The sequence below is a fragment of the Lysinibacillus sp. EB106-09-02-XG168 genome, assembly GCF_058791475.1.
In genome coordinates this window covers 2,420,980-2,478,650 of sequence record NZ_JBYTDN010000003.1, presented here as the reverse complement: position 1 = coordinate 2,478,650, position 57,671 = coordinate 2,420,980, and the positions used below count along the sequence as shown (strand labels likewise).

General features: G+C 35.1%; 48 protein-coding genes, 4 pseudogenes and 1 other annotated feature (1 of these 53 running past the window's edge). Of the genes and pseudogenes, 29 read left to right on the top strand and 23 right to left on the bottom strand.

All coding sequences use genetic code 11. The features are described from left to right. The 5 genes in view from AC3WSO_RS13000 to AC3WSO_RS12980 are tightly spaced (at most 1 nt apart) and all read left to right on the top strand, a layout consistent with a single transcriptional unit that may run on beyond the window. Window positions 1-893 carry the 3' portion of an ABC transporter substrate-binding protein gene (locus AC3WSO_RS13000; protein WP_492531313.1) on the top strand. It extends 103 nt beyond the left edge of the window, so only the last 893 of its 996 coding nucleotides appear in the window; its start codon lies beyond the left edge, outside the window; its stop codon occupies window positions 891-893. A gap of 1 nt (window position 894) precedes the next feature. Continuing rightward, a complete protein-coding gene (locus tag AC3WSO_RS12995) occupies window positions 895-1,188 on the top strand; it encodes a thiamine-binding protein (protein ID WP_492531311.1) in 294 nt (97 codons plus the stop codon). Then, window positions 1,185-1,955: an ABC transporter permease gene (locus tag AC3WSO_RS12990; RefSeq protein ID WP_492531309.1), complete on the top strand. Its 771-nt coding sequence runs from the start codon at window positions 1,185-1,187 to the stop codon at window positions 1,953-1,955. The genes AC3WSO_RS12995 and AC3WSO_RS12990 overlap by 4 nt, the downstream gene beginning before the upstream one ends. Further along, window positions 1,933-2,682: an ABC transporter ATP-binding protein gene (locus tag AC3WSO_RS12985; protein WP_492531307.1), complete on the top strand. Its 750-nt coding sequence runs from the start codon at window positions 1,933-1,935 to the stop codon at window positions 2,680-2,682. Before AC3WSO_RS12990 ends, AC3WSO_RS12985 begins: the two co-directional genes overlap by 23 nt. Further along, entirely contained in the window at window positions 2,672-3,421 is a 750-nt protein-coding gene (locus AC3WSO_RS12980) for a TatD family hydrolase (RefSeq protein WP_492531306.1), read from the top strand. The genes AC3WSO_RS12985 and AC3WSO_RS12980 overlap by 11 nt, the downstream gene beginning before the upstream one ends. Window positions 3,422-3,651: 230 nt before the next feature. Here the strand turns inward: AC3WSO_RS12980 and AC3WSO_RS12975 are convergent, their stop codons facing one another. After that, entirely contained in the window at window positions 3,652-5,070 is a 1,419-nt protein-coding gene (locus tag AC3WSO_RS12975) for an aminotransferase-like domain-containing protein (protein ID WP_492531304.1), read from the bottom strand. Between the two features lie 113 nt (window positions 5,071-5,183). Between AC3WSO_RS12975 and AC3WSO_RS12970 the strand changes: the two genes are divergently transcribed. The 4 genes from AC3WSO_RS12970 (at window position 5,184) to AC3WSO_RS12955 (ending at window position 8,030) form a co-directional block, all read left to right on the top strand. After that, window positions 5,184-6,107 (top strand): DMT family transporter, encoded by a 924-nt coding sequence (locus AC3WSO_RS12970; protein ID WP_492531302.1) that lies wholly within the window; start codon window positions 5,184-5,186, stop codon window positions 6,105-6,107. Window positions 6,108-6,159: 52 nt separating this feature from the next. Beyond that, complete coding sequence (locus tag AC3WSO_RS12965; RefSeq protein ID WP_492531300.1) at window positions 6,160-6,822, top strand: MBL fold metallo-hydrolase; 663 nt, start codon at window positions 6,160-6,162, stop codon at window positions 6,820-6,822. Between the two features lie 196 nt (window positions 6,823-7,018). After that, the gene (locus tag AC3WSO_RS12960; RefSeq protein ID WP_492531299.1) at window positions 7,019-7,594 is read left to right on the top strand and encodes a TetR/AcrR family transcriptional regulator; all 576 of its coding nucleotides are present in this window, start codon (window positions 7,019-7,021) and stop codon (window positions 7,592-7,594) included. A gap of 13 nt (window positions 7,595-7,607) precedes the next feature. Next, window positions 7,608-8,030: a DUF5360 family protein gene (locus AC3WSO_RS12955; protein ID WP_492531297.1), complete on the top strand. Its 423-nt coding sequence runs from the start codon at window positions 7,608-7,610 to the stop codon at window positions 8,028-8,030. Here the strand turns inward: AC3WSO_RS12955 and brfA are convergent. The 5 genes from brfA to AC3WSO_RS12930 all read right to left on the bottom strand — a co-directional run bounded on the left by brfA (window position 8,027) and on the right by AC3WSO_RS12930 (window position 12,578). Beyond that, window positions 8,027-8,209 carry a ribosome rescue factor BrfA gene (brfA, locus tag AC3WSO_RS12950; protein ID WP_492531296.1) on the bottom strand — a complete coding sequence of 61 codons (183 nt, stop codon included), beginning with the start codon at window positions 8,207-8,209 and terminating at the stop codon, window positions 8,027-8,029. The two genes, AC3WSO_RS12955 and brfA, sit on opposite strands and share 4 nt — an antisense overlap. A gap of 99 nt (window positions 8,210-8,308) precedes the next feature. Then, window positions 8,309-9,853 carry a solute symporter family protein gene (locus AC3WSO_RS12945; protein ID WP_349658299.1) on the bottom strand — a complete coding sequence of 515 codons (1,545 nt, stop codon included), beginning with the start codon at window positions 9,851-9,853 and terminating at the stop codon, window positions 8,309-8,311. 8 nt (window positions 9,854-9,861) lie between these two features. After that, window positions 9,862-10,200, bottom strand: coding sequence for a DUF485 domain-containing protein (locus AC3WSO_RS12940; protein ID WP_197140930.1), 339 nt, complete (start codon window positions 10,198-10,200; stop codon window positions 9,862-9,864). 488 nt (window positions 10,201-10,688) lie between these two features. Beyond that, on the bottom strand, window positions 10,689-12,242 hold the full coding sequence (locus AC3WSO_RS12935; protein ID WP_492531294.1) for a solute symporter family protein: 1,554 nt from the start codon (window positions 12,240-12,242) through the stop codon (window positions 10,689-10,691). Continuing rightward, window positions 12,243-12,578, bottom strand: coding sequence for a DUF485 domain-containing protein (locus tag AC3WSO_RS12930; RefSeq protein ID WP_492531292.1), 336 nt, complete (start codon window positions 12,576-12,578; stop codon window positions 12,243-12,245). It lies immediately after the preceding gene. Window positions 12,579-13,165: 587 nt separating this feature from the next. Between AC3WSO_RS12930 and AC3WSO_RS12925 the strand changes: the two genes are divergently transcribed. Continuing rightward, window positions 13,166-13,753 carry an SCO family protein gene (locus tag AC3WSO_RS12925; protein WP_492531291.1) on the top strand — a complete coding sequence of 196 codons (588 nt, stop codon included), beginning with the start codon at window positions 13,166-13,168 and terminating at the stop codon, window positions 13,751-13,753. An 86-nt stretch (window positions 13,754-13,839) separates the two neighbouring features. Here the strand turns inward: AC3WSO_RS12925 and AC3WSO_RS12920 are convergent, their stop codons facing one another. After that, window positions 13,840-14,466, bottom strand: a complete 627-nt coding sequence (locus AC3WSO_RS12920; protein WP_492531290.1) for an MBL fold metallo-hydrolase — start codon at window positions 14,464-14,466, stop codon at window positions 13,840-13,842. A gap of 71 nt (window positions 14,467-14,537) precedes the next feature. After that, window positions 14,538-14,687 carry a hypothetical protein gene (locus AC3WSO_RS12915; RefSeq protein WP_492531288.1) on the bottom strand — a complete coding sequence of 50 codons (150 nt, stop codon included), beginning with the start codon at window positions 14,685-14,687 and terminating at the stop codon, window positions 14,538-14,540. 750 nt (window positions 14,688-15,437) lie between these two features. Between AC3WSO_RS12915 and AC3WSO_RS12910 the strand changes: the two genes are divergently transcribed. From AC3WSO_RS12910 to AC3WSO_RS12880, 7 genes are all read left to right on the top strand, one after another. Then, entirely contained in the window at window positions 15,438-16,142 is a 705-nt protein-coding gene (locus AC3WSO_RS12910) for an ABC transporter ATP-binding protein (RefSeq protein ID WP_492531286.1), read from the top strand. 2 nt (window positions 16,143-16,144) lie between these two features. Then, window positions 16,145-18,469 carry an ABC transporter permease gene (locus tag AC3WSO_RS12905; protein ID WP_492531285.1) on the top strand — a complete coding sequence of 775 codons (2,325 nt, stop codon included), beginning with the start codon at window positions 16,145-16,147 and terminating at the stop codon, window positions 18,467-18,469. A gap of 465 nt (window positions 18,470-18,934) precedes the next feature. Continuing rightward, window positions 18,935-19,483: a MarR family winged helix-turn-helix transcriptional regulator gene (locus AC3WSO_RS12900; protein WP_492531283.1), complete on the top strand. Its 549-nt coding sequence runs from the start codon at window positions 18,935-18,937 to the stop codon at window positions 19,481-19,483. A 92-nt stretch (window positions 19,484-19,575) separates the two neighbouring features. Then, window positions 19,576-20,772, top strand: a complete 1,197-nt coding sequence (locus AC3WSO_RS12895; RefSeq protein WP_492531282.1) for an MFS transporter — start codon at window positions 19,576-19,578, stop codon at window positions 20,770-20,772. Between the two features lie 649 nt (window positions 20,773-21,421). Then, a complete protein-coding gene (locus AC3WSO_RS12890) occupies window positions 21,422-22,381 on the top strand; it encodes a 2-hydroxyacid dehydrogenase (protein ID WP_492531280.1) in 960 nt (319 codons plus the stop codon). 64 nt (window positions 22,382-22,445) lie between these two features. Then, on the top strand, window positions 22,446-22,820 hold the full coding sequence (locus tag AC3WSO_RS12885) for a cupin domain-containing protein (RefSeq protein ID WP_492531278.1): 375 nt from the start codon (window positions 22,446-22,448) through the stop codon (window positions 22,818-22,820). A 444-nt stretch (window positions 22,821-23,264) separates the two neighbouring features. Then, window positions 23,265-24,521, top strand: coding sequence for an MFS transporter (locus tag AC3WSO_RS12880; RefSeq protein WP_492531276.1), 1,257 nt, complete (start codon window positions 23,265-23,267; stop codon window positions 24,519-24,521). A 161-nt stretch (window positions 24,522-24,682) separates the two neighbouring features. Here the strand turns inward: AC3WSO_RS12880 and AC3WSO_RS12875 are convergent, their stop codons facing one another. Continuing rightward, window positions 24,683-26,296 carry a PucR family transcriptional regulator gene (locus AC3WSO_RS12875; RefSeq protein WP_492531275.1) on the bottom strand — a complete coding sequence of 538 codons (1,614 nt, stop codon included), beginning with the start codon at window positions 26,294-26,296 and terminating at the stop codon, window positions 24,683-24,685. A 309-nt stretch (window positions 26,297-26,605) separates the two neighbouring features. Here AC3WSO_RS12875 and AC3WSO_RS12870 point away from each other — a divergent pair, with 309 nt between their 5' ends. The 10 genes from AC3WSO_RS12870 (at window position 26,606) to AC3WSO_RS12825 (ending at window position 38,573) form a co-directional block, all read left to right on the top strand. Then, on the top strand, window positions 26,606-28,228 hold the full coding sequence (locus tag AC3WSO_RS12870) for a lactate permease LctP family transporter (RefSeq protein WP_492531273.1): 1,623 nt from the start codon (window positions 26,606-26,608) through the stop codon (window positions 28,226-28,228). 292 nt (window positions 28,229-28,520) lie between these two features. Then, window positions 28,521-29,750 carry an allantoate deiminase gene (allC, locus tag AC3WSO_RS12865; protein WP_492531271.1) on the top strand — a complete coding sequence of 410 codons (1,230 nt, stop codon included), beginning with the start codon at window positions 28,521-28,523 and terminating at the stop codon, window positions 29,748-29,750. Between the two features lie 27 nt (window positions 29,751-29,777). Then, window positions 29,778-30,581 (top strand): (S)-ureidoglycine aminohydrolase, encoded by an 804-nt coding sequence (gene allE, locus AC3WSO_RS12860; protein ID WP_492531270.1) that lies wholly within the window; start codon window positions 29,778-29,780, stop codon window positions 30,579-30,581. Between the two features lie 124 nt (window positions 30,582-30,705). Then, on the top strand, window positions 30,706-31,755 hold the full coding sequence (gene allD / locus AC3WSO_RS12855) for an ureidoglycolate dehydrogenase (protein WP_492531269.1): 1,050 nt from the start codon (window positions 30,706-30,708) through the stop codon (window positions 31,753-31,755). A 17-nt stretch (window positions 31,756-31,772) separates the two neighbouring features. Further along, complete coding sequence (locus AC3WSO_RS12850; protein ID WP_492531267.1) at window positions 31,773-33,530, top strand: acyl-CoA synthetase FdrA; 1,758 nt, start codon at window positions 31,773-31,775, stop codon at window positions 33,528-33,530. Next, window positions 33,530-34,795, top strand: a complete 1,266-nt coding sequence (locus tag AC3WSO_RS12845) for a YlbE family protein (protein ID WP_492531266.1) — start codon at window positions 33,530-33,532, stop codon at window positions 34,793-34,795. The genes AC3WSO_RS12850 and AC3WSO_RS12845 overlap by 1 nt, the downstream gene beginning before the upstream one ends. Beyond that, entirely contained in the window at window positions 34,792-35,562 is a 771-nt protein-coding gene (locus AC3WSO_RS12840; RefSeq protein WP_492531265.1) for an oxamate carbamoyltransferase subunit AllH family protein, read from the top strand. Before AC3WSO_RS12845 ends, AC3WSO_RS12840 begins: the two co-directional genes overlap by 4 nt. 5 nt (window positions 35,563-35,567) lie before the next feature. Continuing rightward, the gene (arcC, locus tag AC3WSO_RS12835; protein WP_492531263.1) at window positions 35,568-36,500 is read left to right on the top strand and encodes a carbamate kinase; all 933 of its coding nucleotides are present in this window, start codon (window positions 35,568-35,570) and stop codon (window positions 36,498-36,500) included. 357 nt (window positions 36,501-36,857) lie between these two features. Continuing rightward, window positions 36,858-37,784: an alpha/beta hydrolase fold domain-containing protein gene (locus AC3WSO_RS12830; protein WP_492531261.1), complete on the top strand. Its 927-nt coding sequence runs from the start codon at window positions 36,858-36,860 to the stop codon at window positions 37,782-37,784. Window positions 37,785-38,102: 318 nt separating this feature from the next. After that, on the top strand, window positions 38,103-38,573 hold the full coding sequence (locus AC3WSO_RS12825; RefSeq protein ID WP_492531260.1) for a DinB family protein: 471 nt from the start codon (window positions 38,103-38,105) through the stop codon (window positions 38,571-38,573). A 531-nt stretch (window positions 38,574-39,104) separates the two neighbouring features. Here AC3WSO_RS12825 and AC3WSO_RS12820 read toward each other — a convergent pair. From AC3WSO_RS12820 to AC3WSO_RS12790, 7 genes and pseudogenes are all read right to left on the bottom strand, one after another. Continuing rightward, window positions 39,105-40,667, bottom strand: coding sequence for a glycoside hydrolase family 10-like protein (locus AC3WSO_RS12820; protein ID WP_492531259.1), 1,563 nt, complete (start codon window positions 40,665-40,667; stop codon window positions 39,105-39,107). Between the two features lie 1,169 nt (window positions 40,668-41,836). Beyond that, window positions 41,837-43,693, bottom strand: a complete 1,857-nt coding sequence (locus tag AC3WSO_RS12815) for an alpha/beta fold hydrolase (RefSeq protein ID WP_492531257.1) — start codon at window positions 43,691-43,693, stop codon at window positions 41,837-41,839. A gap of 57 nt (window positions 43,694-43,750) precedes the next feature. After that, window positions 43,751-44,317: a TetR/AcrR family transcriptional regulator gene (locus AC3WSO_RS12810; RefSeq protein WP_492531256.1), complete on the bottom strand. Its 567-nt coding sequence runs from the start codon at window positions 44,315-44,317 to the stop codon at window positions 43,751-43,753. A gap of 459 nt (window positions 44,318-44,776) precedes the next feature. Beyond that, window positions 44,777-45,055 (bottom strand): GNAT family N-acetyltransferase, encoded by a 279-nt coding sequence (locus AC3WSO_RS12805; protein WP_492534344.1) that lies wholly within the window; start codon window positions 45,053-45,055, stop codon window positions 44,777-44,779. A 442-nt stretch (window positions 45,056-45,497) separates the two neighbouring features. Beyond that, window positions 45,498-46,778, bottom strand: a complete 1,281-nt coding sequence (gene serS, locus AC3WSO_RS12800; RefSeq protein ID WP_492531255.1) for a serine--tRNA ligase — start codon at window positions 46,776-46,778, stop codon at window positions 45,498-45,500. Window positions 46,779-46,854: 76 nt separating this feature from the next. After that, window positions 46,855-47,070: a binding site (T-box leader), on the bottom strand. A 592-nt stretch (window positions 47,071-47,662) separates the two neighbouring features. Further along, window positions 47,663-48,023, bottom strand: a pseudogene (locus AC3WSO_RS12795) (MarR family transcriptional regulator). Window positions 48,024-48,143: 120 nt separating this feature from the next. Next, complete coding sequence (locus tag AC3WSO_RS12790) at window positions 48,144-48,860, bottom strand: class I SAM-dependent methyltransferase (protein WP_492531253.1); 717 nt, start codon at window positions 48,858-48,860, stop codon at window positions 48,144-48,146. A 291-nt stretch (window positions 48,861-49,151) separates the two neighbouring features. Between AC3WSO_RS12790 and AC3WSO_RS12785 the strand changes: the two are divergent. Then, a pseudogene (locus AC3WSO_RS12785) lies at window positions 49,152-50,578 on the top strand (serine hydrolase domain-containing protein). A gap of 623 nt (window positions 50,579-51,201) precedes the next feature. Here AC3WSO_RS12785 and AC3WSO_RS12780 read toward each other — a convergent pair. The 7 genes and pseudogenes from AC3WSO_RS12780 to AC3WSO_RS12750 all read right to left on the bottom strand — a co-directional run bounded on the left by AC3WSO_RS12780 (window position 51,202) and on the right by AC3WSO_RS12750 (window position 56,940). Further along, window positions 51,202-51,435 (bottom strand): hypothetical protein, encoded by a 234-nt coding sequence (locus tag AC3WSO_RS12780; RefSeq protein WP_492531252.1) that lies wholly within the window; start codon window positions 51,433-51,435, stop codon window positions 51,202-51,204. Window positions 51,436-51,522: 87 nt separating this feature from the next. Further along, window positions 51,523-51,957 (bottom strand): hypothetical protein, encoded by a 435-nt coding sequence (locus AC3WSO_RS12775; RefSeq protein WP_492531250.1) that lies wholly within the window; start codon window positions 51,955-51,957, stop codon window positions 51,523-51,525. Between the two features lie 196 nt (window positions 51,958-52,153). Further along, window positions 52,154-53,371 carry a translocation protein TolB gene (locus AC3WSO_RS12770; RefSeq protein WP_492531248.1) on the bottom strand — a complete coding sequence of 406 codons (1,218 nt, stop codon included), beginning with the start codon at window positions 53,369-53,371 and terminating at the stop codon, window positions 52,154-52,156. A 408-nt stretch (window positions 53,372-53,779) separates the two neighbouring features. Then, window positions 53,780-53,959, bottom strand: a complete 180-nt coding sequence (locus tag AC3WSO_RS12765; protein WP_492531247.1) for a hypothetical protein — start codon at window positions 53,957-53,959, stop codon at window positions 53,780-53,782. A gap of 149 nt (window positions 53,960-54,108) precedes the next feature. Beyond that, a pseudogene (locus tag AC3WSO_RS12760) lies at window positions 54,109-54,528 on the bottom strand (GNAT family N-acetyltransferase). Window positions 54,529-54,779: 251 nt separating this feature from the next. Further along, window positions 54,780-55,421, bottom strand: coding sequence for a 5,6-dimethylbenzimidazole synthase (gene bluB, locus AC3WSO_RS12755; RefSeq protein WP_492531245.1), 642 nt, complete (start codon window positions 55,419-55,421; stop codon window positions 54,780-54,782). A 532-nt stretch (window positions 55,422-55,953) separates the two neighbouring features. Further along, window positions 55,954-56,940: an ABC transporter substrate-binding protein gene (locus AC3WSO_RS12750; RefSeq protein ID WP_492531244.1), complete on the bottom strand. Its 987-nt coding sequence runs from the start codon at window positions 56,938-56,940 to the stop codon at window positions 55,954-55,956. Window positions 56,941-57,072: 132 nt separating this feature from the next. Between AC3WSO_RS12750 and AC3WSO_RS12745 the strand changes: the two are divergent. Continuing rightward, window positions 57,073-57,225, top strand: a pseudogene (locus tag AC3WSO_RS12745) (tyrosine-type recombinase/integrase); the annotation flags it as partial. Window positions 57,226-57,671 lie beyond the last annotated feature (446 nt).

Sequence of the window (57,671 nt, the reverse complement as noted above, 5' to 3'; positions counted from 1 at the left end):
TAGTTCTTGATTGGACACCGAACACAAATCATACAGGTTTATATGTAGCGGAAAAACTTGGCTACTTTAAGGAACAAGGTTTAGATGTTGATATTTTATTACCTGGTGAAACGGGTGCAGATCAGCTCGTGGCATCAGGAAAGGCTCAGTTTGGCGTAAGCTATCAGGAAGGGATTACGCAGGCTCGTGTGCAGGATGTACCTTTAGTATCGATTGCAGCGATTATACAACATAATACTTCTGGCTTCGCATCTACCGCATCAAAAGGTATTACGTCACCAAAGGATTTTGAAGGGAAAACATACGGTGGCTGGGGTGCACCGCTTGAAAAGGCTGTACTACAATCACTAATGCAAACAGAAGATGCGGATATTAATAAGTTAGATATCGTCAATGCAGGTGATTTAGATTTCTTCACTATGATGAAAAAAGATATTGATTTTGCGTGGATTTATTATGCATGGACAGGTATTGAAGCAGAACTTCGTGGCGAAAAGCTGAACATGCTTTATTTAACAGATTATAGTGAGCAGTTAGATTATTACACCCCTGTACTTGCTACAAATGAAAAAATGATTCAGGATAATCCTGAGACGGTAAAAGCATTTGTCGCTGCTGCAGCAAAGGGCTATGAATATGCAATAAAACACCCTAATGAGGCAGCTGATAGTTTACTAGAAGCGGTACCTGATTTAGATAAGAACCTTGTGCATAAAAGTCAGGAATGGTTAGCAGATAAGTATCAAGACGATGCTGCACAATGGGGCGAGCAAAAATTAGCTGTCTGGGAAAACTACGCGAAATGGATGGCTGACAACAAAGTTTTAGAGGGCGAATTTAACGCAAAACAAGCATTTACAAACGACTTTTTACCGAAAAAGGAGACAAAGTAATATGGCAAACTCTTTAATAAGTGTACAAATTATCCCGAAAACTGAAACATATGAGGATGTAATCCCGTTTGTCGATGCAGCGATTGCAGTGATCGACGCTTCAGGGTTGAAATATGAAGTTCATCCATTAGAAACGACAATGGAAGGCGAGCTTACGACTTTGCTGCAAATTATTGAAGAAATGAATGCCAAGATGATCGAGCTTGGCGCAATCAATGTCATTACGCAAGTGAAAATTTTATATCAGCCATCCGGTATTACAATGGATACGCTAACGGAGAAATACAAGGGATGAAGCAGGCTGTTAAACAAGGAAGGACGATAATTTTTATCGCCTTCCTCTTATTCATATGGGAACTAATTGTCCGTTTTGCTGATATTCCACATTGGCTTTTGCCTGCACCGAGTGCCATTTTGAAAGAGGGCTTTCAATCGTATGAGACGTTTGTGCCGCATGCTTTAGCTACTATCCAATTAGCACTTCTTGGTCTTGCTATCGGGATATTATGTGGGCTAACAGTTGCGGTGCTATTACATCGTTTTACGTTTATAAGGGAGCTATTTTACCCTATTCTCATTATGTCGCAAAATGTCCCAGTACTTGTCCTAGCACCATTATTAATCATTTGGTTTGGCTTTGGTTTATTGCCAAAGCTCATTATTATTTGTCTTGTGTGCTTTTTCCCTATTGTTATTTCGGCAATGGATGGTTTTCGTCAAACTTCGCCTGAGCTAAAGCATTATTTTGAGATGATAGGTGCTACGAAAGCCCAAACCTTTTGGAAGTTAGAATGGCCTTATGCGTATCCAGCGATATTTTCAGGCATTAAAATAGCAGCAACCTATAGCGTCATGGGGGCGGTTATTGCGGAATGGTTAGGAGCGAAAATGGGGATTGGTGTTTATATGACATTGGCACAGTCTTCATTTCGAACGGATCGTGTATTTGTAGCGATTTTCGCTATCGTGTTTTTAAGTTTATTATTATTTAGTGCTATTCGATTAATAGAAAAACTTGGTGTGAAGGGGAGAGGAAACTATGCTAAGCATTCAAAACATTGATAAATCCTTTGATTCCCTTCCAGTTATCCGTAATTTATCTTTTGAGGTGAAGGATGGGGAATTTGTAGCGATTATCGGTCCGTCAGGCAGTGGGAAAAGTACACTTTTTCAATTAATTGGTGGTGTTTCTTCTATTGATAAAGGTGCTATTTTATTAAACGGCACAGATATCCAGAAAAAAAGAGGGACGATTGGCTATATGCCTCAGCAGCCATGTTTATTACCGTGGCGAACGATCATAGAAAACGTCATGATGGTCGAGGAGCTTCATGGAAAACCTAATGTTAACGTTGCGAAGGAATGGTTAGATAAAGTGGGGCTCGCAACATTTGTTAATGCATATCCTAATGAGCTGTCGGGTGGTATGCAACAACGGGTATCGTTTATCCGTGCAATTGTCAGTAATAAACCTATTTTATGTTTAGATGAACCGTTTTCTGCACTGGATGAGTTTACAAGGCTAGAAATGCAGGTGTGGCTATTATCGATTTGGGAGAAATATCGAAAATCTATATTGTTCGTTACACATAATATTGAGGAAGCTCTATTTTTAGCTGATCGTATTATTGTACTCACAAAACGACCAGCGACGATGAAAAAGGAAATAAACGTACCTTTTGCAAGGCCAAGACAAGAAGAAATTCGCCATTCCGCTTCATTTACGGCATTGAAGCAACAATTATTCTCGTATTTAAAAGAAGAAAAGGATGAGGCGAATGTTGATTGATGCACATATTCATTTAGACAAGTATAAAGAAAACGACATAACTCCTTTGCTAGAAGAAGTGGAATATGTCATTGCCGTAAGCATGAATCTACTATCATGTGAGAAGACGTTGAAGCTGTCGAAAGCCTATGCAAAGGTAAAGGCGGCATTTGGCTTTCATCCTGAACAACCGTTACTTAGTAATGCGGAGGAAGAGGCATTATTCGATTGGATACGTCAACACGCTCATGATATGGTGGCAATTGGCGAGGTAGGGTTGCCTTATTATTTGAGGCGGAAGAAGGCGATTGATGATCATACGTATGAGGCTTTGTTAGAACGGTTTATTGTATTGGCAAAGGAATTAAATAAACCGATTGTGTTACATGCTGTCTATGAGGACGCGGCTATTGTTTGTGACCTGCTAGAAAAACACCATGTAACGAAAGCACATTTTCATTGGTTTAAAGGCGATGAGGGAGTGATTGAACGGATGATTCATAATGGGTATTTCATTTCTGTGACGCCTGATTGTACGTATGAGACTGAAATTCAAGATCTGATCAAAAAATACCCAATCGAGCTAATGATGGTAGAAACAGATGGACCTTGGCCGTTTGAAGGTCCTTTTGACAATAAACGAACATCTCCTTGGATGATGGATCATTCCATGGAGGTTATTGCTTCGATAAAGGGGCTTACAACAGAGGAAGCGGCGCGTATCATTACAAGAAATACGACAATATTTTATAATTTATAGCAAAAAACACAGCTGTTCATTTAGAGGGGCTGTGTTTTTTATAGTACCTGAATGGTTGATAAAATATTAGAATCACGATAGTCTACATTCAGTTACGAAGGTGTTCTATGGAACGTTCACTTAGCGAAAGTTTAAAAAGGGATCTATTTATTAACACAACTTTTGCAAAACAAAATAGGAAGGCAAGCTCTGAAATAGCTATGTAAAACCCTTAATCTAAAACTCTACCCTCACTTAGAAAGAGATTGTGCCACTGCGACAAACCTTTTTACCCCTTTCCTTAGTTGTTTTTCATTTGCATAAGAATAGCTTAAACGTATCCAGGATGATGGTTGTTTTAATGGATCACAAACTTGACCTGGCACGAAGGATATAGATTGTTCGATACATTTGGTTAATAATAATTCAGTCGGAATTTTATCTGGGAGTGCTACCCATAAGTTAAGACCGCCTTTTGGACTGGTCCATTTCCAATCTGTTACTGCTAGCTCTTCCTCCATGATTTCCTTTCGAATCTGAAGGGCGATCCGGATTTTCTCCAAGTGCTGCTGCAATCTTATTGATGAAAAGTAATAGAGAAAAATCTTTTGATTGAGAAGTGGAGAACCATTATCAGCTAACGATTTTACTACTAGTAGTGAATTCATTAACGATGATTGACAAATAACAGCTGCAATTCTCAAACCAGGTGAGATATATTTGCAAAAGCTTCGGATATAAATGACTGTACCAGCAGTATCATATGTGTAAATTGGTGGTGGTGGGGCATGATCAAAATATATGTCGTGATAGGCATCGTCCTCAATTAATAGACATCGATATTGTTCAGCTAATTCTACTAATTTTTTCCGCTGCTCAACTGAAACAGTATAACCAGTCGGGTTATGGAATGTTGGGTTGAGATAAAATAGACGTGGTTTATATTGTTTCATATATAATTCGACCTGCTGTAAATCGTACCCGTCTGGATGGATATCAACTGTTACAATCTGTGCCCCTTGTGCTCTAAAAGTATCAATCGCAGCACTATAGCTTGGACGTTCAAATAATACGACGTCTCTTGGCTTAATGAAAGTTTGGGCGATTAAGTGAATCGCTTGCTGTGAGCCAGAAGTGATTAACAGATCATCTGCACCCAGATGGGTTTTAAATTGGTTGATAAAATATTGAGTGAGTGTTTCACGTAGTTCTAAATCACCTTGCACAGTTGAGTAGGTTGCAAGTACTTTTGGATAAAGGTCAAACACTTTCTTCACGTAATCTGAAAAATAATGATTAGGCAAAAGATTTGGATCAATTAACGCCTGAGAAAAATGATAAGAAACAGGTGATTGATGGATTTCAGATAAATGATTTTTTTGTACGTATGCAGAAACAATTGGATTGTCAAGATCTAGATATTCAAGATTTTTCGTCACATTTGATTGGACAAAATAACCTGCTTTATCTTTTACATAAACTTTGTCATGTTGTTTCAATAATTGATAAGCCTTTAATACAGTTAATCGATGAACATTCATTTCAGATGCTAATTGTCGGACGGAGGGAATCTTTTCATGTTCTTTCCATTCTTTACGTTCTATTCTGTGCAGTACATAATCATAAACCTTTTTAAAAAGATAATCTCCATTTTGAATCGCTTTGCTCACATCGATTCCTCCTATTCAAGACGATTGTACCATGATCCAATCTAATCTGTTCTATCTTTTTCAATCTGTTCTACTGTCCTTCTTTTATGATAGAAAAAGAGGAGGAGTGTTATATGGTAATTGTTAATTATTTTCTCATGTGTTTGATTTTTGGAACGACATTTTTAGCGATTAAAATTGGTGTTGATGCAGGTATGCCTCCATTTTTATCAGCAGGACTTCGTTTTTTCATTGCTGGTTTGCTGCTATTTAGTTTTATGGTTTGGAGAGAAAAAACGACAATAGGGTTATTTTTTCGGAAAGAGATGTTTTTTACAGGAATAGGTTTAACCTTTGGGACGTTCGCCTCATTATACTGGGCAGAACAGTATGTGACATCAGGGATTGCAGCTGTTTTATCTGCTACAGGGCCAATGATGATCATCGTTATTCAGACATTCATAATGAAGCAAAAGGGAAACTGGAAATCATTCATAGGTTGTGGCGTCGGAGTCATTGGTGTCATGCTATTGATCTTACCTAGTTTTTCAATTGAGATTAGTCCCTTTTGGATGGTTGGTTGTTTCGCCATAATTTTAGGTGAAGTTTTTTACGCATCTGGAACGATTTATTCGAAGCATGTCATCCGAAAATTTGAAACGACCTCACCGATTGCTTTAAATGCGGCACAAATGATGCATGGTGGGATTTTATTAATCTTTTTATCATTTTTTATCGAGAATATTCAGTTTGATTACCTTTTAAGCCCAGCTTCAATTGGCTCTCTTCTTTATTTAACTATTTTTGGTTCAATGATTGGCCATAGCATTTATTATTGGCTAGTCTCACGGACAAATCCTGTTTTTCCTTCTACATGGCTGTATATCTCTCCATTAATTGCTGTTATGCTAGGTGTTATCTTCTATCATGAATATATTTCTTGGCTAACAGGTATAGGAACTTTGACGATTATTGTAGGAACGGTTTTAGTTAATTTCGAAACATTACGGAAGTTGTTTTGGGGGAAGGGGACTGTTCTTCAGAATATTAAAAATTAACTTGCTATTAGTGATACTTCGTAATTAATCTAATTATAAAGGAGTGTAAATTATGGAAATTTCTAAGGGAGTAGAGATGATTCAACTTGAATTTCACGGAAATATTATTTATCCCACTCTATTATGGGATCAAGAAATGGCTGTTTTAATTGACACTGGGTTCCCTGGACAAATTAAAGATTTACGCGTGGCAATGGAAAAGGTAGGCGTGTCGTTCGACAAACTAAAAGTTATCATTTTGACGCATCAGGATATAGATCATATAGGAAGTCTTCCTGAGATATTACAGGAGTGTGGAAGGAATATTAAAGTTTATGCTCACGAACTAGATAAGCCTTATATACAGGGGGATTTACCTCTTCTGAAAGACGGGCACATAGAAAATCCACCGAAGGGGAAAGTAAACGATACCTTGATTGACGGTCAAGAACTGTCGTATTGTGGAGGGATTCGTGTCATTCATACTCCAGGGCATACTCCTGGCCATATCAGTTTATATTTGAATCAGACTAAAACACTGATTGCCGGGGATTCAATGTACAGTGTAGACGGAGAAATCGGGGGAATTCATGTACCAACCGTACTGGATTTAAAAGAGGCTCGACTCTCTTTGAAGAAATACCTAGACCTCGACATTGAATCTGTGGTTTGTTATCACGGCGGATTAACTAAGGTAAATATTAATGAACAGATACAAAAAGTAATTTCACATTAAAATTCCAGAACTAAAACGGGAGCGATTGTTAAATAAAACATTATTTTACCCCCATCCAAAACAGGACGGGGGTATGTACTTTGGGGTTATTTAACTTTAATTGTGTAACATTGACATTATTTTCATTTGGCTCTATCATTAAAAGGAAAACATGGAAAATTAATTTTTTTCTTTGTTTTCCTGAAAGAAGGTGATCATGTTGAAAGATAGAATTTTAAAAGTATCAATAAATGAAGCTGAACGAAAAGGATTCCGATTTACGATGGGGGATTTAGCAAAGCAACTAGGTATGAGTACGAAAACATTGTATAGTTACTATCCCTCGAAGGAAGAATTACTCAATGAAATGATTGATCTTGCAATCCATGAATTGAAGTTGAAAGAAAATGAAATACTGCATGATTCAACGATAAATCTTCTAGAGAAACTACAGAAATGTCTTGTATTAATTCCAGCTGATTTTACATTTGCTCAGCTCCAGTATTTAGAGGAGCTTCAACGCTATTATCCAAAGCAATGGGAAACAGTTGATCAATTTATTCATGAACAATGGACAGGCATTATTTCATTAATTGATGAAGGGATTGTCACAAATCAAATACGTCCCTTTAATAAAGAAATATTTATAGAAGTTTATATTGGTGGGCTTTATCGATTGATGGATCATGCATCCAAAAGCAGAAATATGATTTCACTTCAGGATACTATGCAGGAAATGGTGGACATTCTTATGCTTGGTATTCTTAAAGGTGACGTTCATGAAGAAAATTAAATGGGGGTTGTAAATGAGTAAAACTTTAAGAATACTATTTTTATGTACAGATTTCTTTTTTATACTGTATTGGCTAGTCACTTTTTTTTATTTGATTCCAGAAGAGTATTTATATAAGGATTATCAAAATGAATTATTAGTTATATGGAATTGGTCGTTTTTCCCGCTAGATATTCTAATCTCAGTTACTGGTTTTATTAGTCTCTATTTATTTAAAATAAAAAATGAAAAGTGGAGAGCATTAGCTTTAGTATCTTTAACACTTACAAGTTGTTCTGGATTACAGGCGATTGCTTTTTGGACAATAAAGCTTGATTTTGATCTTATGTGGTGGATACCAAACCTTTTTCTATTACTATATCCGTTGTACTTTATTCCAAAACTTATTTCTTCTAAATATCAAAATGTCCCATTACAAGCAAAACACAACCACTAACAATCCTCAATGTGGTTGTGTTTTTTATGCTTTGTAAAATTTTGTTCAATGCTTTCTTTTTTCGTTTTTGTCACACGCTCATGTGTACTGAAAGAGGAAGTTTGACGATTTTTTTCAACGTCCTTCCCTTTAGTGCGCTTTACATGCATGCGTTTCTTTTTTGCTTTTGAGTTTGTCATGTTTTCTTACCCCCAACTGTTATTTGTGAATATAATACCGAATAAGGAAGAAAAAGTAAAACCTCGTAAGTGTTAACTTACGAGGCAGTTGTCGTATTATTAGTGAGAAACGTCCTGTACAGAAATACCTGTGTTCGCTTTAACATCCACTTCACGATATTTCTTATCATCTGTTTCCTTAGAAAGCATTGTTCCGATGAAGCCTCCTAGGAAGCCTAGTGGAACAGAGATGATTGCTGGGTTCGTTAACATAATTAATGGATCACCAACGAAAATTGCTTTTCCTTCTACTGGATTCCAAATATTTGGTGAAACAGCAACAAGAGCTAAAGCAGAGATTAGACCTGTTAACATTGCCGTTATAGCACCAGCTGTATTAAAGCGTTTCCAGTAGATCGTATAGATGATTACAGGTAAGTTAGCTGAACCTGCAATACAGAATGCTAGTGATACTAAGAATGCTACGTTTAATGTTTGTGCACCAAGTGCTAAAAGGATTGAAATAACAGCGATTGTGATGGAACCGATACGAGCTGCCAGTACTTGCTCTTTTTCTGTAATTTTGCCCTTTTTAATAATTTGACCGTAAATATCATGTGATAGGGCAGATGCGCCAGAAAGTACAAGACCAGCTACTACCGCTAAGATTGTTGCAAATGCTACCGCACATACGAATGAGAATAGAATGTCGCCACCAAGTGCTTCCGCAAGAAGTGGAGCAGCCATGTTTCCAGCAGCGTTTGCAGCAATTATATCTTCTTTACCAACGAATTTAGCTGCACCGAAGCCTAAGAAGATTGTAAGAATGTAGAAGATACCTACAATCCAAGTAGCCCAGATAACTGATGAACGAGCTGTTTTCGCATCTTTTACTGTAAAGAAGCGCATTAGGATATGAGGAAGACCAGCTGTACCTAATACTAAAGCGATTAACATTGAAATAGTATCAATACCATTTGTATATTTAAGACCTGGATTCAAATAAGCTGCACCGCTATCAGTTGCAGTTCCCATTTCTTTGAACATCGTTGCAATGCTAAAGCCGAACTCTTTTAATACTAAAAATGAAATAATAACTGTACCTAACATTAAAAGACAAGCTTTAATAATTTGTACCCAAGATGTTGCAGTCATACCACCGAATAATACGTATGTCGTCATCATAAAACCAACGATTAAAACTGCAATCCAATAATCAATTCCTAAAAGTAATTGAATAAGTGCTCCTGCACCAACTAGTTGTGCAATCATGTAGAATAATACAATTGTAATAGTGCTTAAAGCTGCTGTACCACGAACTTTAGCGCTATCAAAACGCGCTGTAATCATGTCAGCTAATGTGAATTTACCAAGATTACGTAATGGCTCAGCGACGATGTAGAGAACCACTAAGTAAGCTACTAAATAACCGATAGAGAAGAAGAATCCATCAAATCCAAATAATGCAACTGCACCGGCGATTCCTAAGAAAGATGCTGCTGATAAGTAGTCACCTGCGATGGCTAGTCCATTTTGCCAGCCTGTTAACCCTCCGCCTGCAGTGTAGAAATCACTTGCAGATGAAGTTCGTTTTGATGCCCACCATGTAATAACTAATGTTAAACCAACAATGGATACGAAGAAGAATATGGCTGTTAAACTCATCCCGTTATTCATCGGCGGCCACCTCCATTTTCGTATTCAGCAATAATTGCCTTTGCTTCTTTATCAAAGCTATTCGCTTTCGCTACATATAAATGACATAATGCCCAAGTCATGATGAAAAGTCCCGCTGAATATACCCACACCCAAGTGATTTCCCCAAATGCCTTTTGGTGTAGTATTTTCGTGTACGAAGTCAGAATTGGTAGCAACATATATGCTGCTAAGAAGATCGCGGTCATTAACCAAAGAAATGAATTCTTCCTTCGAACAAGCGCTTTAAATGATTCTTGATTTGCAATCGCATCATAGTCAATCACGACACTTTTGCTAGCTTTATTGTTCCCCATTAACATTCCCCATTTTGTGTTTATTTTTACTGCTTAAAGACTTGATTTTGCTAGATTAGTGAATTCACATCTTCATTTTATGAGAGAGTTCACAAAATTGCAATACATTTCAGAAAAATTATGAAAAAATAATTTTCGTAAAAAAAAGTCTTGAAAGAGAATATACGTGACAAAGCTAAGAAATAAAAGGGTTTTAGAAAATTCTGATAAATAAGCAGAGGTAGGTCAATTCTAGATTTTTGAGCGAAGAATATGGAAATAAATTAAAAAAATTAATGGTTTTTTGTAAAAAAATAAACACTGTTTAATTAGTGAAAATCATTTTTTTTCTCATTTTTTTCGAAAGTGAATAGTATTGCTAGATAAGTAAATTGGGAAATATTTTGAAAGAAAAAATAAAAAAACTCGATAAAAAATCGAGTTTTTTTATTAATGTAGATAGGATGATTGATAGATATTTTTTCAATAATTTGGATGTCTGAATTGGATCAATGAGAGATATCAGAAACCGATACACCAGTGTTTGCTTTAACGCGAATTTCTTTGTAAATACGTTCTGCTTCTTCCTGCGGTACTTTACTAGAAGAAAGAACAGAACCTAAATAACCTGCGATAAAGCCAAGTGGAATCGTAATAACCGCTGGGACGGCTAACGGAACGAGAGGATTACCAACAAAAATGGCTGCACCTTCGACAGGACTCCATACATTAGGTCCCATAGCACCTAACACTAAACAAGATACTAAACCAGTTACCATCGCTGATAATGCGCCCGTTGAATTGAATTTTTTCCAGTAAATTGTGTAAAGAATAACTGGTAAGTTTGCTGATGCACCGATACAAAATGCAAAGGATACTAAAAATGATACATTCAAGTTTTGCGCAAATAACGCAAGGATAATAGATACAATGGCAATAGAAATAGAGCCAGTACGAGCTGCTACAACTTGTTGCTTTTCTGTTAATTTACCACCTTTAATGATTTCACCATAAATATCGTGGGAGATGGCAGAAGCTCCTGTTAAAACTAAGCCCGAAACTACCGCTAAAATAGTTGCGAATGCTACTGCACCGATAAATGCCATTAACACATCACCGCCCAAATAATTAGCAAGAAGTGGGGCTGCAGTGTTACCAGCTTTACTTTCAGCAAGAATTTTATCGATCCCTACAAAATTTAATGCACCAAAGCCTAAGAAAATAGTTAGTGAGAAGAAAATAGCTGTAATCCAAGTTGTCCATGAAATAGAAGAACGCGCAGTTTTAGCATCTTTCACTGTAAAGAAGCGCATTAAAATATGTGGTAACCCAGATGTACCTAAAACAAGTGCCATCATCATTGAAACAGAATCGATCGTACTTGTATATTTAATCCCTGGTACAAGGAATTTCTCACCATGATCCGTGGCAATCGTATCAAACATTTTCATTAGAGAGAAGTCGAACTTAATTAATACTAATGTAGCTAATACGCCTGTCCCGAATAAAAGAAGGCTAGCTTTAATAATTTGCACCCAAGAAGTAGCTGTCATTCCACCGAATAAAACATAAGTAGTCATCATGACACCTACGATTAAAACAGCAATCCAGTACTCAATACCAAATAATAGTTTAATAAGAGCACCTGCACCTACTAATTGTGCAATCATATAAAGGATGACGATAATAATTGTTCCTGACGCGGCAACGCCACGAATGCGTTTTTCATTAAAGCGGGCAGTAAGCATATCCGCTAAAGTATATCGACCTAAGTTACGCATAGGTTCTGCAATTACATAAAGAAGAACTAAGTTTGCTACTACATAGCCTACGGAGAAGAAGAAACCATCGAAACCAGTTAATGCAATCGCTCCGGACACCCCTAGAAATGCCGCAGCTGATAAATAGTCACCAGCAATCGCAAAGCCGTTTTGCCAACCTTTAAGACCACCGCCAGCTGTATAGAAATCAGACGCTGAAGACGTCCGCTTCGCTGCGATATATGTTACTACGAGTGTTAAACCAACGATTGCTAAGAAGAAACCAACGGATACTAAGTTCATTTATTTTCCACCTTTCGCCTGATACTCAGCTAGTACTGCTGCGGCAGCTTTATCGAATGCAGCTGCTTTTTTTACATATACTGTACAAAGAACAATTGTCATAATGAATAATCCAGCTGAATAAATCCAAACACCCGTAATATTTCCGATAAATTTTTGTTGTAGTACAGGCTGGAAAGCAAGGATAGGCAATAAAATATAAAGTAATAAAAAAATTGCTGTGATCGAGAAAAGGAAGGTATTCTTCTTTTTTACGAAATTGTTGAACGATTCCATAGCTTCAATTGCATTATAATCAATTGATTCTATATTTTTGTGTTCAGAAAGATTTGCCATTATTATTCCCCCTAAAGTGATATATTTCTGTTTTAGACGACATATTTCTTTTATGTTCGTCGTTATACTCACTTATTTTATGGGGTGGATTCTTATAATGCAATACTAAATTTTGAGTTTTTATAATTTTTAATCATTTCTAAATTACGGAAATAACATAGAAATAATAAGGGTTTAGTAGAAAAAAACCGCATGAAAGAGAATGGTATTGTCGATAAGAATAATATTCCTATAATAGTTTAATAATGATAATTTTGAATGTGGTAGAAAATTTAAGTGTGAAAGAGAATTTTTAAGTGGTTTATTATTCCATCATTAGATATGGAGGAACCTGAAAAGTAATGAAACTTTGTTATATAACAAAGTTTCGATCTCTTGGGAAATAACTGAAATAGTAAAAAACAGCTTTAAAAAAATTTAAAAAAAGTGTGAATTTTCTGGAATATAAAGAAGGTTAATTATACTAAAATTTCACAAAATGCATTGAATGGATATAAAAAGTGAAATGATAAGCTCATATCTTGTATTAAGTAACATTAATTTATACAATAAAAAACGATGGTAAATTGAAGGGAAGTGAGCAAATAATGAAAAAGAAAAGTGTCATACTCGTATTGATACTAACATTAAGTACCATACTTGCTGCTTGTGGAAGCTATAAATTTGAACCAGAAATGAACATAGAAGTACAGGATTTTTCGGTAACAAATCAAAATAATGAAAAGGTAAACCTAAATGACTTAAAAGGTAAGCCATGGTTAGCGATGTTCATCTTTACTAATTGTAATACCATTTGTCCACCAATGACGTATAACATGACAGAGGTGCAAAAGGCGCTTAAAGATAAAGGTCTGGAAGACTATCAAATTGTAGCTTTTAGTGTTGATCCTGAGGTTGATAAGCCAGAAGTTTTAACGAATTATTTGAAAACGTATACAGTGCCTGATGCAAGCAAATGGCAGCTATTAACTGGCTATGATCAAAAGTATATTGAACAGTTTGCAAGGAAATCGTTTAATTCATTAGTAAAGAACGATCCGAATTCTGACCAAGTCGTACATATGTCAAGTTACTACTTAGTGGATGCTGATGGTATAGTTGTGAAGGATTATGACGGTACTACAGATGTACCCGTTGAGACGATAGTGGCAGATATGAAGGCCTTAACTAAATAAAAAAATAACTCAGGAGTTCGGAGGAACTTCTGAGTTATTTTTTAGCCTTGTCATCAATTAAATGAAGTGGCAACTAATTTATAGAATTAATTGGATTGAACTATACGATCATTCACAAACGCTTGTATGAAAAATAATTCATTATCATTAGGGTCCCTATTATTTTCTACCTTAAAGCACTCAGTAGCATTTTCTAGTGGGGTAGATTGTACAGCTCGACTTACGGTTGTTAACTCTTCCCAATAAATATTCATTTCATCAGAATCACAAATCGATTCATGACCAAGTAGGAACATATCAGCATCATATTTTTGAATGTCTTTTATCATAGGCAATAACAATGATTGCTTGAAATGAAAAAGGGAATTTGTAGTTGTACCATATGCGGCATCACCTAAAAAAACAACCTTTTCATCTGGGATATAAACAATGGTGGAGTCGTCTGTATGAGTACTTTTGATTCTTTCAAAGATGCAAACTTTATTACCTAAATCAATGGTTAATGTATTTTCAAAAATTACATTCGGAGAGTTCAATTTAAAACTCTCGCGGTTTGGTATGTCTGCTTGAATAATCTTCATACACATAGTCTTCATCTGATTAGTATTCACATATTCTAGAAGGGAATGATCCTCAAATTTATAAATTTGCCATTCTTTTAATCGTTCGTTTGTTTGACTATTAACGATAACAGTTGCATCAAATTCATTCATACCAAGGATGTGATCCAAATCCGCTGGGGAATGACCAAATATTTGATAGGTGGTACATTTAGTTTTTTGATTTATAGTAAAAAATCTTTAGCATGTTGAGTAGAATTACCAGAATCTATAATTAGACTATACTGCTCACCACATACCAATCCTAAAGTTGGTCGTTCTCTATCAACTTGATGGGATAAATAATAAATAGTATCACTTAATTTATTTAACATGTTATTTCTCCTCTCTTTAGATATTCATTGTGTGAAAGAGAAAATCTACATGTGTATTTTAAAAAATGTAAATAATTTGAGATTTTTTCATTTTTACTTTTTTACCATTGGACCTGTACCTCCTTATTTAATAAGGAAATATACCATATTATTATTTGATTTGACTGTTTTTTTGGAAAAATAAAACAATCTTCTTCGTGTATGATGGCTATACATATCGAAGAAAAGGTAACCGCTTCGTGTGACGTAACTAATCGCAAATGGGGTGGTTTTTTTATGGGCGATTTAAAGAAAGAACACATCTATTTCTATCTATAATTTTATTATGTCAACTAAGTGTTGAAGTTAAATAAAACTTCATTAATAATCAGTGGTTTTTTAAATGTATTTTTTCCAAAACATGTATATATTTAATTCCGCCAGCTTATATATTATTAGAAAGATATACCGTCTGGCAGTCGATTCTAGGTAAAATTTATTCCGAGGTATGACAGCATCACACGCAACGGAAACATCTTGAGGCTGTGAGTAAGGGAGTACCATACTTTTCAATAAGGGTGAAACTGCTACAAAAAACGGTCTTTTGCAATGCTTTTAAATGTCTATTATTTTGCCAGGATCAATGGCTTCTTGATAACGTATATCGACAAAAATGAAGCGAAAAAAATGTAACTCTAAAATATACGACAATCGTTGTTTATTTTAGAGTTACTTGACGTTGACCAAAAATGATTTGAGGGGATGAAATAAATGAAAAAGCTTATCGAATTTTTAAACGTAACGAAAGAATACAAAATAGGAGAAGTCCCAATCAAGGCTCTTGATGGTGTTGATTTTTCTATTTATGAAGGGGAATTTGTCGTTATACTGGGTGCAAGTGGGGCGGGTAAAAGTACGATTTTGAATATTCTTGGTGGTATGGATACGGCTACCTCGGGTCAAGTATTTGTTGGGAATCAAGAAATTACAAGATTGAATGAAAAAAAGTTAACAGAATATCGTGGTGAGAAAATTGGTTTTGTTTTTCAATTCTATAATTTAATTCCGAATTTAAATGCTCTCGAGAATGTTGAATTTGCTACTGAAGTATGTAAACACCCTCTGGATGCAAAGGAGATTTTACATCAAGTCGGATTAGAGAATCGTCTCAAAAATTTCCCTTCACAACTTTCAGGTGGCGAACAGCAAAGAGTGGCTATAGCTAGAGCGGTTGCAAAAAATCCCTTGCTTTTACTTTGTGATGAACCAACCGGTGCTTTGGATTATGTAACTGGTAAGTCCGTATTAAAGACTTTGCAAGATTTAAACAGAGAAACGAAGAAATGCGTTGTTTTGGTCACACATAATTCAGCAATTGCTCCTATGGCAGACAAAATTATTAAAGTTAAAAGCGGATACATTGAAAGCGTCACGATCAATAATGAAAAACAAAGTGTTGAAGGGATTGAGTGGTAAACATGAAATTGTTTTTAAAATTATTGAGGGACATCAAACAATCTATAGGGCAATTTATAGCAATACTGATTATTATCGCAGTTGGTGCTTTTTTCTATGCGGGACTAGTAACGTATAGCACTAATCTAAGTGCTTATACGAAGGATTACTTCCAAAAACATCATTTAAGCGAACTAAATGTGTATTACAGTCACCTTTCTAAAAATGATGTGACGCGTTTGAGTAAAATTGAAGGAATCCATAAAATTGAAGGACGTTATACCTTTGATGGAACGCAAGCCTTTGAAGATTACAAAACTGCATTAAAAATTCATACGATCCCTGAAAACAATGAAATAAATACGCCTACTATTATCGAAGGGAATATCCCATTAAACAAGGGTGAGATTTTATTAGATTCTCACTATGCAAAAGAACATCATTATCGTGTTGGCGATCAATTCACAATCAAGGCGAATGACAGAAATTTTGATTTTACAATTAGTGGTTTGGGTGAGAATGTAGAATATGCAAAAAAGAATGAAATTCAAGACCATAAAACTTATGGGGTAGCTTATATCGCCGAAGAGACATTACCTGAAATCTTAAATGGCTTTTACTATAATGAAATTATCGTAGATGCTAAAGAAGGATATGATATTGAACAATTAGGCAAATCATTCGAGGTACAATCTAAACAGCTTAGTTATTTAGATCAAGTAAACAAGGAACGGACTTTGAATTATTCTAAAATCAATCAAACGATAAATAACAATAACTTAATGAGTAAGGTTATACCATTAGTACTCTTTTTGATTGGAGCGGTAATCCTTTTTCTAGTCATGTCGAGGACAATCGATTCTCAAAGAATTCAAGTTGGTATTATGAAAGCTTTAGGTGTGAAAAATAGCAATATTATGCTTCATTATATGGGATACCCTGTGTTGGCAAGTATACTAGGCTCAATCATTGGCTGTGTTATGGCCGCTTTTGTTTTCATCCCTTTAGTAACGGCATCATGCGCGAGGGCCTACTCTCTACCTGACATTAAATTCTCACTCTCTCTATTTTCAATCATTCCTCCGATTATTTTCTCAAGTGCTTTTGGAGTTCTTGCATGTTACTTAAGCGGTAGAGCTATATTAAAAGAACGTGCAGCACAAGCTATGCGTCCAAAACCGCCAAAGAAGATGAAAAAGCTATTGATAGAAAGAGTTCCAGGTTTCTGGAGTTCTATTTCCTACAGTAATAAACTTATATTAAGAAATATATTTTTAAATAAACAGAAGGCTTTAGCGAGTTCGATTGGTGTTGTTGTTAGCACGGTTTTACTAATCACTGCTTTTGGTACTCAAGCATCCTTGCTAAAAGTAGCAAATCAAATTGAAGATGTTTATAGCTATGATTTAAAAGTAGATTATACGATCGGTACATCTCCTAATATGATAAAACAACCTCCTGGTATGAAAGAAAGTTATTTTTTATCGACTTTTCCTATTGAAATCATCAAAGAGGATGAAAAAGAAAATGCTACTTTAATAGTTACTGAAGAAAGTAACAATCTCATTCATTTCTTTGACGAAAAAGACAATATCATACCTTTCGAAAATAACGGTTTACTTGTACCAAAATCTTACGCGGATAAATACCATATTTCAAAAGGGGATTTTATCAAAATAAAGTTCACAGCACCAGAGCTTAAAAATACTACTGTAGATATGAAAGTTTTAAATATATCCACACAGTATTCGAATCCATCGTTTTACAGTACACCAGAGTACTTAAAGGGCTTTAACATAGACTACAATCCAACCTCGCTTTTAGTTCAAGCAAATAGTGCCGCCGACCTTATGAGTGTTCGTGACTTTTTTGAACAAGATCGTTATGTAGAAACAATTGCAGATAAGAATGATTTGAAAAAATCAGCTCAATACATTGTGAAACAAAACAGTTTTGTTTTTATCATGTTCATCACAAGTGCCATCATACTTTCTTTTGGCGCCATCTATACGATATCGTCCATAAACATCTATGAAAGGAATCGTGAGCTTGCAACGCTTAAGGTACTAGGCTATCAAAAAAATAAAATAAGCAGACTAATATTTTTGGAGAACATTATATTAACTTCATTTGCGGTCATTGTGGCTTTACCGATTAGTGGGTATGTTTATAAAATTATTGTAAAGGCTCTATCAAGTACCCATCAGCAAATCCCTGATAAATTAACTATTTTAATCATTTTTGTTTCTGTATTGCTGGCATTCTTACTGACGATTGTCTCTAATTTGCTTCTTAGAAGAAAAGTTACGAAAATCAATATGATTGAATCGTTAAAAAGTGTGGAATAGGCCTTTTAAAATGAACCTGTTGTTTTTGACAAAAAAGAATAAAGGACAACAATTAATTTGAAAATATTAAAGGTAAGTGAATGTATGTTTTTGTTATAAAATAGTAACTATCTTTAATGGCGCACATTATAGGATAATTAGTACATCACTTATTTATAAGTGGTGTCTTTTTTGTTTTGTAAGTGGGTGTATTCATTCATGTATTAGGTGGGGCTTGTGTCACTGATTATGTTTGTTCAATTAAAATGGAATGTTGGATGCTATGAAAAATTCCTCATTCAGAAAAAATGCAAGAATTACTACAATAAATGAGGTTTATTTGAAAAGTAGGAAAGCACCTTTCTGGATTCATGCAATTTGTGTTGCTTTAGATGAAGAAATTTATGGTAATAATACCCCTTGCATCAATTTAGATTTTTAGTTAGAATGGTATATAGTTAGATAATCTAATTAAAAGGTGATTAAATGACAAAATTTAAAAAAATGTTCACTAATGAAGATGATTTACCAGTATTAGGCCTAGAGCCGTATATTGAGCTGATTCAAACAACTTCTTCGGATAATACGGATCAAGAAGATGCAAAATTAGGATTAATGTTGTTGTGGTTAAGTGACTACGTTTTAGATGTAATGGATATTGAGCTGGCTCCTTTCGGAATTACAGAAAGTAAATTAGACTTACTAATATTACTTACACTACATGGTGAAAGACGAGCGACTCCTTCTGCTATAGCTGAACGATTAGGGATTACGAGAGCATCGGCAACTTCGATGATCGATTGGTTAGAAAAGAGAAATCTTGTCGAACGGAATCATAGTAAAGAAGATCGTAGGAAAATTTACGTGAGTTTAACAGATGAAGGTCGTACTTTTGTTGCTGAGATTTTGCCAACTTATTGGTCGTCTTGTGCTTCTAACATGATTGATTTGGAACCCGATGAACGAAAAGTCTTTGAGAAGCTAGTTAATAAATTATTAAAATCTATACAAAGAAGGCTTGAAGTGGAACGTTAAACTGTAGCTTCGTTGATGCAGTTTAATTTTTTTAATCATTTAATTAGATTGTCTAACTATAAGTTAATCAAATTAAAAGGGTGATTTATTGTATGAACAAAGCAATTACAGGAAACCATGTAAATTATTCTCTGATGACAATTATTTTATCTTGGTCAGGGATGGTAGTTATGTCTAGTTTGTATTTAACAATACCTCTAATTAGTCTTTTCAGTGATTATTATCATATTCCATTGTCCAAAGCAGGCATCACTTCAAGTATTTTTTCACTTGGTTTTGCTGCAGGGTGCTTTTTCTATGGAGCTATATCAGAAAAATACGGACGAAAAAATGTGATTGTTATGGGGCTTTTTTCATTAAGTATTATAACGTTGCTACTAGGAATGGTTACTGATTTTTCTTTAATTCTACTACTAAGAGGGTTACAGGGACTTGCGGCGGCTACATTTTCACCAGTAGCACTTGCATATACTCTTGAGGTATTTCCAAATGATAAAAAAGTAGGAGCAGTTGGTTTTATAAGCACAGGATTTCTTGTAGCTGGAATTGTAGGTCAGGTATTTAGCGGATATGTTAGTGAACATACTCATTGGCATGTAATATTTTATGTTCTTTCTATAGTATATATTTTTACTGCCTTTCTAGTATCGTGGTTTATACCAAAAGGAGTGGCTCATAACCAAACCAAAAATATATGGGAGCCTATGAAAAAGATTGGTATTATTTTTACCAATGGAAATTTAATACTCAGTTATATAATTGCATTCGTTCTATTAATGTCTTTTGTCAGTATGTATATTATTTTGGGTGAGTATCTTACTAGTGCTTCTTTTGGAATGAGTAGTCAGAAGCTAATTTACATTCGATCTTTTGGTATTTTAGGAATGATATTGTCACCTTTTGCAGGAAAATTAGCAAAACGATTCAATGTGTTGTTTGTACTTAAAGTTGCCTTGACTCTTTCGATTATCGCACTAATCATGATGAGCGTTATTTCAAACATAATTGGTTTAACCATCATCAGTATCATATTTGTTAGTGGAATTGCTCTTGCTGTTCCTTCGTTAGTAACACTTGTTAGTCAATTAGGCTGGAAAATGGGTGGCATTGCAGTCTCTATGTATACAGTTATTTTATTTGCTGGAACAAGTGTTGCGCCCATTATATCTGTTTACTTTATGAAAACTGGTAGCTTTACAGTAGCATTCATTCTTCTTGCTACAACACTTAGTATCGGGTTAGTTTCTGGAATGATGATAAAAATGCAAACTAAGAAAATCCTAAATTGATTAATGATGGACTATCAGCATAAAAAAGCTTCTTCACTTTTAATAAAAGAAATCATCGTTGACTTTTCAAATAAGGCAGCTTGTTTTATAAAAAAAGGTTGCTTCCGACTAAACAAACCTCATTTTTATTGTTGTGAAAGAGGGTTTGTCCTATGTATAGCTACCTAATAATTAATAGAGGGATTTGAGATTGGCAATACTAATAAAAATTTTTCAATTAAACTAGCTATAACAGTCCGTTTACCTTAGAGGTAAACGGGCTTTTTATTGTATGTAGATGCAAAAATACCGCGCAGAGAGCGAAAATAGAAAGACTCATTAGATCGATAAAGAATAATTCTCTAGTTATTTTACTTGTTTTCTTTTGTCAAAAACATGTAATGTTGTTTCTATTTTTGTTGATAGTGAACAATGTTATTTAAGTGCTCCTATCCTACAATTTCATTAAGGAATACCATAAGAAAACAGGAGGAAAAAGAAGCGAGAGAAAATGAAAATTCCTTGTTTTTTGTGCAATAGGTACAAAGTGATGACTGATATTTCATTCACCTCTTCCTATGTGATTTTAACGTGAATCTTTCTATTTTTAAACTATGGTACCTAGTTAATCAACAGACGTATTGCAAAATAATAGGAGGGAATTTAAGACATGTTAGTTAAATTATTAGAACCATTAAATGTTTCGGATTCGATCATTGAAAAATTAGCGGAACCAATTAAACAGCGCGGTCATGAATTTGTTTATTACAACGAGAAAACAACGGATTCGGCAGAATTAGCAAGACGTAGTGAAGGTGCAGATGTTATTATGATTGCTAATAATCCTTATCCTACAGAAGTCATTGATCAAAATGACAATGTAAAACTAATCAATGTTGCCTTTACAGGTGTTGATCATGTAGGGATCACTCAAGCTAAAAACCAAGATATTATAATATGTAATGCTGCTGGTTATGCAAATCAAGCAGTTGCGGAAATAACAATTGGTTTAGTATTAGATGTGTATCGACATATTACTCAGGGGGATAAAGAGATTCGTGTCGCTAATTTCCCAGGAGCATTCCAAGGTCGTGAAATTAAAGGGAAAACAGTTGGTTTGATTGGTACAGGTAAAATTGGCATGATGACGGCTCATTTGTTTAAAGCATTTGGCGCAAAAATAGTGGCTGCAGACCGATCCCGAAGAAATCCAGAAGCTGAAGCTTTAGGAATCGAGTATATGGAAATAGATGAGGTATTAAAACAATCTGATATTGTGTCCTTACATATTCCGTTACTACCAAGTACGAAGGGATTAATCTCTAAAGAAAAATTGGAATTAATGAAGGAATCAGCTATTTTAATCAACTGTGCACGAGGTCCGATTGTTGATAATGATGCATTGGCAGATGCATTAAATGAAGGGAGAATTGCTGGAGCTGGTATCGACGTTTTTGATATGGAACCACCTATTCCTGGAGACTATAAACTATTACACGCCCAAAATGTAATTTTAACACCACACGTAGGTTTCCTTACTAATGAAGCGATGGAATTGCGGGCTAAAATTGCATTTAATAACACAATGGCATTCTTAGAGGGGAAACCTCAAAATATTATTCGAAGATAATCGTTATCTGATAAAAGCTAAATAACGTGGGTAAATTTGAAATTCGAAACAAGGAGAAAATACAATGACATTAAAACAATTAGTAAGAGAAGATTTAAAAAATCGTATTTTCCATTGGCCAGATATTCAAGAGTTTAGAGAAGAAGAAGCGACAAAACATATTTTCTATGAAACACCTAATACTGTTGGAGCTGTATGGTGTATGCGTCCAGGGCAAACTTTGCCACTTCACTCACACGAGAAAGCTGATGATATTTGGATTGTTATTGAAGGGACAGCCGATTTTTATCCAGAATGTGGTGAAATGGTGCAAATTAAAGCTGGTGATGTTGTTGTTGCTCGTGCGGGTGAAAAGCATGGTATGACTAATAATTCTGATAAAGATTTTGTTATGTTAGGAATTGCGGGTCCAACACCAATTGGTTTTATTCCGCATTAATAGTATTGAGTTAACTTTCACGTCTGTTGGTTAACTAGTTTTCATTGTAAAAAAAGTGAGGTTAAACTTATTTCACAGGAATAAGTGGATCATAGAACGAGGTTGTCCAAATAGTCAAAATCAAAATCTGACTGTTTTTTGTCAGCCTTTTCATTATATGTCCAATTATAATACCTAGAGAAGCGGTTTGAGGAAATGAAAGATTTTTCTCAATCCGCTTTTTTTTCGCTTTTTAGACAGTTTCTCAAAGATTCAACAGTAACATAAAGCGAGGGTTTATAGGTTTAGACGAAACTTTACTTATTTCAAGAATGTTCTTTTGTCTATAGTGTTTAAAGTTATTTTTATTTTTGTTCAAATTGAACAATGTTATTTACCTAGTCGTAACCTACAATCAAGTTAAGTAATAACAACAGTAAATACAAAAAAATGGGAGTGTCAACCATGGAACAAACAGTTAAACATGACCCGAATTATTACAAAAAAATCATCTTTGCACTATGTTTAGGTTGGGTAGTTATTTGGATTTATCGTACAATACTTACGCCAATATATCCACAAATTCAAGAATCACTTGGGAATATTAGCGATACACAAGTAGGACTTGTTGCTTCTATTTATTTCTTTGCTTATACAGGTATGCAAATTCCATCAGGAATACTCGTTGATAAATTTGGTCAAAAACGAGTATTGATACCTGCGTTTGCTATTTTTGCGCTAGCAGCATTCGTCATTGGGACAAGCTCGACAATCACTCAAGTATATATAGGTGCTTTATTGGCAGGTCTTTCGACTGGTTCATACTATGGGGCAGCATTCTCGTTATCTGCTAAACATATGCCTAAAGATAAGAAAAGCTTTTCAAATGCGATCATCAACAGTGGTGCTGCATTAGGTATGGTCATTGGTCTAGTAGGCTCATCTGTTTTAGTAGGTGGTCTTGAAATCAAATGGAATTACATGCTGTATATTACAGCTGTCTTAATAGTAGCTGTAACATTTGTGTTTATGTTATTTGTTAAACAAGACAAAAAAATAGCTATAAATGAAACGGCTGAAGATAAGAAAACTACAAATGAAGACACAGGATCTCAAGCCATAGATTTATTCTCGCCTAAAAAATTAGTTATTTATTTTGTCTATTTTGCAACATGTTATGGTTATTACATGATTGTGACATGGTTACCATCATTCCTTGTCGCAGAAAAAGGATTCGAACAAGGCTCAGTAGGATATGTTGCTGCTTTAGTTGCAGTAACAGCAGTACCTGGCGCATTGATCTTTTCTAAGTATATTGACAAAAATGCACATATGCGTCTGAAATTAATTTTCCTGTTGTTAATCGGTGCAGCCGTAACTATAAGTTTAACCGTATTTGCACCTAACCCTGCTGTGCTATATGCTGCACTCATCCTTTATGGCTTATTAGGTAAACTTGCTATTGATCCAGTGTTAATCACATATGTAACTGATTCAGTTTCTTCTGATAAAGTTGCTAAAGCACTAGGTTTCTTTAACTTCTTTGGAATGAGTTCATCCGTTGTTGCGCCAACTCTTACAGGTTACATTGGTGATATCACTGGCTCGAAAGTACTAGCATTCTATATTGCAGCAATACTTCTTGCAGTAGCAGCGATTCTATTTTTCTTTGTCGTGATGTTGCGAGAGAATAAAACAACCCCACCCCTAATTAATGAATAAAACAAAGCTACCCATCAATGGAGTGATCTTTATCCCCCGTCGATGGGTAGCTTTGTGATTAAATTTATTATTAAAATGTGGTGGGGAAGTAAGCGTATTCTTTTTCCATTAAATAACCCGCCAAAAAGCATTTACAATAGCTTTTTAGCGGGTTATTTAATTTAAAACGTTATTTTCTCTGATGCAAATAACGCTAATCGTAAATCCAGTGAAATGTCAGGCGATGCGATAGAATGACCTAATATCTCTTCACATTTTTTAATCCGATATTTGACCGTATTCCGATGGATAAATATATCTTCTGAAGTTTTTGTAAGATCACAATGGTTCGCCAAATAAATTTTCAATGTATGTTTTAGCTCTTTTTCCTTCGTCGTCTTCGGATAGGCTAATGAACCTAGCGTATACGTGATAAACGGCTTTAATTTATTGGCTGGAATGAGTTGTAATAATTCTTCTACACTTTTAGATTTATAGAGTTCTATAAATTCTAATTTCCCACTTTCAGACTTATGATCAAAAGCTTCATTCGCTTCGAAATAAGAGAGTGGTAACTGTGAGAATTCGGTGACTTCATTTCCAATACCAAATGAAAGTGTGCTATTAAAAAGTTTTTGATATTCTTTTTGGATATATTTGCAGTAATCTAAATAGTGTTGATGTTTCGTTTGTAATAGTATCGTAAACCGATGATTTCCTGGAGACATATAGACACTGATGGAAGGATCTATGTCCGTCAACTTATGCGTGAGCCATTCATAGGTCATCTGATAGCGTTCATTCAAATAAATATTATTTTCCACATCTCTTTCTTGATCAATTGCACAAACGATCACTTGATAGAAATTAGATGGTTGGATAAGATGCTTTTTTAAAAACTCAGGGTGCTGCTTGACTGAAATGAGATTATCAGGATGTTCAGACATTAACGTTTCGAAAAATCGGTTTACATCTTGTTGTTCCGCTTCTTTGATTTTACTATTTTTATAGATGGCGAGACTGAGTGTATTGACAGCTTGTTCTATGGCAAGCAAACTAAATGGATACGTAAGCGTATTGACATTTGAGACCATCAAATAATATGGAAAATATTTAAATGCTGGAACTTCGAAAATAATATGTTCTTCTTGGAAAGATGCTTTATTACTAGGAGAAATTTGATTGGAATTAACACATCTTTTGAAGTAACTAAGATTTTTTTGAACTTGCTCTGAGTGCTCGTGAAAGTGATGACTCATCGATTTAATTTGATGGAAAGGATTTAAGAGCATCACCGGGACTCTAAGGAGTCTGCTCATACGTTCAATCATCATTTCCAAGCTCAAACCCCTCATAAGCATTGTATTTAATTCTTGTTGGATATCTAATGCAAAATATAACTTTTCAGTTTCTTCATCCAATATATAGGATGATATATGGTGCGTAATGGATCCAAGATTCCAACTATCAGGGATTCTGATAATGGGGAATTTTAACTCATTTGCATATTCTAAAACGTCCTCGTCGATCTTTTCTAAAAAGCGCGATAACTTAACGCCTATGCCGGCAACTTGTATATCATTTAATTCTCGTATGAGATCTATTAATCCGGATTGGTCGTGTTGATAACACATACCCGTAGTGACGATAAATGAGTGTGGTGCTGTGAAATTTTTAATATCAGGCGTTTCTGTAATATCGACCATTTCTACTTCTCTTTCTAAATCGCCCTCATCATTTAACAATATTAAATCAGAAAATTGTTGGACAGACATAATTTCTTTTAATGTTGTCACAAGAATCATCTCCTCTATCTTTGTTAGAAAAAGCCAAAATATTATTTAAATATGTAAGATGCTACAAGGATAAGCTATCACTCTGATTGTATACTATTTTTGAAGGTTATTATACGTATAATCCTTTATTTCGAAATAGTAAAGGAGAATCATATGCTTGAACTAGGTCAAAATATTCTACGTGATGCTTTTGTTTTTGAAAAGTGGGTTACAACAAGGATAGCATGCTAAAGTAGCTCGAACAAAGAAATTTACCTTTACTCAACTAAACCATGTTAGAAATAACTACGTTAGAAAGAAGTGACAACGATGTGGGATCAACAATACAATCCACTTGGAAACGAAATAGCGAGTGGCATCATAGCCTTTTTTCCTATACTCCTATTTCTACTTAGTTTAACAATCTTTAAATTAAAAGGGATTTATGCAGCAGCCTTAACTTTAGGGGTTACTATGATCATTTCAATCGGAATTTTCGATATGCCGATTACTAAAGCTTTCGCGGCCATTCTTCTTGGAACAGGCAAAGCGCTGTGGCCTATCGGTTATATCGTCATTATGGCTGTTTGGTTGTACAAAATTTCTGTGCAAGCCGGAAAATTTGAGATCGTACGTGGTAGTATAGCGAATATTACCGAGGATCAAAGACTTCAATTATTGCTCATTGGTTTCTGTTTTAATGCTTTCTTGGAAGGAGCGGCCGGATTAGGTGTGCCAATTGCTATTTGTGCAGCCTTACTTGTGACGCTTGGTTTTCATCCGATTAAAGCTGCCGGACTTTGTCTAATCGCCAATGCCTCTACGGGTGCATTTGGTACAGTTGGAATTCCAGTCATTACTGGTGCTGAAGTAGGTGGGTTGGAAACATTAGAACTGTCAAGAATGACAGCCTATCTATTACCTTTAATTTCATTTGTAGTACCTTTTCTCCTCATCTTTATTTTAGATGGTATCAAAGGAATAAAAGAAATATTCCCAGCTATTTTAGTCGTTAGTAGTGTCTATTCAGTGCTTCATTTACTGACAATTACTATGATCGGTCCGGAGCTTGCGAATATTATTCCTTCTTTAGTTAGTATGGTTGCTTTAGCATTATTCTTAAGGAAATGGCAACCGAAAACGATTTACCATGAACCGGGAGTAGAACTAATAGGGAAATTAAAAAACTATACGATGAAAGAGATTTTGGTAGCGTGGTCACCATTTTATATACTCACAGGTGTTATAGCCGTTTGGAGCTTGCCTGCATTTAAACAATTATTTGTAGATGGTGGTGCACTTGATTTTACGACTGTCGCTTTGAAAATTCCAGGATTACATGATCAAATCATGCGTACACCACCGATCGTAACAGAAGCAAACTCTATACCAGCTATTTTAAATATTAACTTTGTTTCGGCTACGGGAACGGCGATTTTATTGGCCATCATTTTAACAAGTGTCCTGTTTCCTGCGTTAAACATCAAACAATCCGTTCATTTGTTAGGTAACACTATTAAAGAACTATCGTTACCAATTTTTACGATTGTACTTGTAATGGCTTTTGCAAATCTTTCGGACTTTTCTGGGCTTAGCACTTCACTAGGACTGGCGCTTGCCAAAACGGGTGAATTTTTCCCATTTGTTAGTCCAGTATTAGGATGGATCGGTGTCTTTCTCACGGGATCTGTTGTGAATAATAACGCATTATTTGGCAGCTTGCAGGTAGTTACCGGAACGCAGATCAGCATCTCACCATCATTGCTAATGGCAGCTAATACGGCTGGAGGAAGCGTAGCGAAATTGATTTCACCACAATCCATCGCGATTGCTACGGCAGCTGTTAATCAAACTGGGAATGAGTCAAAAATCTTTCAATATACAATACGATACAGTTTAGGCTTGCTCCTTCTCGTATGTATCATGACACTAGGGTTATCGTTTATCCTCTAATGACGTAAATAATATACCACATAGTAAATCTAAGTTATAACATAGATTTACTATGTGGTTTTTGTTTTTTTCGTAAAGATAAACTCAATTATTTGCTCCACTCAAACGCTTTTTTAGTTCCTTTACATAATCGATAGCGAACAGCATTCTTTTTACCTCACGGCTACTTGCTCCTTACCAATTTTTTTGTCTAAAGTGCATAAAATGACCCTCCATTATTGTTCGTTGTGTCAATGAATGGTTATGGGGAAGGACCTATAATAAAAGTGTAGAAGGAAGGAGTGAAAGAGGTATGGATATTCAATTGACGTTTGAGTTATTAGATAAGAAATTCACAGGTTTTGGTGGCTTAGAACAAGGTGGAATTACACGCCTTTTATATTCTCAAGAATGGAATGAGGCAGTTCGTGAGCTGGAAAAAACATTCAAAGAAGAAGGATTAGAAGCAAGTTTTGACGACATCGGGAACTTATCCGGACGTCTTGTTGGAAGTAAATATCCAAACGAAACAATTTTGACAGGATCACATATCGACACAGTTGTTGAAGGTGGGCATCTTGATGGTCAATTCGGTATCTTATCTGCACTTGTTGCTGTGAAATATTTAAAAGAAAAATATGGTCAACCGCTACGATCTCTAGAAGTATTATCACTTGCAGAAGAAGAAGGTAGTCGTTTCCCTTACACATTTTGGGGTAGCAAAAATTTCTTTAACCTAGCTAAAAAATCGGATGTTGACACAATTGAAGATGCTGGGGGTATTAAGTTCGCAGATGCGATGCGTCAATCAGGCTTTGATTATCGAAAAACTACTGACGTTCGTAATGACATCAAAGCATTTGTTGAAATTCATATTGAACAAGGTAAAGTGTTAGAGACAGAAAACAAAACAATCGGTGTTGTTAATGGCATCGTCGGTCAAAAACGCTTCACGATTAACTTAAAAGGTGAAGCAAACCACGCTGGCACTACGCCAATGTCATTACGTCGCGATACAGTTGTTGCCTATAGTGAAATTGTCTCGGACTTAACAAAACGTGCTAGAGAAATTGGGGAACCACTGGTATTAACGTTCGGTCATGTCACACTTGTACCAAACACAGTAAATGTAGTTCCAGGTGAAATTACGTTCTCAATAGATTGTCGTCATATTGATCAGCAAATACTAAATGATTTTGCAGCAGAAATCGAAGACAAAATTAAATTAGTCGCCGAAGCCAATAGCATGACTTACGACATTAATTTATGGATGGATGAGGCACCAACATTGATGGACAAAGATATCGTTCAAATCATTGAACTAGCAGCAAAGAATAATGTAGGTGATCAATATAAAGTGATGCCTTCTGGTGCAGGACATGACTCACAAATCTTCGCGCAATATGTTCCAACGGCGATGTTGTTTGTACCTTCTATTGGTGGAATTAGTCACAATATTACTGAAGAGACGAAGATAGAAGACCTTGTTAAAGGTATTGAAGTATTAGCAGATGTACTTTATGAACTAGCGTATAAAGAATAAAAATAATAAAAAAGGAGCCGAATATTTATGGGTTATTTAAATCAAGTTCAAGGATACAGAGAAGGTTTATTAGAAACACGTTCTGTCATTAAAAAAGACAATTTCGCGGTAATCACACCAGACGGCCTAGTTAATAATGTTGTACCTGGCTTCAAAGATTGTGACGTAACAATCTTAGGATCCCCACGTTTAGGTGCAAGATTTGTAGATTACTTAGTAACAGTAAAAAACCAAGGCGGAAACAAAACTGGGTTCGCTGGTGATGGTATTCAATCATTTGTATACGTTGTTTATGGCAAAATTAATGCCTTTGCAGATGGTAAAAGATACGAATTAACAGAAGGTGGGTACTTATATGTACCACCACACTTACAGTTGACTTTTGAAAATAATAATAACGGTGAAGATAGCCGCTTATTCTTATACAAAAAACGTTATCAACCTCTTAAAGGACAACCTCTTAAAGGGTATACACCAGAAGTCGTTACAGGTAATGTGAACGACATCGAACAAGAGGCATATGAAGGTATGAAAGAAGTATTAATCCAAGACTTATTACCAAAAGAAATTGGATATGACATGAACATTCATATTCTTTCATTTAAACCAGGTGCTTCACATGGTTACATTGAAACACATGTCCAAGAACACGGCGCGTACGTTTTAAGTGGGCGAGGCATGTACAACTTAGACAACGAATGGATGCCGGTTGATAAAGGGGATTATATCTTTATGGGCGCTTATGTACCGCAAGCAACCTATGCAATTGGTTTAGATGAACCATTCTCATACATTTATTCTAAAGATGCAAACCGAGACATTGACCTATAAAGAGGAGGCCTAATGAATCTTTGAAGCTATCGAAAGATTCATTAGGTATCTCAGTTACAAAAGAAATTCACTTATGTAGAATCTGACAAAATATTATTGTGATGTAAGAGAAGGGGCTGACAATATGCGTGTATCGAAGGAAGAACTATTTAATTTAATGAAACAAAAGTTTATAAAAGCGGGATTAAATGAAGGGGCGGCAAATGATGTTGCAGACGTATTAACATACGCTGATCATAGAGGTATTCATTCTCATGGTGCCGTACGTGTTGAATACTATTCTGAACGAATCGCAAAAGGCGGGATTACAGCAAATCCAAATTATACATTTGAGCAAACAGGTCCAGCATCTGCGGTCTTTAATGGAGATAATGGTCCAGGTCACCAAGTTGCCAAACAAGCGATGGAAAAAGCAATTGAAATGGCAAAAAAATCAGGTATTGCCGTTGTTGGTATGAAACACATTTCTCATAGTGGTGCATTAGGTTACTTTGTTGAAATGGCGGCAGAGCAAGATATGGTTGCCATAAGTATGTGTCAATCAGATCCTATGGTCGTGCCATTTGGAGGAACTGAGCCTTACTTTGGGACAAACCCAATTGCTTTTAGTGCACCATCCGCTGATGACCGTATCATCACATTTGATATGGCGACAACTGTCCAAGCATGGGGCAAAATTTTAGACGCAAGAAGTAAAAATGAATCTATTCCAAATACATGGGCAGTAGATGCAACTGGTGCACCAACAACGAATGCAAGAGATGTTCATGCACTTTTACCGATTGCAGGTCCAAAAGGATATGGATTGATGATGATGGTGGATATTTTATCCGGTAGCCTTCTGGGAGTTCCACATGGTATACATGTGTCTTCCATGTATCAGGACTTAACAAAAGGGCGCGATTTAGGTCAACTTCATATCGTGATTAACCCTGCATATTTTACAGATTTAGATGCTTTCAAACTACAAATTACTACAATGCTCAATGAATTAAAAACGCAACCAGCGGCAGAGGGGTATGGAGAAATTTATTACCCAGGTGAACGCGGTATATTAAGAAGTAAGGAATATGATGAAGAAGGTATTGAAATCGTAGACGACATATACAACTATCTTGTGTCAGATGATATTCACTACGATCGTTACCACGGAAAAAATAGATTTGCAGAATAATAAATTGGAGGATCATCATGTTATACACAATTATAAAAGAAAACACTTATAAAGACTCCATCGTGTTAATGCTTTTATCAAACAAACTATCTGCAATTGACGGTGTAAACAAAGTATCAATCATGATGGGAACACCAGCGAACAAAGATATTTTCAAATCTTCAGGCTTAGGCACGGACGAATTAGAAAAAGCAAAGCCAAATGATATCGTCATCGTTGTAGATACAGATCAAGAAGAAAAAGTAGACGAAGTGAAAGAAGAAGTAGAGATAGCTTTAAAAGGTGAGTCTGATTCACAAGACGCATCTAAAGACCAAGAAGCACATAACTGGAAACGTGCATTGGAGCTTGCTAACAATCCGAACTTAGCGTTAATTTCTATTCCTGGTCAATATGCAGCAATGGAAGCGGAAAACGCTTTAAACGAAGGTTTACACGTATTCATGTTCAGTGACAATGTTTCGAAAGAAGACGAAGTGAAATTGAAACAAAAAGCGCATGAAAAAGGGTTATTAGTGATGGGTCCAGACTGTGGTACTGCACTTATTAACGGCGTACCTCTTGCCTTTACAAATAACGTCAACGAAGGTGATATCGGTATTGTTGGGGCATCAGGTACAGGAATCCAAGAAGTCACAACAATTATTGACCGTTATGGTAAAGGTGTTACAAACGCTCTTGGTACTGGTGGACGTGATTTATCGACGGAAGTTGGTGCCATCACTATGTTAGATAGCATCAAAGCGTTAAATCAAGATCCGAAAGTAAAAGTAATTACAGTGATCTCCAAACCACCTGCAGAGGAAGTACAACGCAAAGTATTAAACTTATTAAGAAATATTAATAAACCAGTTGTTACGCTATTTTTAGGTGCCAAACCTACCTATCAAGAAGAGAACATCTATCATGCTTATACACTCGAAGAAGCAGCAGTTGTAGCTGTCCAATTATCAAATGGGGATAAACCGAATTTTGAACCAACAACAGCTGAACGTGTAAATGTTTTATTACAAAAATCACAAGTTGGTATAAAAGGTTATTATTCAGGCGGTACGTTAGCATCTGAAGCAGCGATGCTAGTGAGAGATGCTTTCAAAGATACAATAACGGAAGAACAGTACGATAATTTTGTTTTAAAAACAAAAAATCATGAAATTATCGATTTAGGTGATGATGTTTATACAAAAGGCAAACCACACCCGATGATTGATCCTGAAATACGTATTGAAATGCTTGAAAAATCCGTAAACGATCCTGAAACAGCGGTCATTATGATTGATAACGTAATCGGTAACGGTGGTCATGAAGATATGGCCAGTGAACTAGCGCCAGCAATCAAACATATTTTAGACAGCGCACGTCAAGATGGTCGTCAACTTGCAGTGCTTGCAACAGTTGTAGGTACAGCACAGGACATCCAAGGTTATGAGAAACAAATGGAGATCTTAAAAGAGAGTGGTGCAATTATTTGTAAGACAAACGACCAAATGGTTCGCACAGCTATCCAACTTGTAGGCGGTAAAGTGGAACAACCTATTGTAGATGTACAAAAATTTGACTATACAAAAGAAAATTTAACAGTAGATGATAAAGTGATGTCTTTAATCAATATGAAACCAAGTGTGATCAATATTGGGCTAAAAAGCTTTACGGAAGTTGTTCAAAACAGTGGCTCGGAATGTGTTCAATTTAACTGGCGTCCAATTGCTGGTGGCGATGAGAAGTTAATGAAAGTACTTCAATTCTTAAACTATTATGAAGGAGGTACAATCTAATGGGTTACAAAACAATAAATGAAGCGAACGAAGCCGTTATCCAGAAGATTATAGCAGCAGCACCATTTTTAACAGATGTTGTACCTGCAAAGTCTGTCATTCCTGAATTAGAAGAGTATGTGTTATTACATGCTGGACCTCCAATTAAATATGAAAACATGACAGATCCTATGCAAGGTTCCTGTGTTGGCGCAATCATTTTTGAAGGGTGGGCAAAAGATGAGGAGGGTGCACGTGATTTACTTGAAAACGATAAAATTACGTTCATTCCTTGTCACCATGTGAATGCAGTTGGACCAATGGGCGGTATCACTTCACCTAACATGCCAGTCCTTGTCGTTATTAACAAAGAGAGTGGTAACGAAGCATACTGTCAAATGAACGAAGGGATTGGTGCAGTATTACGCTTCGGCTCTTATAATGAGCAAGTTATCAATCGTTTACACTGGATGAAAGATGTATTAGGTCCAGTATTAAGTACAGCCTTAAAAACATTTGATGGAGGCTTGAACGTAAACGTATTGATTGCTAAAGCTATTGCAATGGGTGATGAGTTCCACCAGCGTAATATTGCAGCTTCACTTGCATTTTTAAAAGAACTATCTCCAGTAATTGTATCATTAGAAGACGTTGAAAAAGAACAACGTACAGAAGTAATCCAATTTTTAGCTGACACAGACCAATTTTTCTTAAATATTGCAATGGCGACTGGCAAAGCGATGATGGATGCAGCACGTACAATCGAACACGGTACAGTTGTTACCGCCATGTGCCGAAACGGTGAAAACTTTGGTATCCGTATTGCAGGTATGGGAGACGAATGGTTTACTGGTCCTGTTAATACGCCACAAGGGTTATATTTCACAGGTTACTCAGCAGAAGATGCAAACACTGATATCGGTGATTCAGCGATTACAGAAACAATCGGTGTCGGAGGTATGGCGATGATTGCAGCCCCTGCAGTAACACGCTTTGTTGGTACTGGTGGATTTAATGATGCGCTTGAAACAAGTAATCAAATGACTGAAATCTGTATTAGCGAAAACCCTAACTTTGTTATTCCAACTTGGAATTTCAAAGGCGCATGTTTAGGTATCGATGCACGGAAAGTTGTTGAAACAGGGGTCACACCAGTCATCAACACTGGTATTGCCCACAAAATTGCGGGTTATGGACAAATTGGTGCTGGTACAGTCCATCCGCCAATCGAATGTTTTGAGAAGGCAATCACGGCATATGCTGAAAAGCTAGGTTTTAAAGGATGATTTTACAAGCAAGTGCGATTGGTTCAATCGCACTTCAATTATTAAATGAAGGAAAAACTTTTACCGTGCATAGTATTTTTGAAAAAGGTTTAAATATTGTTGATCGAAATGGTGAATTGATATTTGTTGGTACCAATGAAAATGGGACATTTCCGTTTGGAATTTTGCTTGATCCTCAAACGAAAAAAAGGTTAAAGAGCAATATTAAGGTAGGCGATACATTAATATTTCGAAATAATCGTCTTTTTCATAACCGTTTCGAAATGGTGTTTAATGTAAAAATACTACCGTTAAATATGGATTTTGAACATGCAAATCTAAATAAAATAAAAGAAAATTTACAATGCATTTCATTTACATCATATGACTCAACAGATTTTGAACGAGCACGTGTGTTGGCCTTGATCAATAGATTACATGATCCAACTCAAAATGTTGAGAAGACATTCCGTTATTTTATTGGACGTGGACAAGGTTTGACACCAACTGGTGACGATATACTGGTCGGCATATTGTACGGTCATTTTCTAAATAATTTTATCGAACATAAACATCTTGATACTTTAAAAGCGTTAATCAAGGAACCTTTAACGACCGTTGTCAGTAAGCGCTTTTTAACATGTGCTCTAGATGGCGTATTTAGTTCGAAGATTACAACATTACAACATGATCCATCTTTAGAAAGTATGGAAAGTCTTATAGAAGTAGGCTCTTCATCTGGTATGGATACGCTTTATGGCATTTACATGTCGTTAATTAAGGAGTGAAAGAAATGGGAAAGAGTGTAGTTATTGCTTTGGGCGGTAATGCCATTTTACAGCCAAAACAAGCAGCAACTTATGATAATCAATTCAAAAACGTAGTGTCGGCAACAGGCCATATGGTGGAAATTCGAGAAGCGGGGCATAAAATCGTCATCACACACGGCAATGGTCCGCAAGTAGGAAATATTATTGCTCAGAACGAAGCTGCTAAAAATGTAGTCGAACCACTACCAATTCATGTTTGTAATGCCGAATCACAAGGGTTCATTGGTTATATGATGGAAACAGCTTTAAAAAACCATATGAAAGAACGAGGCATTGCTACAAACGTGGTGACATTGCTAACAATGGTCGAAGTGGCCAAGGAAGATCAAGCGTTTAAAAATCCGACTAAACCGATTGGTGTATTTTTCTCAGCGGAAGAAGCGAAACGACTAGAAGCACAAGGTTTTACGATGGCGGAAGATGCAGGAAGGGGTTACAGACGAGTTGTCCCTTCACCAGAACCACAGGTCATTCATGGTATAGACGAAATTAAACGTTTAATTGATGATACGATCGTTATTTCATCTGGTGGCGGCGGTATACCTGTATATCGTGAAGATAGTGGTCAATTACACGGTATTGAAGCAGTCATTGACAAAGACCGTTCAGGATTAAAGCTTGCACAACAAGTGAATGCGGATGTTTTCATGATGCTAACTGATGTACCAAATGTCTATATTAATTTTGGGAAAGAAAATGAGCAAAAATTAAGCCACATTACAGTAGCAGAAGCTGAACGATATGTTGCAGAAGGACAATTCCCAGCAGGAAGTATGTTACCAAAAATGCAAGCAGCTATAGAATTTGCGAAATTAGGTAAAGAGGCAATTATTTGTTCATTAGATCAAGCGATAGCTGCATTAGATGGAAAAGCAGGTACACGTATAACAATTTAAGTTTAATTAGTTGTTTGCAACGTCCTAGAGCGAAATAGAGCGTTTTCTAGACGTTGCAAAAACTTTACTTCGAAATTATTGAATCGCTCTTAAAAGGGATTCTAATAGCCTTTAAACAAACTAGAGGAAAGTATATGAATCGATTGTTTTAATTTAAAAGTCCAAAACTATTTGTCTTAAAAGTGGAGAAATAGTTTTGGGCTTTTTATATTTAGGAAAAAAAGGATAATAAAGTATAATAAAGATGTAAAACAGTTTGAAAGCTTCTAAGATTTACTGCTATTACATATCATTATTCTGTGTTTTGAAACAAAATGGACGATAAAAATGATTATTTAAAGGGGAGAAAACTAAAAGATGAGTGTAACTATTTATAACGGAGAACGTTCTCAAGAAAGTATTCAATTCGAAAAATGGATAATTGCTGAAAGTAATAAAGAGAGTTTTTCTAGTATTGCAAACACCGAACAGTTTGTTAAGGAAAGAGGAACTGAAAACACTAAACCATATGTTATTGGAGAGGATGTTACATTTTTAAGTGAAGTTAAGGAGCATGTATTCGAGGGAATGCAGGTTTTCACATTAAATGACGAAAAGTCTTTGAAGCAAAAAGCTATTTTGTATCTACACGGTGGTGCTTGGACGGAGCAACCTTTAAGTTTCCATTGGTTGTTCTTGGACAAAATGGCGCAATCTTTGAATGCGAAAATAATTGTTCCGATTTATCCTAAAGTGCCTCATTTTAACTATAAGGATGCATATCCGAAAATCCTAAACCTGTATAAAGAAATGCTTGAAACTGTTGAAAATTCAAATCAATTAACGATCATGGGAGATTCGGCAGGCGGTAATATAGCACTTGGCCTAGCCCATGTTATAAAAATGAACAATTTGCTTCAACCGAAAGACATTATTTTACTATCAGCAAGTGTTGATTTGACTTTTGAAAATCCTCTTATAGTTGAATATGAAGAAATTGATCCGATGTTAGCAAGTGAAGGAATGGTAGTCATTACTAAGTTATGGGCAGCTGATAAAGATTTAAAAGACCCATTGATTAGTCCGATAAACCTTGACTTTAAAGGACTTGGAAAGATAACTCATTTTATTGGAACGCACGAATGTTTATATCCAGATGCAATAAGACTTGATGAAGAACTATCAGAACAGGGAATTGAACTCAATACCTTTGTTTATCCGAAAATGAATCATGTGTTTGTTGTTATGCCAATTCCTGAAGCTCTAGATGCTCAACAGAAAATTATTTCTATAATTAATAATTAAGTGCTGTTTTTTCAAGTGTAGAACATATGTTCTTTTGAACGTATTTATATTTAAACTAGCGAATATGGTTTATTAGAAGTCACGATTTATAAATGTCTTAACTTTTATTCTCCAATTGAAGGTTAACTGCAGCTGAAATCGCAGACTATGATCATTTCGCGCATAAAAGGGCATAGAAGTACGAGTGCATTATAAGAAAAGCGAATTATTGGTAATGTATGGAAGTTTGGTTGGTATAAGTACTTCAAATATTTAGCCGTATATGATTTTGACAAAGTGGATTATGTATTAAAGGGATTAAATTGGAGGGAACAAACCATGGATGCAAAGACACTATTGTTACAACAATGGGCAAGTTGCTTAGATGAAGAAGACTGGTTTCCAGCACTTGAAAAAGTGCTGGAGGAAATTACTTTTGAACAGGCAATTTGGAAACCAACTGAAGGAGCAATGAATTCCATTTGGGAAATAGTTTGTCATTTACTTTTCTATAAAAAGAGACTTTTGACGCGATTTTTTGGTGATACAGCGAATGAACCACAGGCAGATAATAACGAATCTACATTTCGATTACCAACTATGACCCTTCAAAATTGGAATGAAACAAAACAAGAATATTATGAAGTTCATCGTGAACTTGAAAAAATACTAGCAAAAGCAGAACAAGAAGATTTGTATCGACAGATACCAGGAGAAAGATCATTAGTGCTTGAAATGAAGAGTTTAGCATTACACGATGTATATCATATTGGGCAAATAGTATTTCTAAGTAAAATGCAAGGAGCTTAGAACTTAGGCAAGTAAACGCAGATTTCATACTAATGGGAATGTTCGATTTGAATGTTCCCATATTTTATACTTAAAAAACAACAATACTAATTAAATTAACTTTTTTAGCTGTTTCGTCTCACTGTTATTAGTATACTTTTCATTGATATTTAACTTCCTATAATTTATATTATGTAAACTAAAATTATTTGGCGTGTAGGAGGGCTTGGATACGTCAACTACCCATAATATCTGTTGTATATTGTATATGGACAAGAACTTGCAGACACTCATATAAAATCAAGTGTAGTCTTTTAATAAAAATTCATTAAAATGGTGCTTTAAAATAAAGTTTGATCAAAAATTTTTCACAAGCCAGCATTTTACGATAAATAAAAAGAATCCATTTTGAAAAAAGATTGATCAAAATGGATTCTTATCTCTCAAATTTAAGATTGGTTTTTATAAAAAAGATCGATTATTTTCTACCAATAGACTTTGGATCTACAGGTTTTTCTGGTTGCTCTGGCCCTTCAGGTGTTGGCTCTATTGCTACTGGTAAGGATTTCCGTATTTTAGAACGAAAGCAGTTTTACTTTCCACACCTGTAGCAGATATAGACTTTATACCATATGTGTATACTTTACTATTTTTTGCAATAGTATCTACATAAACAGTATTACCTTGTGTGTTATAAACCACGTCTACTATATTTTTAACGTCTTCATATGATCCTTCTTTTGTTCCATCAAATCGGTATATTACATATTTCCTTGGTTGAATACTATTTTCATCTGTAATAGTAAGCTTCATGCCGAAAGACTCTTTACTCAATTTAACATCAGTTGGACATAAAGGTATTGCAGAGCCTTTCCAATAAATTGTAGGAGTTAAAGCTTTATAATTGTATAGTTGCTGATTTAGATATGAAGCATGTCCAAGAGCGTTATTGTTAATACTTCTTAGAGAAAAATGCATTTGTCCTTGAGCATTTTTATTTGCTCTGTTGGCGATTACTTGGCTGATAAGTTCCGTCTTATTATTCCATGCAGTATCAGAATCATTTCCAACTTTATGGTTGGCCATGCCAATATATAGATTAACAGGATGGACTTTTGCGTACGTTTGAACTTCTCTTCCCCACCAATCTAATAAAACAGAGTAATTTGCTGCTTTATGATTTCTGGACCAATAGATTTGAGGCGCAATATAATCGATACTTCCATCTTTAATCCACTGTCTTGTATCAGCATAAAGATCATCGTAGTTACTCATTCCATTCGTGTTACTCCCAGTAGAATCTTGCCCTTTGTTTCGCCAAATTCCAAACGGAGATATTCCATATTGAACATGAGGTTTAATTGCCTTAATGTTGGCATAAACCTTTTTTACTAATTGATTAACATTATTTCTGCGCCAGTCTTCAATATTTTTGAATGAGCCACCGTACTTTTTAAAAGTTTGTTGGTCTTGAAAAGTCTCTCCTTTTATTTTATAAGGATAGAAGTAATCATCCATATGTACAGCGTCGATATCATAGTTGCTTACTAATTCTTCTATGGTTGATAATAAGTAATTTTGAACTTCCGGCAAACCAGGATTTAAATAATATTGTTTACCGTATTTCACTACCCAATTAGAATTTTTACGGGCTACATTATCGGCAGCAAGATTAGACAAAGATTGCGAAGGCATAGTGACCCTATATGGGTTTACCCAAGCATGAAGTTCTAATCCTCGCTTATGTGCTTCGTCCAGCATTATTTGCAATGGATCAAAACCCGGATTGGTCCCTTGTGTCTTGCCTGTTATATACGATGACCATGGAGCAAGCTTAGACGGGTACAGTGCATCATTTAATGGCTTAACTTGAAAAATAACTGTATTAAAGTTATCAGCTTTTAATTTGTCTAAGGTACTTTGAACCCATTGAGTATATTGGTTTTTACTCATACCTGCCTTCATATCAATATTAGATACTGTTGCAATCCAGGCTGCACGCATTTCATTTTGAGGTAGTGAATTAGCTGTAGCCTTTTGATTTGTAAAAACAGGGATAAGTAAAAGTAAAACAAAAAAAGTTACTAAGCACTTTCCAAAAAAATTTTTAAACATAATTAATGAAATCTCTCCTTTTAATTCTCAGCTATTAAAACCTAGCTGTTACTATAACCTAAGTAAATACCATATCAGCCTATTCTATAAAAGTAGGAACTGATTTATCCTTCTAAATTTTGTCGGCAGGCCCCCCCCTATTGGTAATTTCAATTGTTTGCGAAGCTCGTTGGAAAATTTTATTCTGTTTCTTCGCTCACTATATAATACCACAAATCCCCAATTACTCTCCCTTCACCGGTAATCTCCATTTATTTAAATTCTTGACGCCAATTTTATGATAGCGTTGAATAGCAATCATTTGGTCAATTGTTAAGTTTGTTTGATAAAGTGGACCATACGGTGGAAGGATTGGAAGAAATTCTTCACAAGATAAACATCAGTTTTAACATAAATGTCCAATAAAAAAATCATCTCAAAGGATAACTGAAGAGATGATTTTTATAAAACTTTATTATTATCTTTGATATAATTCTCAACGCAGTAACACCAACTCTTTCAACTTACTTTATTTAAATATCAAATTTAATTAACAGCATAATTTTGATTACATTTGAGTTTACCTATAACTTACAGCATCAATTTGATTAATTTTTATACTAGTGGCATATGTATGATTAACTACTTATAATAAACAACATGGAAGTTCATTGTAATTTATTCTGAAGAACAATACTAAATAACCAGTCGTCAAATAAATTTCGACAACTGGTTAGGTGTATACTTTTTCGACTGTAATATATCAGCAATTTTCACTTCTACCTGCAAAAAGGATACTAAACATTAGTTTTTACAGAAGCAAGATCTCATCTTCTTTTGCAAATTCATTTTCTATAAAAAACTTTTTTACTTTTTACTGGTCGGCTGTATAAATAATCAGCACTAGGGATTTAATGGCTCGACTACATGCATCATAAAATAATCTGTTTGTTTTATGAAAGATTATTACGTTCTTTCATGGGAGTTTAAGTATATTGATTACATGCCATGCGTAAGGAGCAATACTTTGTTCAATTCTCATTTTACTACCTCAGGATACTGATATGTACGCTGTAATTGATTAGCTGTTAGATTCTTAAGTAAATATATCCAGCGTTCATGTAGACAATCTTTTTTTCAAATTCAAAGACACAACGATCTTATTACACTTTTTTATTTATCCCACACTCTCATCTGCTAGTACTACTATTTTTTATTACCAAATTAGCCGTTTCACTCGGATGGTTAAGAGGAAAATGATGACCATATGGAACAAAATCAACCTTACCAAGATGCGAAGGAGCAGAATAGCCTCTGTCATAATCCCCCCAAATAATGCGAAGATTATACTTTGTTACTTCATTGAAATCACCTTGAACGTTTTTCAATAGTAAACTGTTTAGCTGAACCGTAGTATTTAAAATTCTAGGAGAAGTAAAACTGTTACTTATTTTTTCGATATAATGTTCAGGGATGCTCTCCGTACTTTCGAATATACCATTACTTAATAAATAACGCTCTATCAAATTAGTAGTTGCCAATTTCAATGTCCATTTGTTCATAAATTGAGGAACATTCATCGATTTAGCATTTTTTTTAGCAATAGGTGGCTGAAGTAAAGTAATTGTATACTTCTTATCTATGTACTTTTGTACTAATGCTTCCAAAAGAATATACGCACCAAATGAATGGCCGATTAGATGGGCACCGTTAGTAGCTTTCTCCAATAACTTTTTTAATACATTCAAATAGATATTTAAAAGATTTTTCTCTCGTTTAAAAGGAGAACGTCCCAAACCTGGAAGGTCCATGATCCATACAGGTCGACCCGTTTTTTCATGAAGCTCTTTCCCTAAAGGAAATAAATCCTCTCCATCACTTAATAAACCATGTAATAGAATAAACGGTTTACCCTCTCCTTGTGTTTGATAAATGGTCGTATTATTACATAATGTTCGTTTAAATAAATGACTGTGCTGGCCATTTGGATACATCATGCGATAATCCAGATCAGCTATTACGGCTGGGAAAAATTTCATTACATTTGTCTCCTTAAACCAATCTTCTCCCATAATTTTTTTCACGGAACCATTTGAAAATGTTCGTTTTGTAATAAAGTTCAGCCCATCAGCAGGAATTTGGGTTATTTTGCTTACGCCACTATTCATAAGTGCTTTCATAAATGGCAATGGGACAGAAATTTTAGGTGCAGTCATATTCATACTTTCTGACGTAGCATCTAATAATTCTGAAATATTCTGATCATGTTGTTTATCTTCAACAAGTGTATATGTTTGTATAGTTGGTTGCTCCAATCTGAAAACCTGCACAATAAACTTTGCTAGTTCATCGTTTTCAATAAGTGGTAATCTATATTTCTTACCTCCAGGGATCACTGGCAAGAGCCCTTTTCGCATACTCATCACAAGCAAGCCTAAGTTTCCTGTTTGCTCCGTACTCCCTGTTTTACTACTACCAACTACAGTTGGTGGATTAATTACTGAAAGCGGATAACCTACTGTTGATGCCTGCTGACGGATATAAAGATCTGCTAAAAACTTTGTTCTCTCATAGGGATTTTTTATTTTCAAAAAATTGTTTCCTTCTTTAAACACATCTATCGCAATCTTGCTATTTTTATCATCAAAGGGACTCATATAGCCTACAACATGAATAAATTGTTGCAATCCCTTCAATTGGTGAATATTTTTAGCGAATTCACTAATATGTTGGGCACCATTCAAAAATACAGAAGCTGCCTCTTTGCTAGTCGCTTGAATATCCATGGGGCCTCCTGCGTGAATAATCACATCCGTTTTCAATACCAACTCCTTATCTTCAGCACTTAGACCTAAGTCTATTTTCGTCAAATCACCTTCAATAAAGTGCATAACTGCCTCTTTTAAGATGCCTTTTTCTTGATAAATGCGTGTTGCTTTACTTTTCGATCTCACTAATAAAAGAATTGTAACATGCTCTTTGGCTAATTCCTTCACTAATTGCTTTCCAATAAAACCTGTTCCACCAGTTAAAAATACTGTTCTCATATAAATCCTCCTTTTAGTACTATTCAGTACTAATTTAGTGTAAAAAAAATGCTTCTTTTATCGAAGCAAGTTAAAAAAATGATCTGCTGTTTTCATGATAACAGTTGCATCCTTCAGTGTTTCTGAAATAAATAGCGCTCCTTCAAGATTTGTAATAAAAAGAGATGCAACCTCGTCAATATTAATTGTCTTTCTAAATTCACCATTCTCTACCCCTTGTTTAAGTAATAGAGAAACTTTCGTTTGTAATCCTGCAAAAAAAAGACCTATTTTTTCTTTTACTTTTGTGGCATTTGTAGGGCTTTGAATATAAAGCGTAATAAATGGACAGCTCCCCTTATATTCTCTCGTCTGAACTCCTTGTGATATTTGCTTTAAAAACAGTTGGATACGATCTTCAACTAATAATTGGTTTTGAGATAGTAAGCCATCAATTGCAGATTGATACATTTCAATCCAATAATCAACGACCCCTTCCAACAATTCTTCCTTATTAGAGAAGTGATAATACACATTAGACTTTGAAACTTTGCTTACACGAACTAATTCATCCATGCTTGTATAAGCAAACCCTTTTTCTAAAAATAATGTTGCAGCTACTTCAATCACACGTTTTTGATTCATTAATTTTACCTTTGTCATAATTAGTACTGTACAGTACTATAATAGGTGTTGCAAGTATTTTTGTTAGTTTAATAAAAAATTTGATCAAAAAAGCTATACTTTAATTGATTTTACTGCTAAAAATTAATCTCATTTTGAGCAAAGTTGAACTGAACCTCAAAACTGTTCTGGATGGCTTGCAATTTTTCACTTGTGTTTTAACGCTAGGTTCATATATTTTTGAAAAGAAAACAAATATGTTTTTTTGGAAGATACATACGAATTTATTTTTGTAGTTACTAAATTGTTTAGAGGAGATGCTTTTATGCCCATTTCAGTACAGCATATTCGACATGCTACATCAATTATCTCAATAAATGGAAAATGATTACTGATTGATCCGATGTTGAGTGAAGCTGGTAAACTTTCACCAGTCCCTTTCACTAGAAATTATCGCAGAAATCCATTGACTGTTTCACTTCACATTTTCGAAGATGTAGATGCTATCCTTCTAACACATCGTGCCAATTCGGCAAAGATATACTTAAAGTCACACAATTCTTTCTCTCGTACCAAAAATCTAAAGCCCATCTTTTTATGTAATTGAATACTTGATGTATTGATGGTAATGGTAAAGATAGATGATTGGAGTGTCCAAAACCCTGCATTTTCACTCTCTTCAATTAGTATTTTAAAGAGCTTTGAGGCAATACCTTTCCCTTTACAATCAATTGATATATAAACACTAACTTCTCCCACTCCAGAATAAACGGTGCGTGTAGAGACAGGTGTTGCTTTGAAATAAAGTTTGAGCAAAAATGCCTCGCAAACCCTTATCTTACGTTAAATAAGAAGAATCCCTTTTGAAAGGGATTCTTCTTTAGCAGTTTTAAGTTAGGTTTTATAAAAAAGTTTGATTATTTTCTACCTGTGTTGCTCCACAATCGCGCCCGATTGCGGAATAGCGGAAAATGCGGAAGAGCTGCAAAATGTCATTTCTAAATTTTTTCTAATACTCCCCATTCTTGATTATAGTAACATCTTTTTTAGTCTCGCTAAATTTCCTTTAAGAAATAATAAAGCATTTTTTTCAATTCCACGGCGTTTACACCACCCAATACTATTAAAAGTATCTGTAAATCGATAAAAAGCAATATAATTAACTGTTAAAGGATATCTAAAATAGCTTTTATCCGTTTTTTTATTTTGGTGCAATTATTTCTATACCACCCATGTATGGCCTTAGAGCTTCTGGAATTACTACGCTTCCATCTGCTTGTTGGTAGTTTTCTAAAATAGCAGCAACTGTACGTCCAATAGCAAGACCTGAACCGTTTAATGTATGAACATATTCTGGTTTTGCATTTGGCTCACGACGGAAGCGAATATTCGCCCGTCGTGCTTGGAAATCCTCAAAGTTAGAGCAAGAAGAAATTTCACGGTACATGTTTTGTGCAGGAATCCAAACTTCTAAATCATATTTCTTCGCTGCAGTAAAACCTAAATCAGCAGTACACATTTTTAGTTTACGATACGGTAAGCCTAGTAATTGCAGTACTTTTTCAGCATGAACTGTTAACAACTCTAGCTGTTCATAAGATTCCTCTGGTTTTACAAAGCGTACTAATTCCACTTTGTTGAATTGGTGCTGACGAATTAAACCACGTGTATCACGACCCGCAGAGCCTGCCTCTGAACGGAAGCACGCACTATAGGAAGCAAAGCCTTGTGGTAAAGCCTCAGCCAGTAAAATTTCATCACGATAGAAGTTTGTTACAGATACCTCTGCTGTTGGAATCATGAAATAATCTGTTTCCTCTAATTTAAATAAATCTTCTTCAAATTTAGGAAGATTTCCAGTACCCGTCAAGCTATCACGATTAACAATGACAGGTGGTAGCATTTCTTCATAACCATGCTCTTCTGCATGTAAATCCATCATAAAGCTCATTAATGCACGTTCCAAGCGAGCGCCAAGTCCACGATAGAATAAGAATCGGCTACCCGTTACTTTTGCGCCGCGTTCAAAGTCTACAATTTGAAGATCTGTAGCAATGTCCCAGTGTGCTTTGATTTCAAAATCAAAAGTTGGTACTTCGCCCCATTTTAATACTTCAACATTGTCATCTTCTGTTGTCCCTACAGGCACAGATTCGTGCGGAACATTTGGTAAGCGCATCATCATATCTTTGAAGCGATCTTCTACATCATTTAACTGTATGTCTAGCTCTTTAATTTCGTCGCCTACCTGACGCATACGTGCAATTACTGCATCTGCATTTTCTTTGTTACGCTTCATCACAGAAATTTGCTCAGATACTTTATTACGTTCAGCTTTAAGTTCCTCTGTTTTAGCGATTAACTCACGACGGTTCGCGTCTAAGCCATCAAAGTCGTCTAAATTTCCTAAATCTTCATTGCGTGTTAACAACATTTCTTTAATTTCCGCGAAATTGTCGCGGACGCGTTTAATATCTAACATAGTTCATACCTCCAGTAGATTGATAATGATGGGAGTAGATGTTTTATAAATGAACACAAAAAAGCCCTCATCCCATGAAAGGGACGAGAGCTACCCGCGTTGCCACCCTAATTGATTAGACATTCGCCTAATCCACTTATCTCATAACGGCATTTCAACCGGCGACAGCCTACTTTACTCACTTCGACTGCGCAACTCCAGGACGGATTCACAAGTGCTTTTATCAGCTTCCACCACCCGCTGACTCTCTGAAAAAAACGTGATTGCTACTACTTCCCATCATCGTGTTCACATATTTAAATTTTAACCATACTATACTATATGAAAACAGATTTTGCAATCTATACCATATGATACAAAATATTCTAGAATTCTTGAATCTCCGGTTAATTCCGGATGAAATACACGCCCCAATAAAATGACCAGTTCGCGCTAAGATAATTTCCCTTCATATTCAGCAAGAATGTCAACATTTTTACCGACTGCTTAAATACGAGGGGCCCGAAGTCTTCAATGGAAAGTTACAATAAAGTAGTAATTAATCTTGCACTAATCTGCCTCCCTTAGTAAACGGCCCTAATGACGTTCTCGTTGTTGCGTTAAAGCACCAGTTTGTTAAAGTGCAGTATTTCATAATCTCACCTGAAAGTTAACATAAATATATAAATATCCAGTTTCATTTAAAACTTTTATTCCAGTAAATGGCCTGATATTTTGTTCAATCCCTAAGTCTATTAAAACGCTAAAAAACCCTACTTTTAAATGGAAAGCAGGGTTTTTTCTTTATATTTAATTATAAGATTTTAAGTTAAAGGACTACACTACATTGAACAAAAATTAAACAACATTTAAAGGTATAAAAAAAGACCGTCTATTGACAGTCCTTATAACATATAATTAAGTAGCTTTTGTTTAAACCCATTCAATACTCTTTTCCGTTCTTCATAACTTTTTTGATCTGCTTCTTCCCAAAGTTCAAGATCTACACCACGTTCAATTAAACAAATAGCATTGTTACATACTTGTTCTTGAAGACATTTTCTCTCTAGTTGTATTGCTGCTAGACCGATATATACTAAAGACATTATTTCCTGGTCATCATCAATACTATATTCATCCGATTATTCTTCTAAGATTTTGAGTTGCTTCCTCAACGGTTTTTCCTTCTTCCAAATAAACAATAAAATCATCTCTGACATCACAAGTAGTATCATCATTAAATATCCCTTTTCCCCAGGCACCCATTTAATCACCTCTGCATTTTTTAAACTTAGCTTAACAGAAAAACCTTATTCTTAAATTTAATTAATAATCAGATTTAGCTATTTAAAAGCTAAAATAGTAAATTCCCATGGTATATTTTCATCAACCACGATGCTCATCAAATTTCATTAATTTGAAACCAGATGTGATTACAGAATTTATTATCTCACTAAGTGTATATAATCTTATAGACACATCAGGAAAGTCCTCTTGTTCATGCTCATCAAAGAAATGCTTATACGCTAAGTCTCCATTTTGTAATTCTTTGTCAAAATAACCTTGTTGGATTTGATATTGGATTTCAGCGTTAGGACCTTTAACTATACATCTTCTTAAGGGATGAAAATCATTTAGAATCATTTCCCCACCATTTTTTAGTATTGAAAGCAGAATAAACATGAATTTATCAATATCATTAAAATAGTGTAATATGCCACCTTCTAAATAAATCATGTCAAAATGACTTCCATACTTTTTTAAGTCAATATCATAAATATCCGTGACAATATAATTAATAGAGGTATTTGCATCTTCTGTTAATTCTAAGGCATATTTTTGATTTTCTACTGAAATATCAAATACAGTTATTTCAGCACCTAATAATGCTAATGGCACTGCTTTTCTGCCATTTGAACCGCAAATATTTGCAATCTTCTTTCCTTCAATATGTTCAAAGTATTGTTGGTGCTTTTTAAGACATGCTCTAGGGTTTTCTAATATATACATAGCCAAATCCTTTGGAGTACCGTTACTTTTGTTCCAAAATTCATAAGCTCGATATTCCCAAGCCTTTTTATTTTTTATGCTTTGTTCATTCATCTTCAGTGAGACTCTCCTCAATAGAACTTTGATAAGCTTTATATATTCGTTATAGTATTAGATTATCCTGCAGCTAAAATGAAAATGACGCTTATCCTTGTTCCGGGATTGCGCCCGATAGTTGAAGATCGTTTTTCTTATTGAACTAACGCATTTGTTCGTTAAGTGTACCTCTTCACAATTACTTGATATAATATAGGTGAATAGAAAGATAAATTAAAATTTAGTTTAGTAGTTGTAAAAGTAGGTTATTTATATTATTCTCTTATAATTTTTCGAAAAGGAGAGTTTATGAAAAAGATTATTGTTTTTGTATTAACGATATTTATTTTATTCTCAGGATTTGCAACACAAAGTTATGCGTTGTCAGATTCGAAATCTGCGGCAATACAAGCGTTGCTAGATGATGCCTCTCGTATTTCAGGTGTGCCGGGAATGTCAATCTCAATACTTGCTGATGATGAAGTGTTCTACTTTTCTTCAGGGTATGCAGACCGTGAAAAGGGGGTGTCTGCAAGTGAAAATACACTCTATGAGTTAGCCTCGGTCAGTAAAGCTTTTACCGGTATGGGTATTATGCTGTTGGAAGAACAAGGGCTGCTCTCAATGACTGACCCTGTCCAAAATATTTACCTTGGTTTACGTTAAAGTATCAAGGGAAACCTGTTGATACGCAAAGCCTTACACTAAATAACTTTCTTCACCATACCAGTGGTCTAACAAATATTAGGCATACTCAAAATATTCCACAAGGCAATACACCGGATATGTTGCAAAATACTGTGGAAATGCTCGTAGATGCTGAATTGGCGTTCCCTCCCGGTGAACAGTATAACTATGGAACCGTTAATTATGACGTATTGGGTTTGGTTATTGAGATTGTGTCGCGACAAAGCTATGAAGACTTTATGAGGGAACAGGTAATTCAGCCGTTAGGTCTTCACCAGACGTATGTTTATAAAGAAGATGCTCAAGCCACTGGACAGTTGGCACAGGGCTACCGTTCTTCCTTTTTTATGACAACCCCATTTAAAGCTCCAGATTATGCTGGGAATAAACCCGCAGGCTACATCATTTCTAATACAAAAGATATGGCGCGTTGGATGGGCATACAGATGGGTATTGTGCAGGACATACCCGAAATATTTCACACGGTTATCGAAAAATCACATAGGGGTGATATATCTGTCTCGGCTGTCAACGATATGTATTATGCGGCAGGCTGGTCGGTAAACGCCAACCAAACGATTATAGAACACACTGGGGGTAATCCAAATTTCAGAACCGAAGTAGCCATACTGCTAAATGAACGAACAGCCGTCTGCTTGCTGAGCAACGGCGCAAATACCAATATAAACCTGGTACTAAAAGTTAAAGATATATTAGACGGCAATCTAACTCAGTCATATGAAATAAGCGGCACACAGCTTTTGGATATCATTTTGTCGTCTATCACTATTATTCTTTGCCTATTGGCTGTTCTGCTATTTCTCTTAGGATTACGAAAAAGGAAAATGAATGAGCGGCAGCCAATGACAAAAAGGAGAATAATCGTAACAGTTATTTTCCTGATCGCTACGATTGCCCTTGGTATACTGTGCTGTGCTTTCGATTGGTCAACGATACTTATTTGGCGAACATATAGTGTTCTTACAGCTTTGATTTCGTCAGCATTATTAACAGCCAGCATTACATGGTTTGTATACACTCACCGATAAAATACCTCGCTCCCAAGATAAACATAATGTTAAGTAATTAAATTTAAATGTATCGGTATGCTTAATTTGAAAAACATAAGACACTTCGGTGTCTTTTTTAATATCATCGACAATTTTCCCAGTCAAACCTAATTACTATTGCTTCCACTAACCTCCTCCGTTCGTGGAATAAGGATTTTTAAACAACTATATTATTTTTTAAATGACTTTATTGTAAATTAAATAACAATATTATTTTTGCACAAGCGTCGTGAGGTAACATTTCTTAAAAGACTGTTATTCAACAATCTGGCCCGTTTGTTGAACAAAAACATCCTGCATATCAACACAGGATGTTTAATCAAACTTTATTATAAATTATCGAACTTTGTTTTAAATGATCAAACTTTTTTATAAAACTACACAAACCAGTATTTTTATAAATAAAAGAGATATTGATTGACCGGTTCTACAAAAAAAGACCAACTTTTGTTGGTCTTCATCTACGAATTAGTCGTAGTGGGCTAATTGCTATTCTAGAATATAAAAACAAATTATCTTCTATTTACTCAAAAAGAACTCGGTGAAATAGCTTAGTGCTGCTTTTAACGGGAGTTTCCATTAATAATTGGGGAGTCCCTTTTTTAGTTCGCTAAAGGGAAATAATAGAAATACATATAGATTAGAGCAAAAATAGTAGAATCAACTTCTTCAAGAACCTGTTTTACTTCTTTAATTTCAGTTTCTACACCATCAAGACGTTGGTTCGTTTCCTGATGTATTTCCTGTACTGCAATAATGCTATTGTTCATTTTAACCATTGTTTCGTTCATTTGTTTCAGCATTTCCATTAAAATCCTGTCTTTGTTGTTTGTCATTTTGACACTCTTTATATTTTGATTTTACTATAACCGTCCGATTGCTTCAGTGGTAAAGCACACGTTAGTTCAATAAGGAATAGCATGTTAATGGTATTGAAACCAAACAAACCATCCTTTTTCCTTACTTTTAGCTAAAAATATTTGCCCCTGGGCTAAATCAGCTCCTGGTGCTTTTGGGAAATCTAAACGTACAAGCCAAGACTTTTCAGCAATTTCTTTGCCACAAAAGGTTTTTGCCATTCCAAAATAGGCTTCTTCTTCTTTATTACCAACTGTATTGAGAAAAGGTTTGGCAGTTACTACATTCCACTTAGTATACATATCAGGAAAGCCATCTATACCAATTCCATAAGTTTCTGGTATTAAAGTATTTAACGCTTCTATTACATTTTTTTTATCCTTAAGCGATGTTTTCTCTAAATCACTTAATACAGGACAGTTTTTAGGCTGTGCATAAGATTCAAATGGCACAATAGTAAATAAAGATATGATTAAAATCAGTGCATAAAGTTTTTTCAAGATAAATTCACCTCTTTTCTTATCTTCCCGAATTAGAAAAGTGTTATCCATCCTTCTTCAAGTAACCTGCTCCGATAGTTTGAAGGTAAGTAGGATTATTTTCTTCATTAAAGTGTCCCCTTTTTCACCGAGATCAAGGATTGTAGTTCGCCCCCTTTACTGAAATAATGAAAAATAAAATCTGCGGTTGTTTCAGTTACTTTTTATAGAAAAAGGTTGGAGGAGAATCTAAATTTCTTAACCACCGATGTTCTTGAGCATCCATACTATCTTTAATCCAAACATCTCCTTGGTCTTCTTTTTCAGATGTTCGATACCAAGTAATAGTTGAACCAACTACTTGAGGTGTATTATCTATTTTATTGTTCTTTGGAAATGTAAGCTGCTTTTGTTCTCCTGATCCAAGATTAATTACATACAACGCTGTAAACATAGTTGGAACTGGTCCCACTTTCCACGCTTTGTTTTCTTTCGCCCGAGCAACAATTATTTCATCTGGAGAAAGCCATTCTAAATCTAGGTCTACATATCCTTTAGGTGTGTAGTCTTTTTGTTTATTCAATGTAGGAATCTCGGTAACTGTTGTACTTTTGTTTACAACAAAAAATCTGCCTTCACCAGATATGAAGGCTAGTTGATTTTTTGTAGGAGCCCACTTTATCCATTTTTCATACCCAAGCATTTTCCCTATAACTTGAAATTGATCTCCAACTGATGAAAGTACAGCTAATGTATTGCTATCATTAGACCAAGACGCAGTTGGTGCTAATAGAAAGCTAACCCAGCTCCCATCAGGGCTCCACTTAAAATAATCTGCATCAATTGCAAATAAGTCGGTTGTATTTGTTTGAATGGTGTAAAAAGGCTTGATTTTATTCGTATCTAGATTGGCATCTACGGGTACTTTAAAAAGACGAACTGGTTCCCATCCAGTAGGAAGTAAATTAGATTGAGATGAAACGATAAACGCTTTTCCGTCGGGGAACCATTCAAAATCACTAACACCTAGGGATACATTTTCAAAGCCGTGTGGTCGTCCATTTTTTGATTTTGTAACATTTAGGATACCTCTCGAATTGTAAGCTAGTTGATTTGATGTTGGCGACCATTTTATTTGACTTGTTTCAATTGATGGATACGGTTGATAGCTTTCCTTTTTCTTCAAATCATAAATATACAGATACGTTTTTTCTCCATTCTCGTCACCTGCTAAATAGGCAATAAACTGACCATCTTTGGACCACTTTGGAGAGGATACATACTGACCTGTTGTAAGCTGTATTTCTTTATCTCCCTCCTTCATCCATAGCTGATGATTTCGTATATAAGCAGCTTTAAGAAGAATTTCAGCAGAAGCATCTATTGAAAGATTAAAACTAACGACTAGTATTAATAATAAAATTCTAATTGTCATTTATCACACCTCTCCTTTTTTTCGTTTCCCGACCTCTTTTTAGAGATATTGTTTCCAAACATTGTTCAATTATTCTGCTCAGTTAGTTGAATAAAGAAGAAGGTTATGTTAAAAGAAAAGGTTGATTTATAACATTAAGGAATCCGCTGACTTTTGAACAGCATTCAAAGCTTTGTTGTATCTAAGTTCAAACGATAGTGCATAAAAAGGTGTATATGAATGAAATACAGAAAAACACTTAATACATTGGTATGACAACGTTTTAAGTGTTTTATTTCGTCCCAAAACCTTTGTTTGGGAACGTTATTTTGTATATGATTGTATAGCTTAAATAAACGTATCAATCGAACTCGCATGTAGGCTTTACTTGCTGTTGTGCTTCTGCTTTTAAAGTATCGATTGTTTATTTTATCCGACTTTAGATTGAATGTTTTTAGTGTTCTTTTTTAATCCCGTTGCAACCCCAATCATACAAAATGTTATTGCAAGAGAAGACCAATCGAAAGTGCCTAACATAACTAAATCATAAGTAAAAGTGATAATAGCAAGAACTGCGATAGTGTAAAAAAAGTAAAGTAATAATTTCATAATAAATACCTCATATATTAATATAATCATACAGATTGTAACTTTATTCCTTTTTTGTTTCTATATCAGTCAAATAATTTCTAAACAAGTTCCAAAACGTCGTTTAGAAAGCTTTCTTCATAGAGTCACCAAAGTCTGATTCGATCTTGTCATGTCATTCCATAGCAAATACCATCATAATAGAATCCTTTGGTGAAAATGATACTCTTAGTTGTCCCTCTTTTAGGATACCTAACTTCTCATGCAAGTGCATCGATGGAGTAATCTAAAGAGAAGAAACGAACCATAAGGATCATTTCTTTAGCGTACCCATTACCTCTGTATGGTTCAAATACAGCTAAATAATAATCGAAGGTTCCATTTTTTCGATCACAATCAAATGTTTCAATTATATCAACAATATTATTGTCTCTATCAACTGCAATAAAACGGAATTCATCGTCCTCTTCCAGTTGTCCTTCTACCCATTCTCTCATTTTTACAGCTGAACGAGGAAAATAAAGTGAGTCCATATTTCGTAGAATCTCATCATCTAATGATTCAAATATTATGATATCTTTAGGTTGAATAGCTCATAGTGTAAGTTTTTTTTCTGTCCAATAAGTAACTGCCATTATAACTTCCCCACGGTATTTTCTAGATATGTAAATGTAGCGAGTTTGAAATCCCTCCCTTTTTAACAGCATCTTTATACTATTCTGGCTGTTTATTAATAAGTCCTTCTTAAATTAAACTACTTCATTAGTTCAATAAAGAAAAAAGAGTTGCCTATGCAATTCAACATTATTCAATTAACTCACCCTGATAGATTAATAAGTCTTTAGTTTTGTCCCCATTTATTTTCGAAAATAAGATGTTCTAAAGAACGTCTTTTTTCCCAATTAGCTAACTCTAAAATGGGCTTTTCTGGGTAATTTTCAGTGTAACCGATTGATATAAGAGCAATGGGATCGATGTGTGGTGGTATTTCTAAAATGTCTCTAATATCATTCTTTTTATAAAAACTTACCCACCCCATCGCAAGTCCTTCAGCACAAGCTGCTAACCACATATTTTGAATAGCACAGGCTGTTGATAATATATCTGTTTCAGGAATTGAATTTCGTCCTAATACATGGGAACCTCCTCTTGTAGGGTCACATGTAACACAAATAGTGATAGGAGCTTCTTTTAAACCCTCAATTTTTAAATCAAGGAATTTCATTTTTTTCCCCCCATCATAATGAACAGCTAATGCTCGGCTTTCTTTTTCTGCTGCCCAAGCCAATTTTTCTTTAATTTCGTCAGCGGAAATCAAAATAAAGTTCCAAGGTTGCATAAATCCTACTGAAGGTGCATGATGAGCTGCATTTAATATTCTATGTATAATGTTTTCAGGGATAGGAGTTGATAAAAAACTTCGAATATCTCTCCTATTATAAATAACTTTATAAATAGACTCTCTTTCTTCATTAGAAAACATAAATTTCTCCCCTTTTCTTTACAAAAATATTTATTATTAATATTAACTAATTTTTCATTATTCTGCCACGTAAGTTGAAGTAAAAATGCACCGAAAAGCGTGGTTTGGGTATGTTTGTCCTTATCGTTGTATCCACATAAATCTGTCTCCACCTCCTCTTACTTCGGATTAACATTCGTCAAATCGATTACCACAATTCCGTTCAGTTTCATATATGGATAATGGCACCAATAATAATAGACCAGTTTAAAGACACTTTTTCTAATACAGTCTCTAGAACTGTTTTCAATAAAATCTGTGCCACACAATTATGTTTTTTTAATCAACTACTTATGAAATATATCATAGACGGCTTGAACGAAATCTTAACAATGAATCAAAATGTTAAAAATTCACTAATCAAAAACACCCCATTAAGGTTAGTACTTTCCTTAACAGGGCATTCTACTTGTTTCTTTAATGGTAATCTTGACTTCATTAAATCAACCTATTATTTGGAACATGGGAAAACCCTACTGATTGAAGTCTTACTTTATTGTTTTTGTACTAATTTAATAATTTGTTCTGCCATGTGTTCTGCTTGATTGATAACAGAGATTGGATCTGCTAAGAAGAAGTATTTTCCATCGAATGTAATTACTTTGTTATTTTTTACAACATCCAAATTATCCCATGTAGAAGTCGTTTCATATTTTTGATCATAATCTAAAATACCTGCATAATCACCTACATAGTCACCTACAATTTCCCATGAAATACGTTGCTTCTGCCAATCTCCGTTGCTATCTTCAATTAGCTTTTGAATAGATGTTGGTGGTGAAAGGTTTAATAAATCATACATCGCTTTACCACCTGAGTTACCACTTGGAATCACCGCAATTTCTTTATCTGTTAACGTAAAGAGTGAGAATGTTATGCCTTCTGGGATTTCGGCTTTGATTTTTTCTTCAGCTACCTTTGCACGCGCCGTGTAATCTGCTATAAACTTCTTCGCATCCTCTTGGTGATTTAACATTTCGCCAATTGCTGTAATTTCTGCTTCCACACTGTCGTAGCTAGCCGTACTGAACACAATCGTTGGTGCAATTTTTTCATATTGCTCTACATTTTTTTCAGCAAAGGTAATAATTAAATCTGGTTTTAGACTAGTAGCTGTTTCTAAAGATACAGCATCTTCATTTCCTAAATCTACAATGTCCTGTCCTTGATAGTAATCTTTTAAAAATTCACCATAACCAATGACCTTTGTTGTTGAAGCAACTGGTACAACACCTACAGCTAATACGTGACCTAAATCCCAATCCACAATTACACGTTGCGGGTCTATTGGCACTTCTACTTCACGCCCTACCGAATCTGTTACAATATGTGTTGTTTCAGTCGCTGTGGATTCCTTGTCACCATTTGTACCTTTCTGTTCTCGAGATTTATCCTCATATTTGCTACTACAAGCCGCCATTATTAGCAGTAGACTCATTAACAACATTACCAATACAGGGTTTTTTATGTACTTATTCATTATCCTTCTCCTTTAACTGTTTATAGTACATTATTATATTGAAAATGATTATCATTATCAATAGATTGTTTTTAAAAGTTATTGGACTATAAATTGTTAGCAACAACAGATCTATGACGTTCTGAACTTGTTTCATTAACATGGGAACAAGTTCATTTGGAGACTGAAACAATTCGAATTGATGGAAAAGGAAAAAAAGAACGGATATTGCCCCTTCATCCACACTTAATGCCGCTTCTGGCATTCTATAAAGCTTCTTTAAGAGCATATCAAGAAGATTTCTGAATCTATCCTGGAGGCCATGACAAAGGCTAATAAAAACTTCCAAGAATTTGATCTTAAGTTGTATGAAAGTATTTTACTGGGCTAGTAAACAAACGTATATTGCACTTGGTAATATGCTAACTGCCACAGTATTAATCGGAATAGATTCTTCTCCCGTGGAAGGTTTTAACAAGGATGAAATAACGGAAATTATTGGAAGTTAGGAACTATTAAATAGTGGAAAATTTGGTGTATCCGTTATGGCAGCTTTCGGATACCGATCTCAAGAACCAGAGTTTGAAAAATCAAGACTAAGTCGAGAAAAAGTTGTTCAATAGATTGATTAATTATCCATATGAATTTTGTATAACTTGTTTGTAAAGAATTTTAGATGCTAATCGGTGTTATTGTAAGTCAATTGAAAAGTCGATTCTTATAGTATAGAATCGACTTTTTACTCTGATTAT

What these genes read in the sequence shown, in the direction of transcription:
- AC3WSO_RS12935 (WP_492531294.1), bottom strand. Translation starts at nt 12,242, where the DNA reads ATGAACTTAGTATCCGTTGGTTTCTTCTTAGCAATCGTTGGTTTAACA.
- allD (WP_492531269.1), top strand. Translation starts at nt 30,706, where the DNA reads ATGCGTGTATCGAAGGAAGAACTATTTAATTTAATGAAACAAAAGTTT.
- AC3WSO_RS12995 (WP_492531311.1), top strand. Translation starts at nt 895, where the DNA reads ATGGCAAACTCTTTAATAAGTGTACAAATTATCCCGAAAACTGAAACA.
- AC3WSO_RS12990 (WP_492531309.1), top strand. Translation starts at nt 1,185, where the DNA reads ATGAAGCAGGCTGTTAAACAAGGAAGGACGATAATTTTTATCGCCTTC.
- AC3WSO_RS12910 (WP_492531286.1), top strand. Translation starts at nt 15,438, where the DNA reads ATGAAAAAGCTTATCGAATTTTTAAACGTAACGAAAGAATACAAAATA.
- AC3WSO_RS12890 (WP_492531280.1), top strand. Translation starts at nt 21,422, where the DNA reads ATGTTAGTTAAATTATTAGAACCATTAAATGTTTCGGATTCGATCATT.
- AC3WSO_RS12840 (WP_492531265.1), top strand. Translation starts at nt 34,792, where the DNA reads ATGATTTTACAAGCAAGTGCGATTGGTTCAATCGCACTTCAATTATTA.
- AC3WSO_RS12920 (WP_492531290.1), bottom strand. Translation starts at nt 14,466, where the DNA reads ATGAATGAATTTGATGCAACTGTTATCGTTAATAGTCAAACAAACGAA.
- AC3WSO_RS12765 (WP_492531247.1), bottom strand. Translation starts at nt 53,959, where the DNA reads ATGAAATTATTACTTTACTTTTTTTACACTATCGCAGTTCTTGCTATT.
- AC3WSO_RS12930 (WP_492531292.1), bottom strand. Translation starts at nt 12,578, where the DNA reads ATGGCAAATCTTTCTGAACACAAAAATATAGAATCAATTGATTATAAT.
- AC3WSO_RS12945 (WP_349658299.1), bottom strand. Translation starts at nt 9,853, where the DNA reads ATGAGTTTAACAGCCATATTCTTCTTCGTATCCATTGTTGGTTTAACA.
- AC3WSO_RS12925 (WP_492531291.1), top strand. Translation starts at nt 13,166, where the DNA reads ATGAAAAAGAAAAGTGTCATACTCGTATTGATACTAACATTAAGTACC.
- allE (WP_492531270.1), top strand. Translation starts at nt 29,778, where the DNA reads ATGGGTTATTTAAATCAAGTTCAAGGATACAGAGAAGGTTTATTAGAA.
- AC3WSO_RS12915 (WP_492531288.1), bottom strand. Translation starts at nt 14,687, where the DNA reads ATGTTAAATAAATTAAGTGATACTATTTATTATTTATCCCATCAAGTT.
- arcC (WP_492531263.1), top strand. Translation starts at nt 35,568, where the DNA reads ATGGGAAAGAGTGTAGTTATTGCTTTGGGCGGTAATGCCATTTTACAG.
- AC3WSO_RS12850 (WP_492531267.1), top strand. Translation starts at nt 31,773, where the DNA reads ATGTTATACACAATTATAAAAGAAAACACTTATAAAGACTCCATCGTG.
- AC3WSO_RS12970 (WP_492531302.1), top strand. Translation starts at nt 5,184, where the DNA reads ATGGTAATTGTTAATTATTTTCTCATGTGTTTGATTTTTGGAACGACA.
- AC3WSO_RS12780 (WP_492531252.1), bottom strand. Translation starts at nt 51,435, where the DNA reads ATGACAAACAACAAAGACAGGATTTTAATGGAAATGCTGAAACAAATG.
- AC3WSO_RS12815 (WP_492531257.1), bottom strand. Translation starts at nt 43,693, where the DNA reads ATGAGAACAGTATTTTTAACTGGTGGAACAGGTTTTATTGGAAAGCAA.
- AC3WSO_RS12870 (WP_492531273.1), top strand. Translation starts at nt 26,606, where the DNA reads ATGTGGGATCAACAATACAATCCACTTGGAAACGAAATAGCGAGTGGC.
- AC3WSO_RS12810 (WP_492531256.1), bottom strand. Translation starts at nt 44,317, where the DNA reads ATGAATCAAAAACGTGTGATTGAAGTAGCTGCAACATTATTTTTAGAA.
- AC3WSO_RS12845 (WP_492531266.1), top strand. Translation starts at nt 33,530, where the DNA reads ATGGGTTACAAAACAATAAATGAAGCGAACGAAGCCGTTATCCAGAAG.
- AC3WSO_RS12820 (WP_492531259.1), bottom strand. Translation starts at nt 40,667, where the DNA reads ATGTTTAAAAATTTTTTTGGAAAGTGCTTAGTAACTTTTTTTGTTTTA.
- AC3WSO_RS12965 (WP_492531300.1), top strand. Translation starts at nt 6,160, where the DNA reads ATGGAAATTTCTAAGGGAGTAGAGATGATTCAACTTGAATTTCACGGA.
- AC3WSO_RS12905 (WP_492531285.1), top strand. Translation starts at nt 16,145, where the DNA reads ATGAAATTGTTTTTAAAATTATTGAGGGACATCAAACAATCTATAGGG.
- AC3WSO_RS12880 (WP_492531276.1), top strand. Translation starts at nt 23,265, where the DNA reads ATGGAACAAACAGTTAAACATGACCCGAATTATTACAAAAAAATCATC.
- AC3WSO_RS12830 (WP_492531261.1), top strand. Translation starts at nt 36,858, where the DNA reads ATGAGTGTAACTATTTATAACGGAGAACGTTCTCAAGAAAGTATTCAA.
- AC3WSO_RS12985 (WP_492531307.1), top strand. Translation starts at nt 1,933, where the DNA reads ATGCTAAGCATTCAAAACATTGATAAATCCTTTGATTCCCTTCCAGTT.
- brfA (WP_492531296.1), bottom strand. Translation starts at nt 8,209, where the DNA reads ATGACAAACTCAAAAGCAAAAAAGAAACGCATGCATGTAAAGCGCACT.
- serS (WP_492531255.1), bottom strand. Translation starts at nt 46,778, where the DNA reads ATGTTAGATATTAAACGCGTCCGCGACAATTTCGCGGAAATTAAAGAA.
- AC3WSO_RS12940 (WP_197140930.1), bottom strand. Translation starts at nt 10,200, where the DNA reads ATGGGGAACAATAAAGCTAGCAAAAGTGTCGTGATTGACTATGATGCG.
- bluB (WP_492531245.1), bottom strand. Translation starts at nt 55,421, where the DNA reads ATGTTTTCTAATGAAGAAAGAGAGTCTATTTATAAAGTTATTTATAAT.
- AC3WSO_RS12960 (WP_492531299.1), top strand. Translation starts at nt 7,019, where the DNA reads ATGTTGAAAGATAGAATTTTAAAAGTATCAATAAATGAAGCTGAACGA.
- AC3WSO_RS12900 (WP_492531283.1), top strand. Translation starts at nt 18,935, where the DNA reads ATGACAAAATTTAAAAAAATGTTCACTAATGAAGATGATTTACCAGTA.
- AC3WSO_RS12955 (WP_492531297.1), top strand. Translation starts at nt 7,608, where the DNA reads ATGAGTAAAACTTTAAGAATACTATTTTTATGTACAGATTTCTTTTTT.
- AC3WSO_RS12770 (WP_492531248.1), bottom strand. Translation starts at nt 53,371, where the DNA reads ATGACAATTAGAATTTTATTATTAATACTAGTCGTTAGTTTTAATCTT.
- AC3WSO_RS12885 (WP_492531278.1), top strand. Translation starts at nt 22,446, where the DNA reads ATGACATTAAAACAATTAGTAAGAGAAGATTTAAAAAATCGTATTTTC.
- AC3WSO_RS12790 (WP_492531253.1), bottom strand. Translation starts at nt 48,860, where the DNA reads ATGAATGAACAAAGCATAAAAAATAAAAAGGCTTGGGAATATCGAGCT.
- allC (WP_492531271.1), top strand. Translation starts at nt 28,521, where the DNA reads ATGGATATTCAATTGACGTTTGAGTTATTAGATAAGAAATTCACAGGT.
- AC3WSO_RS12750 (WP_492531244.1), bottom strand. Translation starts at nt 56,940, where the DNA reads ATGAATAAGTACATAAAAAACCCTGTATTGGTAATGTTGTTAATGAGT.
- AC3WSO_RS12895 (WP_492531282.1), top strand. Translation starts at nt 19,576, where the DNA reads ATGAACAAAGCAATTACAGGAAACCATGTAAATTATTCTCTGATGACA.
- AC3WSO_RS12980 (WP_492531306.1), top strand. Translation starts at nt 2,672, where the DNA reads ATGTTGATTGATGCACATATTCATTTAGACAAGTATAAAGAAAACGAC.
- AC3WSO_RS12825 (WP_492531260.1), top strand. Translation starts at nt 38,103, where the DNA reads ATGGATGCAAAGACACTATTGTTACAACAATGGGCAAGTTGCTTAGAT.